General features: G+C 59.2%; 51 protein-coding genes and 5 tRNA genes (1 of these 56 cut by a window edge). 31 read left to right on the forward strand and 25 right to left on the reverse strand.

The window, feature by feature from the left end; genetic code table 11:
- Positions 1 to 199 precede the first annotated feature (199 nt).
- The 6 genes from AC1DIS_RS10975 to AC1DIS_RS11000 form a co-directional block, all read right to left on the reverse strand.
- The gene (locus AC1DIS_RS10975) at positions 200 to 415 is read right to left on the reverse strand and encodes a hypothetical protein (RefSeq protein WP_477748899.1); all 216 of its coding nucleotides are present in this window, start codon (positions 413 to 415) and stop codon (positions 200 to 202) included.
- Between the two features lie 292 nt (positions 416 to 707).
- Positions 708 to 1,319, reverse strand: a complete 612-nt coding sequence (locus tag AC1DIS_RS10980) for a papain-like cysteine protease family protein (RefSeq protein ID WP_477780877.1) — start codon at positions 1,317 to 1,319, stop codon at positions 708 to 710.
- Entirely contained in the window at positions 1,316 to 1,636 is a 321-nt protein-coding gene (locus AC1DIS_RS10985) for a hypothetical protein (RefSeq protein ID WP_477748901.1), read from the reverse strand. The genes AC1DIS_RS10980 and AC1DIS_RS10985 overlap by 4 nt, the downstream gene beginning before the upstream one ends.
- Positions 1,637 to 1,763: 127 nt before the next feature.
- Complete coding sequence (locus tag AC1DIS_RS10990) at positions 1,764 to 1,979, reverse strand: hypothetical protein (RefSeq protein ID WP_477748902.1); 216 nt, start codon at positions 1,977 to 1,979, stop codon at positions 1,764 to 1,766.
- 520 nt (positions 1,980 to 2,499) lie between these two features.
- Complete coding sequence (locus tag AC1DIS_RS10995) at positions 2,500 to 4,980, reverse strand: hypothetical protein (protein WP_477744420.1); 2,481 nt, start codon at positions 4,978 to 4,980, stop codon at positions 2,500 to 2,502.
- A 313-nt stretch (positions 4,981 to 5,293) separates the two neighbouring features.
- Positions 5,294 to 5,752 carry a hemerythrin domain-containing protein gene (locus AC1DIS_RS11000; protein WP_477780878.1) on the reverse strand — a complete coding sequence of 153 codons (459 nt, stop codon included), beginning with the start codon at positions 5,750 to 5,752 and terminating at the stop codon, positions 5,294 to 5,296.
- Positions 5,753 to 6,257: 505 nt separating this feature from the next.
- Between AC1DIS_RS11000 and AC1DIS_RS11005 the strand changes: the two genes are divergently transcribed.
- Positions 6,258 to 6,455 carry a hypothetical protein gene (locus AC1DIS_RS11005; protein ID WP_019582096.1) on the forward strand — a complete coding sequence of 66 codons (198 nt, stop codon included), beginning with the start codon at positions 6,258 to 6,260 and terminating at the stop codon, positions 6,453 to 6,455.
- Positions 6,456 to 6,585: 130 nt separating this feature from the next.
- On the opposite strand, the gene AC1DIS_RS11010 is transcribed toward AC1DIS_RS11005, so the two are convergent.
- From AC1DIS_RS11010 to AC1DIS_RS11060, 11 genes are all read right to left on the reverse strand, one after another.
- The gene (locus AC1DIS_RS11010; protein ID WP_477744421.1) at positions 6,586 to 7,377 is read right to left on the reverse strand and encodes a transporter substrate-binding domain-containing protein; all 792 of its coding nucleotides are present in this window, start codon (positions 7,375 to 7,377) and stop codon (positions 6,586 to 6,588) included.
- Between the two features lie 81 nt (positions 7,378 to 7,458).
- The gene (locus tag AC1DIS_RS11015; protein ID WP_477780879.1) at positions 7,459 to 9,627 is read right to left on the reverse strand and encodes a copper-transporting P-type ATPase; all 2,169 of its coding nucleotides are present in this window, start codon (positions 9,625 to 9,627) and stop codon (positions 7,459 to 7,461) included.
- A 3-nt stretch (positions 9,628 to 9,630) separates the two neighbouring features.
- Complete coding sequence (locus AC1DIS_RS11020; protein ID WP_018928127.1) at positions 9,631 to 9,834, reverse strand: DUF2933 domain-containing protein; 204 nt, start codon at positions 9,832 to 9,834, stop codon at positions 9,631 to 9,633.
- 94 nt (positions 9,835 to 9,928) lie between these two features.
- Positions 9,929 to 10,333: a hypothetical protein gene (locus tag AC1DIS_RS11025; protein WP_064616971.1), complete on the reverse strand. Its 405-nt coding sequence runs from the start codon at positions 10,331 to 10,333 to the stop codon at positions 9,929 to 9,931.
- A gap of 227 nt (positions 10,334 to 10,560) precedes the next feature.
- Entirely contained in the window at positions 10,561 to 10,902 is a 342-nt protein-coding gene (locus AC1DIS_RS11030; protein ID WP_477744423.1) for a hypothetical protein, read from the reverse strand.
- 126 nt (positions 10,903 to 11,028) lie between these two features.
- Positions 11,029 to 11,817, reverse strand: a complete 789-nt coding sequence (locus tag AC1DIS_RS11035) for a hypothetical protein (RefSeq protein WP_477748903.1) — start codon at positions 11,815 to 11,817, stop codon at positions 11,029 to 11,031.
- 159 nt (positions 11,818 to 11,976) lie between these two features.
- A complete protein-coding gene (gene copD / locus AC1DIS_RS11040) occupies positions 11,977 to 12,906 on the reverse strand; it encodes a copper homeostasis membrane protein CopD (RefSeq protein WP_018928123.1) in 930 nt (309 codons plus the stop codon).
- Positions 12,907 to 12,909: 3 nt separating this feature from the next.
- Positions 12,910 to 13,293: a copper homeostasis periplasmic binding protein CopC gene (gene copC / locus AC1DIS_RS11045; RefSeq protein ID WP_018928122.1), complete on the reverse strand. Its 384-nt coding sequence runs from the start codon at positions 13,291 to 13,293 to the stop codon at positions 12,910 to 12,912.
- A gap of 55 nt (positions 13,294 to 13,348) precedes the next feature.
- A complete protein-coding gene (locus AC1DIS_RS11050; protein WP_477744425.1) occupies positions 13,349 to 14,239 on the reverse strand; it encodes a copper resistance protein B in 891 nt (296 codons plus the stop codon).
- Positions 14,240 to 14,249: 10 nt separating this feature from the next.
- Positions 14,250 to 16,058: a copper resistance system multicopper oxidase gene (locus tag AC1DIS_RS11055; RefSeq protein WP_477744426.1), complete on the reverse strand. Its 1,809-nt coding sequence runs from the start codon at positions 16,056 to 16,058 to the stop codon at positions 14,250 to 14,252.
- A gap of 146 nt (positions 16,059 to 16,204) precedes the next feature.
- Positions 16,205 to 16,912: a murein L,D-transpeptidase catalytic domain family protein gene (locus tag AC1DIS_RS11060; RefSeq protein WP_018928119.1), complete on the reverse strand. Its 708-nt coding sequence runs from the start codon at positions 16,910 to 16,912 to the stop codon at positions 16,205 to 16,207.
- Between the two features lie 81 nt (positions 16,913 to 16,993).
- On the opposite strand from AC1DIS_RS11060, the gene AC1DIS_RS11065 reads away from it, so the two are divergent.
- The gene (locus AC1DIS_RS11065) at positions 16,994 to 18,745 is read left to right on the forward strand and encodes a L,D-transpeptidase family protein (protein ID WP_477744427.1); all 1,752 of its coding nucleotides are present in this window, start codon (positions 16,994 to 16,996) and stop codon (positions 18,743 to 18,745) included.
- 3 nt (positions 18,746 to 18,748) lie between these two features.
- Here AC1DIS_RS11065 and AC1DIS_RS11070 read toward each other — a convergent pair whose 3' ends face one another.
- Positions 18,749 to 19,231: a hypothetical protein gene (locus AC1DIS_RS11070; protein ID WP_018928117.1), complete on the reverse strand. Its 483-nt coding sequence runs from the start codon at positions 19,229 to 19,231 to the stop codon at positions 18,749 to 18,751.
- Between the two features lie 194 nt (positions 19,232 to 19,425).
- On the opposite strand from AC1DIS_RS11070, the gene AC1DIS_RS11075 reads away from it, so the two are divergent.
- From AC1DIS_RS11075 to AC1DIS_RS11090, 4 genes are all read left to right on the forward strand, one after another.
- Positions 19,426 to 20,997, forward strand: a complete 1,572-nt coding sequence (locus AC1DIS_RS11075) for a sensor domain-containing diguanylate cyclase (RefSeq protein ID WP_064616978.1) — start codon at positions 19,426 to 19,428, stop codon at positions 20,995 to 20,997.
- Positions 20,998 to 21,185: 188 nt separating this feature from the next.
- Positions 21,186 to 23,771 (forward strand): bifunctional diguanylate cyclase/phosphodiesterase, encoded by a 2,586-nt coding sequence (locus AC1DIS_RS11080; RefSeq protein WP_477744428.1) that lies wholly within the window; start codon positions 21,186 to 21,188, stop codon positions 23,769 to 23,771.
- 84 nt (positions 23,772 to 23,855) lie between these two features.
- A complete protein-coding gene (gene xth, locus AC1DIS_RS11085) occupies positions 23,856 to 24,650 on the forward strand; it encodes an exodeoxyribonuclease III (RefSeq protein ID WP_477744429.1) in 795 nt (264 codons plus the stop codon).
- Positions 24,651 to 24,763: 113 nt separating this feature from the next.
- Entirely contained in the window at positions 24,764 to 25,603 is an 840-nt protein-coding gene (locus AC1DIS_RS11090; RefSeq protein WP_457326959.1) for an arylamine N-acetyltransferase family protein, read from the forward strand.
- A gap of 67 nt (positions 25,604 to 25,670) precedes the next feature.
- Here AC1DIS_RS11090 and AC1DIS_RS11095 read toward each other — a convergent pair whose 3' ends face one another.
- The gene (locus AC1DIS_RS11095; protein WP_018928112.1) at positions 25,671 to 26,015 is read right to left on the reverse strand and encodes a BrnA antitoxin family protein; all 345 of its coding nucleotides are present in this window, start codon (positions 26,013 to 26,015) and stop codon (positions 25,671 to 25,673) included.
- Between the two features lie 3 nt (positions 26,016 to 26,018).
- Complete coding sequence (locus AC1DIS_RS11100) at positions 26,019 to 26,300, reverse strand: BrnT family toxin (RefSeq protein WP_477744452.1); 282 nt, start codon at positions 26,298 to 26,300, stop codon at positions 26,019 to 26,021.
- Between the two features lie 254 nt (positions 26,301 to 26,554).
- Between AC1DIS_RS11100 and AC1DIS_RS11105 the strand changes: the two genes are divergently transcribed.
- Complete coding sequence (locus AC1DIS_RS11105) at positions 26,555 to 28,072, forward strand: nucleobase:cation symporter-2 family protein (protein ID WP_026286581.1); 1,518 nt, start codon at positions 26,555 to 26,557, stop codon at positions 28,070 to 28,072.
- Between the two features lie 103 nt (positions 28,073 to 28,175).
- Here the strand turns inward: AC1DIS_RS11105 and AC1DIS_RS11110 are convergent.
- Positions 28,176 to 28,251 (reverse strand) — tRNA-Asn (locus AC1DIS_RS11110).
- A 227-nt stretch (positions 28,252 to 28,478) separates the two neighbouring features.
- Here AC1DIS_RS11110 and AC1DIS_RS11115 point away from each other — a divergent pair.
- Positions 28,479 to 28,709, forward strand: coding sequence for a hypothetical protein (locus AC1DIS_RS11115; RefSeq protein ID WP_018928109.1), 231 nt, complete (start codon positions 28,479 to 28,481; stop codon positions 28,707 to 28,709).
- On the opposite strand, the gene AC1DIS_RS11120 is transcribed toward AC1DIS_RS11115, so the two are convergent.
- Positions 28,706 to 28,906, reverse strand: a complete 201-nt coding sequence (locus AC1DIS_RS11120; RefSeq protein WP_007935214.1) for a hypothetical protein — start codon at positions 28,904 to 28,906, stop codon at positions 28,706 to 28,708. The two genes, AC1DIS_RS11115 and AC1DIS_RS11120, sit on opposite strands and share 4 nt — an antisense overlap.
- A 139-nt stretch (positions 28,907 to 29,045) precedes the next feature.
- The gene (locus AC1DIS_RS11125; RefSeq protein ID WP_477780880.1) at positions 29,046 to 30,242 is read right to left on the reverse strand and encodes an amino acid aminotransferase; all 1,197 of its coding nucleotides are present in this window, start codon (positions 30,240 to 30,242) and stop codon (positions 29,046 to 29,048) included.
- Between the two features lie 336 nt (positions 30,243 to 30,578).
- Between AC1DIS_RS11125 and uvrB the strand changes: the two genes are divergently transcribed.
- The 11 genes from uvrB (at position 30,579) to AC1DIS_RS11180 (ending at position 38,678) form a co-directional block, all read left to right on the forward strand.
- Positions 30,579 to 32,594 (forward strand): excinuclease ABC subunit UvrB, encoded by a 2,016-nt coding sequence (uvrB, locus tag AC1DIS_RS11130; protein ID WP_019582112.1) that lies wholly within the window; start codon positions 30,579 to 30,581, stop codon positions 32,592 to 32,594.
- A gap of 189 nt (positions 32,595 to 32,783) precedes the next feature.
- On the forward strand, positions 32,784 to 34,265 hold the full coding sequence (gene gltX / locus AC1DIS_RS11135; protein WP_477744430.1) for a glutamate--tRNA ligase: 1,482 nt from the start codon (positions 32,784 to 32,786) through the stop codon (positions 34,263 to 34,265).
- Between the two features lie 189 nt (positions 34,266 to 34,454).
- Positions 34,455 to 34,530 (forward strand) — tRNA-Ala (locus tag AC1DIS_RS11140).
- Between the two features lie 79 nt (positions 34,531 to 34,609).
- Positions 34,610 to 34,685 (forward strand) — tRNA-Glu (locus tag AC1DIS_RS11145).
- 53 nt (positions 34,686 to 34,738) lie between these two features.
- Positions 34,739 to 34,814, forward strand: a tRNA-Ala gene (locus AC1DIS_RS11150).
- A gap of 80 nt (positions 34,815 to 34,894) precedes the next feature.
- Positions 34,895 to 34,970, forward strand: a tRNA-Glu gene (locus AC1DIS_RS11155).
- A gap of 182 nt (positions 34,971 to 35,152) precedes the next feature.
- Positions 35,153 to 35,692, forward strand: a complete 540-nt coding sequence (locus tag AC1DIS_RS11160; protein ID WP_019582113.1) for a TetR/AcrR family transcriptional regulator — start codon at positions 35,153 to 35,155, stop codon at positions 35,690 to 35,692.
- A 31-nt stretch (positions 35,693 to 35,723) separates the two neighbouring features.
- Positions 35,724 to 36,557: an alpha/beta fold hydrolase gene (locus AC1DIS_RS11165; RefSeq protein ID WP_018928104.1), complete on the forward strand. Its 834-nt coding sequence runs from the start codon at positions 35,724 to 35,726 to the stop codon at positions 36,555 to 36,557.
- 48 nt (positions 36,558 to 36,605) lie between these two features.
- Positions 36,606 to 37,043: an acyl-CoA thioesterase gene (locus tag AC1DIS_RS11170; RefSeq protein WP_019582115.1), complete on the forward strand. Its 438-nt coding sequence runs from the start codon at positions 36,606 to 36,608 to the stop codon at positions 37,041 to 37,043.
- 97 nt (positions 37,044 to 37,140) lie between these two features.
- Positions 37,141 to 38,100 carry a tRNA dihydrouridine synthase gene (locus tag AC1DIS_RS11175; RefSeq protein ID WP_138867200.1) on the forward strand — a complete coding sequence of 320 codons (960 nt, stop codon included), beginning with the start codon at positions 37,141 to 37,143 and terminating at the stop codon, positions 38,098 to 38,100.
- 131 nt (positions 38,101 to 38,231) lie between these two features.
- Entirely contained in the window at positions 38,232 to 38,678 is a 447-nt protein-coding gene (locus AC1DIS_RS11180) for an Hsp20 family protein (protein ID WP_018928101.1), read from the forward strand.
- 255 nt (positions 38,679 to 38,933) lie between these two features.
- Here AC1DIS_RS11180 and AC1DIS_RS11185 read toward each other — a convergent pair whose 3' ends face one another.
- Both AC1DIS_RS11185 and AC1DIS_RS11190 read right to left on the reverse strand, forming a co-directional pair.
- Positions 38,934 to 42,212, reverse strand: coding sequence for a sensor domain-containing protein (locus tag AC1DIS_RS11185; RefSeq protein ID WP_477744432.1), 3,279 nt, complete (start codon positions 42,210 to 42,212; stop codon positions 38,934 to 38,936).
- 83 nt (positions 42,213 to 42,295) lie between these two features.
- The gene (locus AC1DIS_RS11190) at positions 42,296 to 43,186 is read right to left on the reverse strand and encodes a LysR family transcriptional regulator (RefSeq protein ID WP_477780881.1); all 891 of its coding nucleotides are present in this window, start codon (positions 43,184 to 43,186) and stop codon (positions 42,296 to 42,298) included.
- Positions 43,187 to 43,345: 159 nt separating this feature from the next.
- On the opposite strand from AC1DIS_RS11190, the gene leuC reads away from it, so the two are divergent.
- The 12 genes from leuC to AC1DIS_RS11250 form a co-directional block, all read left to right on the forward strand.
- Positions 43,346 to 44,764, forward strand: a complete 1,419-nt coding sequence (gene leuC / locus AC1DIS_RS11195) for a 3-isopropylmalate dehydratase large subunit (protein WP_018928098.1) — start codon at positions 43,346 to 43,348, stop codon at positions 44,762 to 44,764.
- Positions 44,765 to 44,775: 11 nt separating this feature from the next.
- Positions 44,776 to 45,420, forward strand: a complete 645-nt coding sequence (leuD, locus tag AC1DIS_RS11200) for a 3-isopropylmalate dehydratase small subunit (RefSeq protein ID WP_018928097.1) — start codon at positions 44,776 to 44,778, stop codon at positions 45,418 to 45,420.
- An 87-nt stretch (positions 45,421 to 45,507) separates the two neighbouring features.
- A complete protein-coding gene (locus AC1DIS_RS11205) occupies positions 45,508 to 46,275 on the forward strand; it encodes a class I SAM-dependent methyltransferase (protein ID WP_477744433.1) in 768 nt (255 codons plus the stop codon).
- Positions 46,276 to 46,326: 51 nt separating this feature from the next.
- Positions 46,327 to 47,409, forward strand: coding sequence for a 3-isopropylmalate dehydrogenase (leuB, locus tag AC1DIS_RS11210; RefSeq protein ID WP_007935187.1), 1,083 nt, complete (start codon positions 46,327 to 46,329; stop codon positions 47,407 to 47,409).
- A 68-nt stretch (positions 47,410 to 47,477) separates the two neighbouring features.
- Positions 47,478 to 48,590, forward strand: a complete 1,113-nt coding sequence (gene asd, locus AC1DIS_RS11215; protein WP_477780882.1) for an aspartate-semialdehyde dehydrogenase — start codon at positions 47,478 to 47,480, stop codon at positions 48,588 to 48,590.
- Between the two features lie 276 nt (positions 48,591 to 48,866).
- Positions 48,867 to 49,877, forward strand: coding sequence for an aspartate-semialdehyde dehydrogenase (locus tag AC1DIS_RS11220; protein ID WP_477744434.1), 1,011 nt, complete (start codon positions 48,867 to 48,869; stop codon positions 49,875 to 49,877).
- 208 nt (positions 49,878 to 50,085) lie between these two features.
- Positions 50,086 to 52,725 carry a motility hub landmark protein FimV gene (locus AC1DIS_RS11225; protein WP_477744435.1) on the forward strand — a complete coding sequence of 880 codons (2,640 nt, stop codon included), beginning with the start codon at positions 50,086 to 50,088 and terminating at the stop codon, positions 52,723 to 52,725.
- 196 nt (positions 52,726 to 52,921) lie between these two features.
- Positions 52,922 to 53,746, forward strand: coding sequence for a tRNA pseudouridine(38-40) synthase TruA (truA, locus tag AC1DIS_RS11230; protein ID WP_018928093.1), 825 nt, complete (start codon positions 52,922 to 52,924; stop codon positions 53,744 to 53,746).
- A 63-nt stretch (positions 53,747 to 53,809) separates the two neighbouring features.
- The gene (locus AC1DIS_RS11235; protein ID WP_018928092.1) at positions 53,810 to 54,442 is read left to right on the forward strand and encodes a phosphoribosylanthranilate isomerase; all 633 of its coding nucleotides are present in this window, start codon (positions 53,810 to 53,812) and stop codon (positions 54,440 to 54,442) included.
- 212 nt (positions 54,443 to 54,654) lie between these two features.
- A complete protein-coding gene (gene accD / locus AC1DIS_RS11240) occupies positions 54,655 to 55,575 on the forward strand; it encodes an acetyl-CoA carboxylase, carboxyltransferase subunit beta (protein ID WP_007935172.1) in 921 nt (306 codons plus the stop codon).
- Positions 55,572 to 56,879 (forward strand): bifunctional tetrahydrofolate synthase/dihydrofolate synthase, encoded by a 1,308-nt coding sequence (folC, locus tag AC1DIS_RS11245; RefSeq protein ID WP_477780883.1) that lies wholly within the window; start codon positions 55,572 to 55,574, stop codon positions 56,877 to 56,879. Before accD ends, folC begins: the two co-directional genes overlap by 4 nt.
- On the forward strand, positions 56,863 to 57,460 hold the 5' portion of the coding sequence (locus AC1DIS_RS11250) for an SPOR domain-containing protein (protein WP_018928090.1). It continues 65 nt past the right edge of the window; 598 of the gene's 663 nt are visible here — the first part of the coding sequence; the start codon lies at positions 56,863 to 56,865; the stop codon falls past the right edge of the window. Before folC ends, AC1DIS_RS11250 begins: the two co-directional genes overlap by 17 nt.

Consider the following 57,460-nt stretch of genomic DNA (forward strand, 5'->3'; position numbering starts at 1 on the left):
ACGAATGCCTATGTAGCTGACTAGGGCAATTCGCGCTTCCGTCTGCTGGTTTCGCAGGCAACGCTTGTAGCTCTCAGTTTTCGATGTGTGCAGTGCGTTTTCACACAGCCTGGACCGATAGCTGCCTGTGAGGTGAACCGGACTCGTTCCTCGAATCTACCTCGACATGACTGTCGACGAGCCTTGGATATGCAATCGGTTAACCGATGTCCAATTTTTTCAATCGAGCCAAGCCTTGTTTGATATGACCAGCGTTTTCAGCCATGGTCCACAGTGGGCCACGGACATTTCCGCCCACTTCCTGTGCCCCTTGCTCCTCAACCAGCAGTGTCAATTCCATAATGGCCGCCTCCAGCGCCTGCTGGTTTTCGTACAGCCTCTCCAATACATCTGGCAGTGAATAAGCGCTTGGCATTGTGTCGATTCCTTTCGAGAAAGCCTAAGCATAGCAACGACAGTGACCGCAGTTGGAGCTTGGAAGAAGTTGTCGAGGCGAAAGAGTAGTGTGGCTGAGCCCAGCAGATTTCGGAATGGGGGAACAATGGTGAATGGGGCAAAAATGGGGCAAACCGTACGCCAAACCATGCCATTCAATGCCCACTATGCATTTGTGCAAGCAGGCGAGAATGCGCGTTACGGTCAACAAACACGGGCCTCTCCCGCCCAAACCGCCACATACCCAAGCACAATTGGCGTGTGGTCAACTATCACGAAACACGAATGCGGGCTGCGAAATTTATGCTGTACCATTCTTGTGGAGTCAGAATTCTTCTCCCCCTTCCGGGCCACGGGTCACGAACAATCGCAGTAGTTACCTCACCTCTTCCAAAGCTATCTCGTACATACACTAAAGAGGTTAGAACCATTGCATGCCCCATTGTACCAATGATTAGTGGCATGTCTTGGGCGAGATCTATTGCTGCGTTGATAGCATTTGCGGAGTAAGCATCTCCGGTTACAGAGAAATACGATCCTTGCTCATCTGTCCAACCACGATTGAGGTTTGCCAATATCTGCGATGGCTGGCCAGGGAGATTCACAATGGCACCCCATGTTTCGTTAACAATTCGTTCTTGTGGGACTGGATGTCCGTAGTAGGAAAAAACCATTTCTATGCAAGCAGCCCAACACCATTGTGAAAKGTGCTGCCCGCCAACCGCTGCGGCAGTGATATGAGCGACCGAAGAATCAATTCCTGCTTCGCATTGTTGAATGCCTGGTGGTACGAAGGGGCCACAAAACGCTCTTGCGTAGGACGTTAGCGGTAGTGCTGCAATGCCTGAGCAAAATGAAGAAAGCAGAAAGGTACGACGTTTCATAAGCTTTTCCTTGCTTGTGCGGCCAATGTCGAAATTTGGCGCGCCTGTCCCGTATTTCGCGCAGATCGGGAGGGGCGATAAGCATGTTGGGGCTGGAAGTAGCTTCCGCTGACGGTCTTTGGTACATAATCAGCTAGCCAATATCCATGCTCCTCAGCCGCGCCGGACATCTGTCTGATGTGGCCGGCATTCCCTCCCGCGTCATGCAAACCGCGCTGTTCCATCCACAGCGTCAGCTCCGTCGCGGCGGCCTCCAAGGCTAGCTGGTTGATATAGATCCTTTTCAGCACATCTGGCAGCGAATAATTACCTAGCATGGTTTCGACTCCTTTCGAAAAACCTAAGCATAGCAGCGCCAGTTCACTGTGCCTCCAACTGGAGTCTGCACTAGATTGCTTAAAACCGTCGCGGCGTGTTGGAGACCGTAGTCTCCTCCGGCATAACTTAACCGATATCCAATTTCTTCAATCGCGCCAAGCCTTGTTTGATATGGCCGGCGTTTTCACCCATGGTCCACAGTGCTCCACGGACATTTCCGCCCACTTCCTGCGCCCCTTGCTTCTCAACCAGGAGGGTCAACTCCATAATGGCCGCCTGCAGAGCCTCCTGGTTTTCGTAAATCCTTTCCAGCACGTCCGGCAGCGAATAATTGCTTGGCATGATGTCGACTCCTTTCAAGAAAAGCACAAGCATAGTACCGGCAGCGCCCCTGTCAGGCAGTAATTGCAACTTGCTTAGAAATTGCTACAAAGCGAAGAAGTCGCAGCGGATTAGCCAGTCTGGCTGGGGCGTTGAGAGACTGCTGCACCCAATCCATCATCGGCGCCACGCTAAAGCGTCTAGACACTGTAGAGCTTGAATTTACTGAGTATGTAGCTGATTTCTGTACCATTTCGCTCTACGTGTTCAAAGCCGGTTTTAGGGGGTAAATGGGCGTTTTGAGGGGCGTGGATACAATGTACCAACCCCTTTAACAATTGTACCAGTTGACTATGGCCACGATCAGAGCACGCAAGCGCACCGACCGCGGCACCAGTTACACGGCACAGATACGCCTGTTCCGATATTGTCAGGCAAGATTAAGCTCAGGCCCGACATCTAATAACGTGACTCAACCGAACGTGCCTCAGTCGGCTTCGTCTCTATTTGCGCGCCATGCCAGCGCCAGTGATAAACGTGACTAGCGCCAATGGCGTAAAGCCGATGTATCCAATGCTTGCCACGCTTCGGAGTGACACAGTTGATCCTTCGTCAGCCAGAGTCCTGCGTGTGGGCACAGGGACTCGGCGGGGAGTGCCAGCAGGTCGCTCAACTTCATTGCGCTGATTGAGCCTCGGTCTCTTTCATCCTCGGCTTCCCAGTCGCGCAGAAATAGACGCACCTTCAAGACATTGGCATTAAAACCTTCAAACTGTGGTCGATTGTGGAGCCACTGAGGTGAATGCCTCAAGGTTCGCTCCTGGACATCCAACAGCAAGATCTGCCATGCCAAGCGACCTCCGTGGTCATCGTCGACGTTGGTATGGAGTCGAGTCAGCGCGAGATAGCGTGCATCCTCGGACCAGATCATCGAGGGCGCGAGATGGCTGATGGCGCAACCGGACGCCGTCAGCAAATGCCCGCCCAGGCGTGGGCTCTGGACGCGTAGCCAACTGTCGGCGTATTCGGTTTCACAACCGAACAGCCACGCGGCATCTTTATCCATCGGTGCTGGCTGGACAAAGTTTCCATCGGCGATTGCAGACTGTGGCTGTTGAACCAGGCGCCAATCGGGGAGGGCGTTCAGGCCTTGTTGGCTGACATTGAGCTCACACCACTCGTAGTAAAGCCGCGAGTCCTGTCGATACTGGCAAAACGCAGCGGCATCGTCCGCCTCGGGTGGCGATTGATCAAAGCGCTGCAATGGACTGCTTTGCCGATCCTGATCCAGGCGACCTCGAATCACTGCCAGGCTCAGTCTCGGCCCACGAAAGTCCAACAATCGTGCGACCAACAGAGGAGGGCTGTTCATCAATTGTCGTTCCTGTGCGTCGACCACCACCACGTGACCTGCTGTGGCGGGCGGCAGGGCGAACGGTATTAATGCGATGTAACGTCCAGTGTCTGAAACTCGATGATCGAGCAGCCAAACGCCCGGTAACTCCCAGCCCCCAATCCTGCAGGTATAACCCCCGAGCCCCAGGCTGTTGTCTTGCCGCCAGCTAAATTGAGCCCGCGTATCATCAGTCAATGGTGCCGACTCGACCATCGTCGCGCCTCGCTGTCCATCACCCAACAGAGGCACGGCCAACCGCACGCGAGTCAGGTGCCGCTGCGCAACCTGCACCCGGCCGTTCGGATCATGGCCCACCTGAGACTCACAGTCGCTGTGTATGCTGTACAAGCCATAACCATAGCGACCGCGATCAGGCTGCGGGTAGTCGAAGTAAGACGATAGCCGCAGGTAATGGTCATCCAGCTCCAGGGGGGCGCTCCAACCCACGGAAGGTTCGCTGTCGGCGGATAGCCACGGACAAGGCAATGCTTGCCAGCCGCGGTCTACGTGCCAGAGCCAGTATTCGAGGGCTTGCGGTTGCTCATCATCCATCCGTGCATGGCAAGCGAACGAGCGACTATCGTGATTCCAGATGATTGAGGTATCGGCCCTGATCAGCAACGAAGTGGGCTCACCGTTTATGCTCACGCGGTATTCCGGGCTCATCAGCGGGGCGCAAGGCTGTGGCAATTCACGCAGGCTGGCCGGCAGCGCCAGACAAGCGTCCAAACTTTGCTGACCATCGGGAGACGTATGCCGGAACGCGTCGAGCGCAAGGTTTTTTTGCCAGTCACCAGGCTCAACCCAAAGGTCAATAACGGGCACCAGGCTAACCTTTTCAGCCGTCGTCAGCAGTTGCTCCAGGCTGATCTCCCGTGCGCCGTTGTCGACCAGAGGACTGTAACGCCCACTCAGGATGCCGTCGTTAAAGGCATCCAGTTCCCAAAATTCATCACACGAACACTGGTAAAGCTGACGCAACTGTCGATCCAGAATCACCAACCCCCAGGCTTGGCGCGAGGGTAAAGGCGCGGCGAAATAACGTCCGTCATTCGAGAAGCGAGCCGACGACCCAAGGCCCTGGAGCAGCACCCCATCTGGAAATAGGTAATCGCACAGGACGGGCCCGCCCATGGCGATTTCGCTGTAGTTGAACACCCTGATGGGCTCGCCCTCGGGAGTTTGCTGAGGTTCGTCCCCACCCCAGGCACTGGCGCCACCTGAAGACTGACCAGGCGATAGCGGTGACGACTTGGCCTGTGTTTTATCGACCAGGCCAAAACGTCTTTCCAAGTGACTGACGCAAGCCAGCCCGAAGAACATCACAGCCGCTGCCCCCGCAATATCCCAGTACGCCGGCAAAGCCCTGCCCAGATTAAAACCCAGGCCTAGTGCGGCAGAGGTCATCAGCCGTGCAGCCCCTCGGCCGGTTCGTTGCCAACCGGCCCGCGCGGTCAGCCACATTAAGGCAGTACAACCCAGTACCACACCGAGTGCCCATAACAGCGGTAGTACCGCCACGAGGAAAATCGGGATCAACAGTACGGCGATTTGCCAAAGTAGATCGAGCAATAATCGAGGCAGGCTTTTTTCGTCAGTACGTTGATCCGAAGAGTGAGTCACCATTACCTCGAGAATAAATGGGCGATTTCAAATAAGCGTGTTTGCGTAAAAGAGAGATGCTGAGTTACCAACGACCAGCCTGACCGAGGCTGGGAGGTGGGGAGTTTATCAGGATTGGGCTTGCGGGGCTCAGGTGAGTCTAGCGGAGGTAGTTGAGAGCGAGTGAAAACAGGAACGGAAGGGGTTGAATGACTTGCAACAAAGAGCCATCGATATACGGACACCCCTGTAAGTTAATACGTGGTGTTCGCGTAATTACTTAGTGAGGTCAGTACTAAGTAGTAGCTAATTTTTTAACGTATGAGGCGAGCTCCAATTAATGCCATTGATGCTTGATTTCCTGCCACTGGTCGTCTGAAAGCCACTTATCTGCCGCCGGAAAGAAAATATTCTCCTCGGCGTCCATGTGATCGTAATATTTTTTGATGAAGTCATCGATAGTGTCAGCAATTACTCTCGTTTCGTGAGTTGTATCCTTCAGCATCTTCAACTGTCCAGCAATGCGCCCAAATGCCTGATGATCTCGCTCGATATCCTTGACCCGTTGGTGGATCGGCGCCTCAGTCGCTAGCAAGGCCAGCCGAATAAGTTCTTCATTTTCATGGTGGTGTCGCTCTGCAWCACCATGCAAGGCCTCCAGCATCGTGAACAACAGCTTGCAGTCATCAGTTCCATCGGGTTCATGTCTGATTTTCCTCAGCAACTCTTTGATCTGAGTAATTTTCATAGACACTTCGTGATGATAGGTCAGAAGCTCTTTCAACAAAACGTTCATGTCAAATCCTCGTCACGACACCAGATCATCACAGAAATATGTTTTTTAACCAGTCACTCCAAAAGACGCCTGAATTTCAATAATTTCAATATCTTGTTAAGCGCACTCGCTGACACTGTTCAATCTTTTTAGTATAGGCGAGCACAAAGCTCCCACCCCGGGAAATTTTCCGCCTTTGGAAAAAATTGAAATATCGAGTGTATGTTTATATGCACTATCTGATCTGCCGGATCTGCGCCCGCGAAAACGGAATGAGAAAGCAGCGCCCAAATCGATGCGGTGGCAGCTGTGCGCGGGTCTGCAAGACCGGGAAACCAGGAACCCGGCAGACCCGAAGGTCTCCCGCACAAAGCCGCCATTGAGCAGGTGTGTCGCTTCAGAAAAAACAAGGATGCTGAACCAACGCTGTCGCTCAGCAATGTTTCATCAAGTTGGGCAGGCTCGCGGCATAGGATGACCACCTAAGACCGTGCTGCCTCTCCTCCAGCCCACAGGAAACAACAAGATGATCTCGAACCTCTTCAAAGCCATGCTGATCACCGGTGCTTTGCTCTTGAGCGCCTGTTCGGGTGTGAGCACCAGTTCCTGCTTTTCAGAAGGCTGCCAACAATTCGATGGCCATAACCCCAACAAGGTGAACTTTGGTGGGAGCGCCATCGGCAACAGCTTTAATGAGTACAGCTCGGGCTTGCTGCACGACTAAGGAATGACGCAACGGCTGGGGTGTTTTCGCCGTTGCGTGATTTACCTGATGAGCCGCGTGTTCTGATTTTACGACTGCTGCGCAGCCGAACGCAGGCTGCGCCAGCTGCTACGGGGAATGGACTAACGGGCTATTTAGCCTCTGGCACCGCGATCCACTGACCCAGAATTTTCTGGTAATTCCCCGTCACCTTGGCCAAATGCAGCCACTGATCGACATACATCTTCCAGCTGATGTCATCCCGCGGCAGCAGATATGCCTTCTCTCCATACTGCATGTATTGCGTCGGGTTGACCGCGCACAAACCCGGTTTGAGTTTCTGCTGATACAGCGCTTCCGACGCATCGGTGATCATCACGTCAGCCTTCTTGTCCAGCAGTTGCTGGAAGATGGTCACGTTGTCGTGAAGCTGCAGTTGCGCCTTGGGCAGGAAGGCGTGGACGAAGGCTTCGTTGGTGCCGCCGGCCGGTTCGACCAGGCGAACCGAAGGCTGGTTGATTTGTTCGAGAGTCTGGTATTTCGCCTGATCTTCGCAGCGCACCAGCGGGATTTTGCCGTCGACGTCCAGGGTGGTGCTGAAGAAGGCTTTTTTCTGGCGTTCCAGGGTGACGGAGATGCCGCCGACGCCGATGTCGCATTTGCCCGCGAGCATGTCGGGCATCAGGGTTTTCCAGGTGGTCTGGACCCACTCGACCTTCACGCCCAGGCTGTCGGCCAGCGAGCGGGCCATGGCGATGTCGATGCCCGAGTATTCGCCGTCTTCACCTTTGAAGGTATAGGGTTTGTAGTCGCCTGTGGTGCAAACGCGCAGTTGGCCTTGTTGCAGGACGGTGTCCAGGTGCGAAGGGCTTTGCTCTGCCTGAGCGCCGCAGGATAGCGCCAGCAGGCCACTGAGCAGCAATGTGCTTTTTATGGTTTTCATCGTTATCGGGCTTTTGTGATGGAGTGGGGGGCAAGGCTGGATCAGTGTAGTGAAACCGCTTCCTGGCTGTCAGCAATGTGCTCAGTCAATCACGGCCCGGCGCAGGCGCAAGGCATTGAACACCACTGAGGCAGAGCTCACGCTCATGGCCAGTGCCGCCACCAACGGGGACAGCAAATGCCCGGTCAGCGGGTAGAACAACCCGGCGGCGAGGGGGATGCCCATGGCGTTGTAGGCCAGGGCAAAGGCAAGGTTCTGGTGCATGTTGCGCACGGTTGCCACCGACAGGTTGCGGGCATGCAGAATGCCGAGCAGGTCGCCCTTGACCAGGGTGACTTGAGCGCTGTTCATCGCGACATCGGTGCCAGTGCCCATGGCGATACCGACATCGGCACGGGCCAGGGCCGGGGCATCGTTGATGCCGTCGCCGGCCATTGCCACTCGGTGCCCGCGTTCCTGCAATGCGGCGGCCAGGCGTTCCTTGTCCTGTGGCTTGACCTCGCCGTGGACTTCTTCGATACCCAGTTGGCGGGCGACGGCACGGGCAGTGGTGAGGCCGTCTCCGGTCGCCATGATCACCCGCACGCCATCGGCCTGCAGGCGTTCGACAGCGAGCCGGGTGGTGGGTTTGATCGGGTCGGCGACGGCGAGCAACCCCGCGAGCACGCCATCCACGGCCAGGTACATGATGCTGGTTCCGTCGCTGCGCAGTTGCTCGGCTTGAGGTTGCAAGGCTTCCAGGGCGATGCCGGCTTCTGCCATCAGGGCGGTGTTGCCCAGTTGAACACGGTGCCCGTCGACCTGGCCGCGCACGCCGATCCCTGACGCCGACTCGAACGTCTGCGCTGTGCTCAACACCAAGCCATTGGCGCGTGCATGTTCGACGATGGCGTGGGCCAACGGGTGCTCGCTGCCCTGGTCGAGGCTGGCGGCCAGGCGCAGCACCTCGTCAGCACTGTAGCCAGGCGCAGGTTCGACGCTGTGAAACGCCGGGCGGCCTTCGGTGAGGGTGCCGGTCTTGTCCACGATCAGGGTGTCGATTTTGCGCAGGTTTTCGATCGCCGCCGCATCCCGAAAGAGCACGCCGCTGCTGGCCGCCTTGCCGGTGGCGACCATCACCGACATCGGTGTGGCCAGGCCGAGGGCACACGGGCAGGCGATGATCAGCACCGCCACTGCATTGATGAGGCCGAACACCCAGCTCGGTTGCGGCCCCCACAACCCCCAGCCGACAAAAGTCAGGACGGCAATGGCGATCACCACCATGACGAAGTAGCCAGCAATCACGTCCGCCAGGCGTTGCATCGGTGCTTTGGAGCGTTGTGCCTGGACCACCATCTGCACAATTTGCGCAAGCACGGTGGCTGAGCCCACCTTCTGCGCCTGCATCACCAGGCTGCCGTGGGTATTGAGGGTGGCGCCGATCAGCCCGTCACCAGGGCGTTTCATCACGGGGACCGGCTCGCCTGTGAGCATGGACTCGTCCACCGCGCTTTCGCCCTGCAACACCACACCATCGACCGGGACCTTCTCGCCGGGGCGCACGCGCAAGGTGTCGCCGCTGTGCACATGGCTCAGTGCAATGTCTGTTTCGCTGCCGTCGGTGTTGATCCGGCGCGCAGTCTTGGGCGCCAGGCCGAGCAGTGATTTGATCGCGGCCGAGGTTTGCGAGCGCGCCTTGRGTTCCAGCATCTGTCCGAGCAGCGTCAGGGAAATAATGACCGCCGCTGCTTCGTAGTACACGCCAACCCGGCCGTCCATCATGAAGGTGGCTGGAAACAGGCCGGGTGTCAGGGTGGCGGCAAGGCTATAGAGGAAGGCCGCCGCGGTGCCGAGGCCGATCAGCGTCCACATGTTGGGGCTGCGCTGGATGACCGAACGGGCGCCGCGCACATAGAACGGCCAGCCGGCCCAAAGCACGACGGGCGTGGCGAGCACCAGTTCGACCAGGTTCTGTGTGGCGCCGTGAAACAGGCTCAAGCCATGGCTGCCCATCGCCAGTGCGGTCACCGCCAGAGTCAGAGGAAGGGTCCACCAGAAGCGCCGGGAAAAGTCCACGAGCTCAGGGTTGTCCGATTCCTCCAGTTCGGGCAACACCGGCTCAAGGGTCATGCCGCACTTGGGGCATGTACCCGGACTGCGCTGGCGGATCTCCGGGTGCATGGGGCAGGTGTACTCTTTTTCGGTCGTCGGCTCCGCCGCCTGCTGCGCCAAAGCAGGTGATTTGAGGTGATCGAGATGGCGCTGCATGGGTCAGTGTCTGCCGTGGTGATGCCCGAACAGGTGCATCAGCGGGCACAGCAATAGAATCAGATAGGGCAAAAGCGGGTAGATATGACCGTAATGCTCGCGGGCCAGGTAGAACAGTCCGATCACCAGCAGCATGCCTAGCGCGATGCCGGGTTTACTGCGCCAGAATGAGGTGGCTGGAGGTGTCGAGGGGTTTGAGTGGTTCATGTGATGCGCTCCGTTCTGACGAAAATCTTCCGGGGTGTCGTCCGGCTATGCCGGCCAATGCCAACCGTCTACGACGGGGGCCATGGCGCGATGCTTATTGGCCCATCGGCATCTTCATCATCATGGATTGCTGATCCATCATTTTCATCATCATGTCCATCATCGCCGTATCCGAGCTGCCCTTGCCACCGGACATGCCCATGCCCATCCCCATACCTCTGCAATTGTCGTGCAGCATGCCGAGGCTTGTTCTCATCGTAGTCATGGCTTCCTGCATGGCTGCCCGGCGTTCGGCCGGGGTTTTGGCGGCGATCATTTTGTCGTGGGCCGCCTGCATTTTCTTCATCTGTTCGCTCATGGCCTTGTCTTGCATGGGCGTGGCTTGGGTTGCGTCCTCGGAGGGGGCGGCGGGCGTTGTTTCGGGGTATTCGGCAGCCAGCGTCAGCAATGGGCTGCTCATGACCAGTGCGGCCAGGAGGGACTTGACGTAGATGTGCATGGCGATCTCCACAGTGATAACGCGGATCGGCAGCGTCGGATGGCTGCGGACCAAGGTATGTTGTGTTCCCGTTAGAGGGAGTGATCTTGAACTTACGCCACGGTCGCAGGGCGTTGTTGATCCATATCAAACGACGTCCACAGAGGTTTGTTGTGCTGCCAGGGTGACATTCCAATGGCTGATACGTGTCAGGCAAGGCCCGACACGTATCCCTCTATATGAGTTGTTTATCCACAAGCCACGGACTTCGAACTCTTAAGGTGAGCTTCAATCGAGTTGCCAGCAGAGTGGACTCTTACTCCCTTGAGTTTATCGAGTGGCGGGTCTTTCCAAAGTTTTGATGCGTCGATGGGAAGGATGACCTGTATAGCAGCCCCTTGGGGCGGATCAGCAACAAAATCGAAGTCCTGAATGCCGTCCGGTGGGAACTGGATATAAACCCGTGGCTCCAGTCTCGGGTTTGTCCATCCACCAGAATTCACCAGGCCAATTGCCGATATGTGTAGCTGCGGTGGGTTTGATTTAAGTATTTTTAAGTCGACATCCACTACTTTCATCACGTCAGCCATTTTCGAACTCCTTTCGATAATTGCGCCGCTTTTTTTCACCTTGGCGCTTGGGTGTCAACCCTTAAGCCTTTGCGCCCTTTAATGATTGAGCGACGCGTCAGCCTATTGTCTTAAAACTATCTGAAACTAGGCGAAGGACACTCTCCGGGTGCTGGGACGTGCGGTTTTGTTTTCATAGAAAGAGTCGAGCTTAGCTTTGCTGATCGTTTCTTCTGCATACAGAATTTCAGCCATCTGGGCTCGTTTTAGCTCTTCGGCGGTTCCGATGAACGCAACTTTGTGCTCGCCATCGTAGCCTCTGACTGACGCTGTATACCCTTCAACGGTGCAGTTATGGTATTCACGTTTCCTCATTGCATCCTTGAATTGTTCGGCGAAGGATTTTGTATCACCCAAACCCAGTGTGCTATGGCATCCGAATATCTTGATTTTTCCCGCATAGCTCTTATTAAGTCCAAATAACACGTCAAAAAATCTTGCCAGTTCTTTGGCGTTGACGGTTTGACCTTTGCCTTTTTCTTCCGAGGACATAAGCACGGAGCTTCCCGGTTCACAATGGCCCAGGACGTAAATTCGATCTCCGTCTCCAATCAGTGTTCTAATAAAACTAACAAGCTGCTCGGCGGCGGGGCCACCGGACACCAGGCAGCCTTTGCTTATGTATTTAGAGATGATTGCCGAAGTTTTTTGTGTCTTGCTCGGGTGTTCCTTTTCTTCCTCATCGTCATCTCTTAATCTTTTTATTCCATCTTCTTTGAAAGAAGGAGATGAATTTTTTGAATCGCTTTCCGAGGGTGGGGGCATTATTCTTTTGGACTTTTCTTTCCAGGCATCAAGCCAGCTTCTAGATATTTCGTCGTAATCCGCTGATTCCTTTGCATTAAAGGGGTTCACCAACGCTAAATTGTAAGCCATCCCGATTTCGCTCCCTGATGTCGAGTGCCCACAGCGGTAAATGCCGCCTCTGACTGTTGACGGTAGTAGGGGATTTTCACCTAGGCAAATAAAGGAGGGCACCGGACGTCGGGGAAGGCGACCTCTTTTGTTACGCGCCTTCTAAAGGTACTTGTGCCCCTACAATTCGCCCATTTTCATCTCCGGACTCAACGTCCCCAACCAGGCCACCAATCCCACGATCAACACCGCCGCTGCCAATTCCACCACCACGCTGCGCCGCAACGCATTGGCGGCGACCGTGTATTGCCCGTCCCGCAACGACCGCTCCAGAAACGGCCCGAGGTGAAACCGGTTCAACGCGGCGAGCACCAGCATGCCGGCAAACAGCACCACTTTGATGAACAGCAGAATCCCGTAAGTGCTGAGAAACACCTCGTCCAGCTTCGGCCCAACGATGAACAGATAATTCACCACCCCCGTCACCGTGATGACCACGACGATGGCCGCGCCAATCGCCTCAAACCGATTAACCGCGCGGGCCAGCAACCTGAGGCGCGCTTCGGTTTGCAGGGCGTTGATCTTCGCCATCAACGCAAACGCCAGCAACGCGCCAAGCCAAGCCCCCGCCGCCAGCAGGTGCAGAATGTCCACCGCGAAATGCCAAAAGCGACGATTGCCTTCATCCATCGCCCCATGTCCGCTCCAGGCCAGGCTGGCGAGGGCGACAGCACCGGCAAAAGCCGCGACCCATAAACTGAAACCAGATGCACGGAGCATCACCGCTAAGCCAGCGATCACCAGCGCAACAATGCGAACCCCCCAAGCCAAGCCGACATCCGTCTCAAACAGCATCATTTCGATGTGCGGACGCAGCTCGGCGAAGTCCGTTTCACCGCTCATGGCGCTCGCCATCATCACCATGCTGGCGACGGACAACACCGCGCCCAGCACTGCCGTCCCCGCCAGCATCGAGCGGAATGGCAGCACCGCCCCGGACATCCGTTCCTGACCTTTAAGGCTGTACAGCCCAAAAAGCGCTACCCCGAACAACAGCATCAAATCCACATACAACGCAAACCGCAGGGCAATGCCGACCGAGTCGCTCATCAATCACTTCACTTTGAACGTAACGTTGCCGGTGATCGGGTGAGTGTCCGAAGACACGGCGCGCCATTCGACTTTGTAGCTGCCGGTGGGCAGGGGCGAGAGCGGGGTGATGACCATGGTTTTCGGGTCGCTGCCGCCGGAGACCTTGGCTTTCATCGGCATGGGGGAATGGGCCATGCCGGGCATTTCGGTCATGACCAGTTTGGCGCCGGAGAATTGGGTCATGAGGTTTTCGGAGAAGTGCAGTTCGATGTTGCTGGGCGCTGCGCCGTCCGCGCCTTCGGTTGGAGTGGAGGAGAGCAGTTTCGGGTGGGCTTGAGCCAGTGCGCTCATGAGCAGCCCGGTGGAAAGTGCGATGGCGACAGCGGTGGTTTTGATGGTGCGCATGCAAGGCCTCTTACCGCTTTGAGCGGTTGGTTTTTAGGTTTTTGAGTTGAAGTGTTTAGAACCACAGCCGAACGCCGACGACCAGTCGGGCTTCGCTGCGGTCCTCGCCTTCGTCCCTGGCGTAATCGGCGGTTTTGCCGTAGGTGCGGTTCCAGGTCACGCCGATGTAGGGCGCGAATTCCCGGCGGATTTCATAGCGCAGGCGCAGCCCGGCTTCGGTGTTGGACAACCCGGAGCCGATGCCCCGTTGCGGGTCGTTTTTGCCGTAGACGTTGAGCTCGGCGGTCGGCTGCAGAATCAGCCGGTTGGTGAGCAGGATGTCGTAGTCGCCTTCAAGGCGTGCAGCGGTCTGACCGCCTTCGCCGATGAACGCGGTGGCCTCGGTTTCGAAGTTGTACAACGCCATGCCTTGCACGCCGAGCGCGGCCCAGGTTTGCGGGGCGCCGGGTTTGAAGTCCTGGCGCACGCCGGTCACCACGTCCCACCATGGGCTGATCGCGTGACCCCAGAGGGCCTGGACCTCGGCGTCTTCGGTTTTGCCATTGACGCGTTCGCCTTCGGAGCGCAGCCACAGGCGATCGATGTCGCCGCCGATCCAGCCGGACAGATCCCACGCCAATGCGCTGCCGTTATCGGCGTCCTGCCATTCGAGTTTGTCGGCGAGGAAGTAATAGTTGAGCGCACTGTCGTGCATGTCATGGCCGGCGGGGCTGACGAAAACGGCGGCACGGTCGGCGTCGGTCAATGCCGGGATCGGCGTGCGGCTTTGGGTCGGCGCGGCGGGCTGCATTTGCCCGTAATCCTCGCTCTGCATCTGGCTGTGGTCCATGCCCGGCATCTGGTTATGGTCCATGCCCTGCATGTTGTCGGTGGCGGCCATGGCCGAAGAGACCGTGAAGCCGGTGAGTGCCAAGGCGAGGCGGGTAGAGCGATTCAGTCTGGTCATGGGTAGCGCCTCATTCTTCCACGCGAACTTCACGGAACATGCCCATTTCCATGTGGTACAGGAGATGGCAGTGGTAGGCCCAGCGGCCGAGCGCGTCGGCGGTGACCCGATAGCTGCGCTTTGATCCCGGCGGCATGTCGATGGTGTGTTTGCGTACCATGAACTGGCCGTTCTCGTCTTCGAGGTCACTCCACATGCCGTGCAAATGAATGGGGTGAGTCATCATCGTGTCGTTGACCAGCACCACTCGAACCCGCTCGCCGTACTTGAGTCGCACGGGTTCGGCATCAGAGAACTTCACGCCGTTGAACGACCAGGCGAACTTCTCCATGTGGCCGGTCAGGTGCAGTTCGATGGTGCGGTCGGGCTCGCGGCCGTCCGGGTCTTCGAAGGTGCTGCGCAGGTCGGAGTAGGTCAGCACACGGCGGCCGTTGTTGCGCAGGCCGATGCCCGGGTCGTCGAGTTTTGGCGTGGTGCTCATGGCTTGCATGTCCACCAGAGGGTTGTTTTTTTCCGTGTCGGGATGGGATTGCATTCCGGCCATGCCACCCATGGCCATGCTGCTGTGATCCATTCCGGCCATGCTGTCCATGCCCTGCATGTCGCCGCCGTCCATGCCCTGCATGTCACCACCGTTCATGCCTTGCATGGCACCGTGGTCCATCCCCGCCATGTCACCGCCCATGCTGCCGTGATCCATGCCGCCCATGCCCATGTCATCCATGGTCAGCAGCGGTCGCGGATCCAGCGCTGGAATCGGCGCCGACAACCCTGCCTTCACCGCCAGGGTGCCTCGCGCATAACCCGTTCGATCCATCGATTGGGCGAACAGCGTGTAGGCGTCCTGGGTCGGCTCGACAATTACATCGAACGTCTCCGCCACCGCGATGCGGAACTCGTCGACGCTCACCGGTTTGACGTGTTGGCCATCCGCCGCGACCACGGTCATTTTCAAGCCCGGGATACGCACGTCGAAATAGGTCATGGACGAGCCGTTGATAAAACGCAGGCGCAGCTTTTCGCCGGGACGGAATAGGCCAGTCCAGTTCATGTTCGGCGCCTGGCCGTTCATCAAGTAGGTGTAAGTGGCACCGCTGACGTCCGCCAGGTCGGTGGGGTTCATCTTCATCTCGGCCCACATCTTGCGATCGGCCACCGTCGAGCCCCAGCCTTTCTCGCTGACGTCGTGGATGAAGTCGCCCACAGTGCGTTTGTTGTAGTTGTAGTAGTCCGATTGTTTCTTGAGTTTTTTCATCAGGCCGACGGCGTCTTCGTCGGTCCAGTCGGTGAGCATCACCACGTAGTCGCGGTCGTACTGGAACGGCTCCGGCTCCTTGGCGTCGATCACCAACGGCCCGTAAACCCCGGACTGTTCCTGAAAGCCCGAATGGCTGTGGTACCAGTAAGTGCCGTTCTGCCGGACCTTGAACTGGTAGACGTACATGCCGTCCGGTTCGATCCCGTGAAAACTCAGGCCCGGCACGCCGTCCATGTTGGCCGGCAGCAAAATGCCGTGCCAGTGAATCGACGTGCTGTCCTTGAGTTTGTTTTTCACCCGCAGCGTGACGGTGTCGCCTTCACGCCAGCGCAGCAGGGGGCCGGGAATGCCGCCGTTGATGGTCATCGCGGTTCGAGGGTTGCCGGTGATGTTGACCGGGGATTCGCCAATGAACAGGTCGAAGTCGGTACCGGCCAGCACATTCGGTTGGCCGGGGCTGGTGACCGCCCAGACTGGCGTGCGCCACAGCCCGAGGCCAGCGAGCACCCCGCCAGCGGCCAGGCCCTTCACAAAGGTGCGTCTTGAGGTGTTGGAATGCATGCCGTTTTATCCCGTCCGTCAGCCTGATGAAGCCCTCAGGTCCATCCTGAGCGGAAGGAAGAGAACTCAATGGGGAGGAGGCTAACGGGCGGTGCCTTTCAGCAGGCYGAGGCCAAGATTACAGTTTTGACAGTTTCACGCGGTGTTCAAGGACTGCTATTGGACCTGGACGAATCCGCCACGGTGGCGTTACCGCAATTGATATACGAAGAAGACTTCAACCAACGCTGATCCGGGTAGTAAGAAAATAACAACTGCCCATCCTTCATCGAGTCGATCAGCCGATGTGCAATCGCAGGCCTCACTGCAGGGCAGCCGAGACTTCTGCCAATCCGGCCATTGGCCCGCGCCAGGGCAGGGCTGACGTAAGGCGCGCCGTGAATGACGATCGCCCGTTCGAAGGCGTTGTCGTTAAAACCCGGTTCCAGACCTTCCATGCGCAGGGAATAACCGTTCTGCCCGACATAGCTGGATTGGGTACGGTACAAGCCCAGGCTGGTGGCGTAGCTGGCATTCTGATTGGAGAATTGGCTGGCCATGTTCTCGCCACTGTTGCGACCGTGGGCGACCAGTTCATGGAACAACAATTTGCGTTGTTTAAGGTCGAATACCCAAAGACGTTGCACCGTCGAGGGCAGGGAATAATCGATCACTGCGAGTCTCTGCACCGGGGACGTGCCTTGGGCCCGGCTGCATTGGGAGGCGCGAACGGCCAGGGCAATGACTTTGGCGTTGGCATCGGGGGCCGCTTTGACCAAGGCAGCTTCAAGCGAATCGGCGTAGGCTGCCGGTAATGAAAAAAAAGCAGTCAGCAGCAGGGCCGTCATTAAGCAGCCAAAGCGGTGTGGGGCCATATGCAAGTCTCATCTGAATATTTCGAGTCTAGCAGCGCGCACGACGCTAGCCGGTTGAAAACGGAAGATTAAGGATTATCCATGGGGCAGTTAACAAGGTTATTCGTCATAAGCCGCATATTTTTTATGGGCTTTCTGATAAGCGGCACTGCGATCGCGCAAACTTCGCCGATTGAGCCGGCATCTCCCGTTAGCACTGTGGCTGAAGCGGCTCCCGGTGATTATGTCGGCCAAGCGATTCAGGCGGAGTTGGCGCCATTGAGTTCGGCGTTTCCGCCGCTGCTCACCTCGCCGCGTCATCAACGGGTCGATGTGAACCGAGTCGTGCTGGATTTTTATAGCCATCGTGGCTATCGCGCCGCCTGGACGGACGATGACGATGTCGCCCAGTTGTTGAAAAGCTTGGGTGATACCCAGGCCGATGGCCTGAACCCCGCGGATTTCCGGATCGCCGAGTTGGCCGAGGCCCACACGCTGATGCAGACAACCTCCCCAACCCCCGGGCAACGGGCAGCCTTTGATATCTCCGCCACCCGGACGTTCATCACGGCGCTGCTGCAGTTGCGGCGCGGCAAGGTCGACCCTTCGCGGTTGGACATCCACTGGAACTTCGACCCCGCTGGCGTCGATCCTCGGGAGGACGTCAATAAGTTTTTTGCCGCCCTCGATAGCCATGACATTGCGCGCGCCTTTGCCCAGGCGCCGCCCCAAGAAGCGGTTTACGGCACGTTGCGCCATGGCCTGGCGCAACTGCGCAAGGTTCGTGATCGGGGTGGCTGGCCAAAGATCCCGGAAGGGCAGACGCTCAGGCCCGGCATGGACGACGCCTCGGTTGCTCTACTGCGTACGCGTTTGGCGGCGGGCGGTTATCTCGCCGCGCAAGGAACTGCTCGCACCGACTACGACGACGCCGTCACCGCGGCGGTGAAGAAGTTTCAGACTGAGCAATACCTTGGGGCGGACGGTGTAGCGGGGCCGGCGACACTCACGGAGCTGAATGTACCGGTCGAGGCGCGAATCGATCAGGTGCGGGTGAACATGGAGCGGGCGCGATGGCTGCTGTACAAACTTCAGGGCACCTTCGTCGTGGTCGATATCGCCGGGTATAAAGTCGCGTTCTATCGCGATGGCAAACCGATCTGGCGCTCACGGGTGCAGGTCGGTAAACCGTTTCGCAGCACGCCGATTTTTCAATCCGCGATCACCTACGTCACGTTCAACCCCACCTGGACCGTACCACCGACGATTCTGCTCAAGGACATGCTTCCGAAGATTCGCGACAATCCTGGTTACCTTGAGGCAAGCCGGATTCGCGTGATCGATCGAGATGGCAATGTGCTTGATCCGTCCACTGTCGATTGGGACAACCCGCGCGGTCTCACCTTGCGGCAGGATGCGGGGTTGGATAACTCGCTGGGGCAGGTAGTGATTCGTTTTCCCAATGAGTATTCGATTTATCTGCACGACACGCCGCATCGAGATTTGTTCGCGAAATCCAATCGCGCGACCAGCTCCGGCTGTATTCGGGTAGAAAACCCGCTGCAATTGGTGGAGCTGTTGTTCAACGATCCGGTTCACTGGAACAGCGAAGGGATTCAAAAACAGTTAGCCAACGGCAAGACAGAGAACATCAGGCTCCCGGTGAAAGTGCCGGTGCTGTTGGCCTACTGGACGGTGGACCTGAGTCTTGATGGACGCGTGACATTCAAGCCCGATGTGTATGGCTATGACTCCCCGGTACTGCGGGCGTTGAATCTGCCTTCGGAGCGGCCGGCGCTGGACGGGAGGCGAGCGGCGCCTCCCTCGGTAGCGGCGGAGCAGAGCAATTTGTAGGCCTTAAAGCCCCAAGCCTTCCTGCACGGCCAGCAGCAAATTGTGTTCCGTCAGCGCGATCGCATCCGGTTGTTGTCCGGATTGTTCGCTCGCCTGGAGCCACCACTGCGTCTCGCCGTGTTCGTTCACGGTTCGTAACAAGGCGAGTTCCTTGCCTGTCGAGTGGATTTCGATCCGCCCGGCACCGTCGACGGTGAAGCGCGCGACGGGATCGAAGGTGATGCCGTGGTGGTTGCCTTCGATCAGCAGTTGGTCGATGGCGTAATCGTAAGTCGCGCCGTCCGGCGCACTCTCGAATACATGGGTGGAATTGCGTCGCAGCTTCAGGCCCACCTCGATCAGTGGTTGCAGCCAGGCTTCGATCTGGTGATACAGCTCGTAGACCTGGGCGGGCCAGCTGTCGATGGCTTGATCGGCGATGGTCGCGTCGGCACTGGTTTGCCGGGATTGTTTAAGCTTCGCGGCGAGCTCGTCTACCTTACTCATTTCGATTTCCTGTCGTGATGTCAGTTAATCGTAGCTTCTTCAAGGTCATGTGGTTTTGCCTTGCGTCATGGAATTAAAACACAACCATTTATCCCTCAATCCTCTGTTTATCCCGCACAACCCCGTAGACTACGCTCAAAAAAATAGGGGCTTTGGGCCGTTGCTCATGTCTTACCCTTTTCCAGGACTCACTTTTGCCTATCCCCATTCACGATCCGCAGCACGCGTCCGGCGGTGCCTTGAAGCGACTGCCTTTGCTCAAGGCTGCGGTGCTGTTCATTGCGGCGGTATGCCTTTGTCTCTGTGGGCTGCTTTACCTGCAACTGGAGCAGTCGCGTCGGCATGACCTGGCGTTGGCCGAGGTGTCGTCGTCGAACCTGACCCGGGCCATGGCGCAGCAGGCCGAAGACACGTTCATGAAGGCCGATCTGGTACTGACCAGTCTGGTGGACTGGATTCAGGCTGAAGGTTTCGACGCTGCCCAGACGCCACGCCTGCAGAAAACCTTCGCCCGGCGGGTGCAGGCGCTGCATCAGTTGCACGGGATATTTCTGTTCGACAGGCAGGGGCAATGGGCCGTGACGTCGTTCGAGGATCTACCCCGCGGGGCTGGTGTGGCGGATCGCGAGTATTTCAGGTTTCACCAGCAAAACATCTCAACCCTGGCGCACATCGGCCCGGCCATTCGTAGTCGGGAAAATGGCGAGTGGATCATTCCGGTTTCCAGGCGGATAAACGATCAGAGCGGTCATTTCCAGGGTGTGTTGCTGGCCGGGATCAAGATGTCGTACTTCGATCAGTTCTTCAAAAGCTTCAGCCTCGACGACAACGGCGCGATGTTTTTGGCATTGACCGATGGAACACTGCTGGCGCGGCGGCCGTTTGTGGAATCGCAGATCGGCAGGTCATTGGCTAAGGGCGAGATTTTTCAGAAACTCTTGCCCAACGCCACGTCCGGCAACGCCATGATCGACTCAGTGGTGGATGGCATCCCTCGGCTGTATGGCTATCGTCAGCTCGATGCCTATCCGGTGGTGGTCGCGGCGGCATCCTCCAAAGACGCGGTCCTCAAGGACTGGTACGACACGGCGATTCAATCCGGTGTGATCGTCGCTCTGGTTGTCCTCGGCGTGGGGTTGTTCGGTTGGGTGTTCATTCATCAGGTTCGCGCGGGCGAGCGCATCGAGGCGGATTTGCGCGAGGCGCAGAAAACCCTGGAGCTGATCGCCACCCACGACAGCCTGACCGGGTTGGCCAACCGCCGCTTGTTCGAACGGGCGCTGGAGAAAGAGTTCGGGCGCGGTGCCCGGCGGTCGAGCTCGCTGGGCCTGATCATGCTCGATATCGATTACTTCAAGCGCTACAACGACACTTACGGTCATGTGGCCGGGGACCATTGCCTGGCTGAAGTGGCGCGGGCCCTGAAGAGTTGCTGTCACCGCAAAGCCGATCTGGCGGTGCGCTACGGCGGTGAAGAGTTCGCGGTGTTGCTGCCGGACACCGACATTCATGGAGCACTGACGATCGCCGAGCAAATCCGCCGCAGCGTCATGGACAAAAACATCACCCACAGCGGTTCGCCCACGGGCTATCTGACGGTCAGTCTTGGCTGTTATTCGTTTGTGCCGACGGCGCACGACAGCACCGAAGTGTTGATCAAGCGCGCGGATGCGGCGCTGTACCAGGCCAAGCATTCAGGGCGAAATCGCTCGGCGGTGTTGTCGATGGAAGGGGGCGTCGAGGCGCTGATGCGCTCGGATCGATGACGCTTGCGACCATCGATGGGCAATGGTTCTTGTGACCGGTTCTTCAAGTGCGGCAATGACTTGCGTTATCCAGGAGCGATGATCGGGCATGCCTGCTATGGTCAGTGCAGAGAGCCTGGCTGTCACACCTGACCGACCGGCCCAACGGTCTCATTCCGATCGAGCAATCGATTGACAGGATCAAGTGCATGGATTTGTCTGCCGTTACCACCGCTGCACCTGCGCGCCATACCCCGATTACCCGCAACCTGATGTTGGTGGTCGGTCTGTTGTTTGTGGTTGGGGTGCTGATCGCGCTGATCGCCCTGTTCAGTATTGCCGGGCGGCTCGATGCCGAGGATCTGGCCAAGACCACGTTTTATACCCAGCGCGCGCTGGAAAACCGCATTACCTCCACGAAAAACTACATTGCCAGTTATGCCAACTGGACGTCGGCCTATGATCACCTGAACGGCGAGGTCGATGTGGAATGGGCCTACGTCGAGCAGAACCTGGGTAAGACCCTGTTCACCATGGACCACTACGAGGGTGTTTTCGTGGTCGATCCCCAGCGAACAAAATACGCCGTGGTGCGTGGGCTTCAGGTGCAGGACGAGGCGGCGGCCTATCTGTCGACCTCGATCGCGACGCTCATTGACGAGGTTCAGGGTCAGGAGAACCTCATCAAACCCGTCAGCCACTACACCTTGTTCGAGGGCAAACCCGCGCTGCTGTCGGCCGCCGCGATTGTGCCCAATGACGAACGCCCGGCGGTCGATCCCAAAAGCACTTCGGTGCTTATATACGTTGACCAGCTGAACCCTGAAAAGCTCAGCGCCTTGAGCGTCGATTACGGTTTGCACGACTTGAGCCTGACGCCCGACAACGTCATCGCTCCCGGTCAGCCCGCTATTGCCCTCGCTGGCACCGGTTACAGTCTGGTCTCCCGGCTCCAGCGGCCGGGTCATCAATTGCTTTGGTCACTGCTGCCGCCACTGGGCGGGGCGCTGCTGGTTCTGGCGTTGTTGACCGCTTATTTCTTTCGCTATGTCCTGCGCACGTCCGGGCATGTGGATGCCAGTTACACCAGCCTCGATTTGTCGAACCAGGCACTGGAGGCCAGTGAAGAGCGTTTTCGTGCGGTAGCCGAGGCCGCGTCCGACTGGATCTGGGAAATCGACGACCAGCATTGCATCACTTATCTGTCGGGACGCTTCAGCACCGTCACCGGGTTCTCCGATCAGCAGTGGCTGGGACAGAACATCGGGCAATTGCTCAATTGCGATACGACGCCGTTGTCGCTGTGGCTGAACAAACTCGATGAAGAGCAAGCCGTCAGCCATTTGCGCTGTTCCTACCGCGATCAATCGGGGCAACAGCGGGTCTGTCGGGTGTCGGCACGGCCGATCCAGCGCAAGGGCGCAGTGCTGGGCTATCGCGGAACGGCCAGCGACATCACCGACGAAGTCGCTGCCCATGCGCAGATCCAGCATCTGTCGTTGCACGATGCCCTGACCGGCCTGCCGAACCGCAACAAACTGGCGCGTTTTCTCGATGAGGCGCTGGCACTGAAAGAGCAGTCGACGGCGCTGACGTTGTTGATGATCGACCTGGATAACTTCAAGCCGATCAACGATTCCCTCGGCCACCCGGCCGGCGATGCAGTATTGCTGGAAGTCGCCACCCGTTTGCGCGAGTGCACACGAGAAATTGATCTGGTCGCCCGACTGGGGGGCGACGAGTTCGTGCTGGTGCTCCATGGCATGGACAGCCACGCGGAAATCGACCGGTTTTGCGAGCGCTTGCTCGACAGCCTGCATCAGCCGATTCACTACGACCATCACTCGCTGCACATCGGCGCGAGCATCGGTATCGCCTTGAGTCGGCGCCAGGGGCATATTCCACAGGAGCTGATTCGGTGTGCCGATATCGCGTTGTATCAGGCCAAATCCGATGGCAAGAAGACCTGGTGCTATTTTGCCGCGCACATGAACGATCAGATCCAGCATCGCCGGCAACTGGAAACCGACCTGCGTCGGGCGATCAAGAACAACGAATTCGTGATGCATTACCAGCCGCGTTATCACGTCGATGGCAAGCGCATCGTCTCGGTCGAAGCGCTGCTGCGCTGGCAGCATCCAGTGCAAGGCTTGTTGAGTCCCGACGCGTTTATCCCGCTGGCCGAGCAAACCGATCTGATCGTGCCATTGGGCCGCTGGGTGCTACGCGAGGCGTGCGAGACCGCTCTGACCTGGCCCGGTGCGATGATGGTGTCGGTCAACCTGTCACCGGTTCAATTCGCCCGTAGCGATGTGATCGAGGACGTGCGCGAAGCGTTGATCCAGACCCGCTTGCCCGCCAGTCGGCTGGAGCTGGAGATCACTGAAAACGTGATGCTCATCGACGTCGATGGCGCCTTGGCGACCATGAATGCGCTCAAGGAGTTGGGCGTGCGCCTGAACATGGACGACTTCGGCACCGGTTATTCCTCGCTGGGTTACTTGCGCACGTATCCGTTCGACGGGATCAAGATCGACAAACGCTTTATTTCGTCCATGAGCAGCGGCAGCAATGATCGCGCCGTGGTACAGGCGATCATCAACCTGGGCAAGGCGATGGGCCTGACGGTGACTGCCGAAGGTGTCGAGACGCTGGAGCAACTGGACTTCCTGATCTCGGATCAGTGCCATGAAGTGCAGGGGTTTTACCTCAGTCGTCCGGTGGACAGGTCTGCACTGCTGCCTTTGCTCAAGGCCTCGCAGGAAGACTTTGCGCAGCAGGGCGCGCACCTTTAGTCGCCTGTTACGTACGCCACGGCAACTGCCGTGGCGCCCCCCGGTCACAATTGGATACCGCCCATCCGTTGCGAGCATCGGACCATGAACAACCTGAAAATCGCCACCTTCAACGTCAACGGCATGCGTGCACGCCTGCCCAATCTACTGGCGTGGCTGGCGCGGGAGCAGCCAGACATCGCCTGCCTGCAGGAACTCAAATCGGTGGACGGGGCATTCCCTGCCGCTGAGCTGGAGGCGGCCGGTTATGGCGCTATCTGGCAGGGCCAGGCGGCGTGGAACGGGGTGGCGATTCTGGCGCGCGATGCGCAACCGCTGGAGCGTCGGCGTGGTCTGCCGGGCGATGACAGTGACACCCATAGCCGCTACATCGAAGCGGCCGTGCACGGGGTTCTGGTGGGGTGTTTGTACTTGCCCAACGGCAATCCGCAGCCGGGGCCGAAGTTCGATTACAAACTGGCGTGGTTCGAGCGGCTGATCTCGTACGCCAAGGACCTGCAAGGCAGCGACCATCCGGTGGTGCTGGCCGGCGACTACAACGTGGTGCCCACCGATATGGACATCTACAACCCACGCTCCTGGCTCAAGGACGCGCTGCTGCAACCCGAGAGTCGTGCGTGTTATCAGCGTCTGCTGGATCAGGGCTGGACTGATTCCCTGCGCCATCTGTATCCAGAGGAGCGGATCTACACCTTCTGGGACTACTTCCGGCAGCACTGGCAGAAAAACTCGGGACTGCGCATCGATCATCTGCTGCTCAATCAGGCAGCGAGTCCTTATCTGCGAGAGGCCGGCGTCGACGCCTGGGTTCGCAACGAGTCTCATGCCAGCGATCACGCGCCGACGTGGATTCGATTGGGTTCACGCAAACGGCGATAGTTTTGGCGTGAGCGGCGATTGGCGAAATCAATTATCGGCCCGAGCACTTTTTCCCTTATACATGGCGGCCATCGGCGGAGCGATCCGCGGGCTCCATGCATAAGGATTGAGCGATGAGCGAACCACGACTGACAAATCTTGCGCTGTACCTGCAACGCCTGGGTTTCGACGCGCCCCCGGCGCCGACCCTGGAAACCCTGCGTCAATTGCAGTTGCGCCACACCGGTGCTTTTCCGTTCGAAAACCTCACCACGCTGTTAGGGCAACCGGTACTCATCGACCTGCCGTCCATCGAGCAGAAAGTCCTGCACGACGGCCGTGGCGGTTACTGCTACGAACTCAACAACCTGTTCCTGGCCTTGCTGCAGACGCTGGGTTTCGAGGCGCGCGGCATCACCGGTCGCGTGGTCATGAACCAGCCCGAAGGCGCATGGACCGCACGCACTCACCGCTTGAGCCTGGTGATCCTTGACGGCGTGCGCTACATCACCGACGTCGGCTTCGGCGGCATGGTGCCCACCGCACCGCTGATCCTCGACACCGAGGACGAACAGCTCACTCCCCACGAACCCTATCGCATCGAACAGCATGCAGACGGTTACACCCTGCGTGCCAACGTCGGCGGTGAATGGCGGGCGATGTACATCTTCGATCTGCAACGTCAGGAAGACATCGATTACACCCTCGGTAACTGGTACGTCTCGGCTCATCCTGAATCGCCCTTCGTCAAACAATTGATGGTGGCGCGGACGGGGGAGGGATGGCGACGCACGCTGAACAATGGCAGTTTTGCCATTCACCGCTTGGGCAGTGAGAGCGAGCGGCGGCAGGTGACGGATGTGGATGAGTTGATCGGGTTGCTGGAACGTGAGTTCGACATTCGGGTGCCAGCGAAGGAGGCGTTGGAGCCGGTGCTGGAGCGGTTGATCGAGCCGGTGCCGCAGGCAAACTGAGCACCACGCGAAGGGCGGATCTGATCAATCCGCCCTTTTTTATTTGGCCGACTCAAGCGGTTTGTGTCTAGGAACGAACTTCTAGCTCCATCACGTGATGGATTTCGCTGAGGGCCTCTGACAATTTTTTCTCCAGGCTTTTCAGCTCCGAGGCGGTTATGCCTTTTTTGAAATGCCCGACGTTTGTACCTGCGGCGTTCTCATCGGGCTTCGCCGCTTTACCTTTATCGCTGAGCAACACCTGGCGCAAAGTATTGTTGATCACTGTCTGGTAGCCATACCCCTCGTTTTCTGCCAGAGCGCGTGCAGCCTCTATGACGACATCGTCGAGCATGATGGTGATTCGGGTCTTGCCTTTGCTTGTGGCAATTGCTCCACGCTTGGCGTTGCTGAAGTCGTATTCGTCTTTCATCGTTCAAGCCTCCAAATAGTGGCGACGCTCGCCTTTGGTGGCGATGCGTGCGGAAATGATTCGCACGAAATTCGGGTCGCGCCAGGTGTACGCAACGACCAGCAAGCGACCTTTGGCATCCAGCCCCATGATGATCCACCGCTGCTCATCATGATGGTTGTCCTGAAAAGTCAGGGCTCGTTCGTCATAAAACACCGGTTCTGTCTCTGCGAGGCTGATGCCTTGATGTTTTAGTTTGTTGGCCGCGTTCTTTGCCCTGTGATACTGAATCTCGAATGACTTTATTATGCATACTTTATATGTATAAGCGAGGAGGCGTCCGTGCTGGCGGTCGCTTGGAAAGCAAAAGATTAGCGGTGAGGAGGGATAGGGGCGCAGGGATGTATTTCAAGACGTTTGGGGTTGGAGGCGCTATGGCCAAAGGGTGGCGTGGACAAGTGTCCATAATCTGACTGGGCAGTTGTATACAGCTCTATAGACAGTTGTCCTGAGTATTGAATACAGTGTGCGCATAACAAAAACCAGGGAACCCCCCAACCATGAAAACGCCCCATGTTTCACACCAACGGCCCGAGGACGAAAACCTTGGGATCGGCGCGAATATGGCTTATGGCCTGCAACACGTTCTGACCATGTACGGCGGTATCGTCGCGGTGCCTTTGATCATCGGCCAGGCGGCCGGGCTCTCGCCGGCAGACATCGGTTTGTTGATTGCTGCTTCATTGTTTGCAGGGGGGCTGGCGACATTGCTGCAAACCCTGGGTTTGCCGTTTTTCGGTTGTCAGTTGCCGCTGGTGCAGGGCGTGTCGTTCTCCGGCGTTGCGACCATGGTCGCGATAGTCAGCAGTGGCGGGGAGGGTGGCTTTCAGTCGATTCTCGGGGCGGTGATTGCCGCGTCGTTGATCGGTTTGCTGATCACGCCGGTGTTCTCAAGGATTACCAAGTTCTTTCCACCGCTGGTGACGGGCATTGTGATCACCACTATCGGCTTGACGCTGATGCCGGTGGCCGCGCGCTGGGCCATGGGTGGCAACAGCCATGCGCCGGATTTCGGCAGCATGGCGAACATCGGTCTGGCGGCGATGACGCTGGTGCTGGTGTTGCTATTGAGCAAGATCGGCAGCGCGACCATTTCCCGTTTGTCGATCCTCCTGGCGATGGTCATCGGCACGGTCATCGCTGTGTTCCTCGGCATGGCGGATTTCTCGTCCGTTACCCAAGGACCGATGTTCGGCTTTCCGGCGCCGTTCCATTTCGGCATGCCGACCTTCCACTTCGCCGCGATCCTGTCGATGTGCATCGTGATCATGGTGACCCTGGTGGAAACCTCGGCCGATATCCTCGCCGTCGGTGAAATCATCGGCACCAAGGTCGACTCAAAACGCCTGGGCAACGGTTTGCGTGCAGACATGCTGTCGAGCATGATCGCGCCAATCTTCGGCTCCTTCACTCAGAGCGCCTTCGCCCAGAACGTCGGGCTGGTGGCGGTCACCGGGATCAAGAGCCGTTTCGTGGTGGCCACCGGTGGTGTGTTTCTGGTGGTGCTTGGGTTGCTGCCGTTCATGGGACGGGTCATCGCCGCCGTGCCAACCTCCGTACTTGGTGGCGCCGGCATCGTGCTGTTCGGTACCGTCGCCGCCAGCGGCATTCGGACGCTGTCCAAGGTCGACTACCGCAACAACGTCAACCTGATCATCGTCGCCACTTCCATCGGTTTCGGCATGATCCCCATCGCCGCCCCGAACTTCTACGACCACTTTCCCAGCTGGTTCTCGACGATCTTCCACTCGGGCATCAGCTCCTCGGCGATCATGGCCATCGTGCTGAACCTGACCTTCAACCACCTCACGGCCGGCAACTCGGACCAGCAATCGGTATTTGCCGCCGGTACTGAACGAGTCCTGCGTTATCAAGACCTGGCGGCGCTGCGGGAAGGGGACTACTTCAGCGAAGGTAAACTGCGCGACTGCGACGGGAATGAGATTCCGGTGGTGGAGATGGACCATGGGCACGCCGATTTACGGGCGGTGCATGCGAAAAGCAGTGAGCATGTCTAAAGATAGATAGTCAAAAGATTGCGGTCTGCGATCTTTTGACTTTATGGCAAGCACAAAAAAGCCCCTGAATCTTTCGATTCAGGGGCTTTTCGGTTTTGCTGTCTGGCTCCACGACCTGGACTCGAACCAGGGACCCAGTGATTAACAGTCACTTGCTCTACCAACTGAGCTATCGCGGAATGGCGTGTATGTTACTGATTCAAAAAGAGAAGTCAAGCCTCTGTTGGCAATTTGATGTTTTCATCGGATCAGAGGGAGGTTTATCGGCCATCGGCGGTTACCAGAAGCGCGGGAGAGGTCTACCATGGCTGCCCGGAAGTGGTGACACGCGCTGCCGGCCCTCAGCCGAAAAGGTATGCGCCATGAATCACCCAGCCTTCACACCCCGAAACAGTGGGGTGTTCCCATGAGCATCGCTCAGATCAGCTTGCCCAAAGGTGTCGGCCCGCACGCCGAGAAACTGTTCGACGCAATCACTCAGGCCAGCACCGCTGAAGAACTGAACCGCGCAGGCGGCAAGGCCGAAGGTTTTGTCCTGGGCCTGGAAAGCACCAAGGCGATCAAAAGTCAGGTGGCCGAGTCGCTTTATGTCGCCTATGACGACGCGGCCAGCCAGCGTGCGAGCGAATTGGCCTAACCGCCAAAAGTGATAGTGCCGAGCATCAGCTTGGCATACAGCATCGTGGCGGCCAGTTGCACCAGCCACAAGGCCAGGCCGCCAAGGAACACGCCCGCGGCCACTTGCAGCACCAGGTTATTACCGCGTTTGGCCGAGGAGCGGGGCACGAAGTGGTCCAGTTCATCGCGGTCGGCGCGTAGGTCGTCGTTTTTCATGTGGGTTCTCGCAAGAATTCTCGGGTGTACATAAAGCCTGTGGGAGTTTAAAGGGCGCAGCGGCTGCTTTGAGATTTATCTGAGGCCAATAAAAAACGGGAAGCCATTTTGGCTTCCCGTTTTCATGTCACGCGACGACTCAGATCACCTGAACGATGGCCTTGGTCACGGCGTCGATGTTGCTCTGGTTCAGCGCGGCAACGCAGATGCGGCCGGTGTCCAGGGCGTAGATGCCGAACTCGTTGCGCAGACGGGTCACTTGCTCAACCGTCAGGCCGGAGTAGGAGAACATGCCGCGCTGGCGACCGACGAAGCTGAAATCGCGCTGTGGAGCGTTTTTCGCCAGCAGGTCGACCATCTGGGTGCGCATGCCGCGAATCCGCAGACGCATTTCTGCCAGTTCTTCTTCCCACTGGGCACGCAATACCGGGCTGTTCAGCACAGCGGCGACGATGCTTGCACCGTGGGTCGGCGGGTTGGAGTAGTTGGTGCGGATCACGCGTTTGACTTGCGACAGCACGCGCGCGCTTTCTTCTTTCGATTCGCTGACGATCGACAGGGCGCCAACGCGCTCGCCGTACAGCGAGAAGGATTTGGAGAACGAGCTGGAAACGAAGAAGGTCAGGTTCGATTCGGCGAACAGGCGCACAGCGGCAGCGTCTTCATCGATACCGTCGCCAAAGCCCTGGTAGGCCATGTCGAGGAATGGAATGTGACCTTTGGCTTTCACCACGTCCAGCACGTTTTTCCAGTCCGCCGGGCTCAAGTCGACGCCAGTCGGGTTGTGGCAGCAAGCGTGCAGCACAACGATGGAGCCGGACGGCAGGGCGTTCAGGTCTTCCAGCAGGYCGGCGCGGTTAACGTCGTGGGTGGCGGCGTCATAGTAGCGATAGTTCTGTACTGGGAAACCGGCGGTTTCGAACAGTGCGCGGTGGTTTTCCCAGCTCGGGTCGCTGATCGCCACGACGGCGTTCGGCAGCAGTTGCTTGAGGAAATCGGCACCGATTTTCAGCGCGCCAGTACCGCCGACGGCCTGGGTGGTGATGACCCGGCCAGCAGCGATCAGTGGCGAGTCATTGCCGAACAGCAGTTTCTGCACGGCCTGGTCGTAGGCGGCGATGCCGTCGATCGGCAAGTAGCCACGGGAAACGTGTTGAGCGGCGCGAATCGTCTCGGCTTCGACAACGGCGCGCAGGAGAGGGATTCGCCCTTGCTCGTCGCAGTAAACACCGACCCCCAGGTTGACCTTGGTGGTACGGGTATCGGCATTGAATGCTTCGTTGAGGCCCAGGATTGGATCGCGTGGTGCCATTTCGACAGCGGAGAACAGGCTCATTATTGCGGCGGCTCTGAATGGAGTGTGGAGGGACGTGTCGCGCTCCAGCCGAATGCACTAGAGCGGTGCACAAACGGGGAGCTAGTATAGAGGCCATCAGCGATTGATGGCGACAGGCGATTCGGCTTTTACGGTAAGTTTTTCCAATTATTTTTCGATCGTTGGTCGAGCGACGTCGTCAAAGGTTTTACCCGATGTAGGACGTTTGCCTTGAAAGGGATGGCAATCGGCTCCACATTGAGCACAATCCAGTTTTTTCCTCGGGCGACATCGGTCGTTTGCGGTCTTTCTCGTTCCTGTCCGGCTTAACCGGGCAAGAGTGAACCAGAGGTATGTATGTCTGAATTCCAGCTAGTCACCCGCTTCGAGCCCGCCGGCGATCAGCCGGAAGCCATCCGTCTGATGGTCGAGGGCATCGAGGCCGGGCTGGCGCACCAGACGCTGCTCGGTGTGACCGGCTCGGGCAAGACCTTCAGCATCGCCAACGTGATCGCCCAAGTGCAGCGCCCGACGCTGGTGCTGGCGCCGAACAAGACCCTGGCCGCGCAATTGTACGGCGAGTTCAAGGCGTTCTTCCCGAACAACGCCGTTGAATACTTCGTCTCCTATTACGACTACTACCAGCCCGAAGCTTATGTGCCGTCGTCCGACACCTTCATCGAGAAGGACGCCTCGATCAACGACCACATCGAGCAGATGCGCCTGTCCGCGACCAAAGCGCTGCTGGAACGCAAAGACGCAATCATCGTCACCACGGTGTCGTGCATCTACGGTCTGGGCAGCCCGGAAACCTATTTGAAGATGGTGTTGCACGTGGATCGCGGCGACAAGCTCGACCAGCGTGCGCTGTTGCGTCGCCTGGCCGACCTGCAATACACCCGCAACGACGTGGATTTCGCCCGGGCGACTTTCCGGGTGCGCGGCGATGTGATTGATATCCACCCGGCGGAATCCGATTTTGAGGCGATCCGCATCGAGCTGTTCGATGACGAGGTGGAAAGCCTGTCCGCCTTCGATCCGCTGACGGGCGAAGTCATCCGCAAGCTGCCGCGCTTCACCTTCTATCCGAAGAGCCATTACGTGACGCCTCGGGAAACCCTGCTCGACGCCGTCGAGGGGATCAAGGTCGAGTTGCAGGAGCGCCTGGAATACCTGCGCTCCAACAACAAACTAGTGGAAGCCCAGCGGCTGGAGCAACGCACCCGTTTCGACCTGGAGATGATTCTGGAGCTGGGTTACTGCAACGGCATCGAAAACTACTCGCGCTACCTGTCGGGCCGTGCATCCGGCGAGGCGCCGCCCACCTTGTTTGACTACCTGCCAGCCGACGCCTTGCTGGTGATCGACGAATCCCACGTCAGCGTGCCGCAGGTCGGTGCCATGTATAAGGGCGACCGGTCCCGTAAGGAAACGCTGGTGGAATACGGCTTCCGCCTGCCATCGGCGCTGGATAACCGGCCAATGCGTTTCGACGAGTTCGAAGGCATCAGCCCGCAGACAATATTTGTCTCGGCCACGCCGGGCAATTACGAGGCGGAGCACGCAGGGCGCGTGGTCGAGCAAGTGGTGCGCCCGACTGGCCTGGTGGACCCGCAGATCGAAATCCGTCCGGCGCTGACTCAGGTCGACGACTTGCTCTCGGAAATCACCAAGCGCGTAGCCCTGGAAGAGCGGGTGCTGGTGACCACGCTGACCAAGCGCATGTCCGAGGATTTGACCGATTACCTGGCCGATCACGGCGTGCGCGTGCGTTATCTGCACTCGGACATCGACACCGTGGAGCGGGTCGAGATCATCCGTGACTTGCGCCTCGGCACCTTCGATGTGCTGGTGGGGATCAACCTGCTGCGTGAAGGCCTGGACATGCCGGAAGTCTCGCTGGTGGCGATTCTTGATGCGGACAAGGAGGGTTTCCTGCGCTCCGAACGCTCGCTGATCCAGACCATTGGCCGGGCGGCACGCAACCTTAATGGCCGGGCGATTCTGTATGCGGATCGGATTACTGGTTCCATGGAGCGGGCAATCGGCGAAACCGAGCGTCGTCGCGACAAGCAGATCGCCTTCAACCTGGCCAACGGCATTACGCCCAAAGGGGTGTTCAAGGACGTCGCCGACATTATGGAAGGCGCGACTGTGCCGGGTTCGCGCAGCAAGAAGCGCAAAGGCATGGCCAAGGCTGCCGAGGAAAGCGCCAAATACGAAGCCGAATTGCGTTCGCCGAGCGAGATCACCAAGCGCATTCGTCAGCTGGAAGAGAAGATGTACCAGCTCGCCCGCGACCTGGAGTTCGAAGCCGCGGCGCAGCTGCGCGACGAAATCGGCAAGCTGCGGGAGCGGTTGATCGCGGTTTGACGCTCCCTCTGTAGAAGCTGCCGAAGGCTGCGATCCTTTGATCTTGTTTTTACAGGCAAAGTCAAAAGATCGCAGCCTTGGCAGCTCCTGCGGCGCTTAAATCCCGCACTCACTGGAGCCGGGCGGCTATCGCCTGTTACCATTCGCCCCTTGTTTGATCTTCGCTTTTCATTCTTTTTGAGACATGCCATGACCACCGTCCGCACTCGCATCGCGCCATCGCCTACCGGGGACCCCCACGTAGGTACCGCTTACATCGCTTTGTTCAACTACTGCTTTGCCAAGCAGCATGGCGGTGAGTTCATCCTGCGGATCGAAGACACCGACCAACTGCGTTCGACCCGCGAGTCCGAACAGCAGATTTTCGACGCCCTGCGCTGGTTGGGTATCGACTGGAGCGAAGGCCCGGATGTCGGCGGCCCGCACGGTCCTTACCGTCAGAGTGAGCGCGGCGATATCTACCAGAAGTACTGCCAGCAACTGGTCGACATGGGCCATGCCTTCCCGTGCTTCTGCACCGCTGAAGAACTGGACCAGATGCGCGCCGAGCAAATGGCCCGCGGTGAGACCCCGCGTTACGACGGCCGTGCGCTGTTGCTGTCCAAGGAAGAAGTCGCGCGCCGCCTGGCTGCCGGCGAACCCCACGTGATCCGCATGAAAGTGCCGACCGAAGGCGTGTGCGTGGTGCCGGACATGCTGCGTGGCGATGTCGAGATCCCGTGGGATCGCATGGACATGCAAGTGCTGATGAAGACCGACGGCCTGCCGACGTACTTCCTGGCCAACGTGGTCGACGACCACCTGATGGGCATCACCCACGTGCTGCGCGGTGAAGAATGGCTGCCTTCGGCACCGAAACTGATCCTGCTGTACGAGTACTTCGGCTGGGAACAGCCGCAGCTGTGCTACATGCCGCTGCTGCGTAACCCGGACAAGAGCAAGCTGTCCAAGCGCAAGAACCCGACCTCGGTGACGTTCTACGAGCGCATGGGCTTCATGCCGGAAGCGATGCTCAACTACTTGGGCCGCATGGGCTGGTCGATGCCGGACGAGCGCGAGAAGTTCTCCTTGCAGGAAATGGTCGACAACTTCGACTTGAACCGCGTCTCGCTTGGCGGGCCGATTTTCGACATCGAGAAACTGTCGTGGCTCAACGGCCAGTGGCTGCGTGACCTGCCGGTGGAAGAGTTCGCCGCTCGCGTGCAGAAGTGGGCGCTGAACCCTGAATACATGATGAAGATCGCGCCGCACGTGCAGGGCCGGGTTGAAACCTTCAGCCAGGTCGCACCGCTGGCTGGCTTCTTCTTCGCTGGTGGCGTGAATCCGGACGCTAAACTGTTCGAATCCAAGAAGCTCTCGGGCGATCAGGTTCGTCAGTTGATGCAATTGATCCTGTGGAAGCTGGAAAGCCTGCGTCAGTGGGAGAAGGACAGCATCACTGCAACGATTCAGGCGGTGGTCGAATCCCTGGAGCTGAAGCTGCGTGACGCCATGCCGCTGATGTTTGCTGCGATCACCGGGCAGGCCAGTTCGGTATCGGTACTCGACGCGATGGAAATCCTCGGTCCGGACCTGACCCGTTTCCGTCTGCGCCAGGCCATTGACCTGCTGGGCGGCGTGTCGAAGAAAGAAAACAAAGAGTGGGAAAAGCTYCTGGGCGCGATTGCCTGACGGCGTTTGACTCAGTAGGAGCTGCCGAAGGCCGCGATCTTTTGATCCTGATCTTCGGCGCTTCCCCCGAATTTACGGGGGGAGGGCGGTAAGTGATTGTTATGTCGGCAAAAAATTTTAAATTTTTTGAAAAATAAGTTTGACAGCTTTCCGATGCGCCATTAAGATTCGCCCCGTCCTCAGCGATGAGGGGCTATAGCTCAGCTGGGAGAGCGCTTGCATGGCATGCAAGAGGTCGACGGTTCGATCCCGTCTAGCTCCACCAATTTACACTTCAAGGTCTGGCCACACCGGCCTTGAAGCGATCAACACTCAGCGTTGATCAGTTGTATAGAAGGGTTTGCGTCCCCTTCGTCTAGTGGCCTAGGACACCGCCCTTTCACGGCGGTAACAGGGGTTCGAGTCCCCTAGGGGACGCCAGTTTTACAGAAGCGATGTTGCAAGATATCGCTCCGCCGCGAGGCGAAAAATCCGGGGCTATAGCTCAGCTGGGAGAGCGCTTGCATGGCATGCAAGAGGTCGACGGTTCGATCCCGTCTAGCTCCACCAATTTTACAGTTCAAGGTCTGGCCACACCGGCCTTGAATCGATCAGCTCTCAGCACTGATCAGTTGTATAGAAGGGTTTGCGTCCCCTTCGTCTAGTGGCCTAGGACACCGCCCTTTCACGGCGGTAACAGGGGTTCGAGTCCCCTAGGGGACGCCACGATTACCCGCTTTGCGGGATTTTTAAGGGTCATTCAATTATTGAATGGCCCTTTTGTTTGTCTGGCGTTTGGCCAAATCTCCTTTTTCCCCAACACTGTTCTTCAGACCAGCGGTCACATCCACGACTTGCGGAAAATTATTATGAGAATAATATTCTAGTCGTAATATTCGGAGGCAACGATGAACGATAAAAAAGCTCAAACCCGCGAACGCATCCTCAAGGCTGCCAGTGCAGCGCTGATCCAGCGCGGCCCGGCCGAGCCGAGCGTGGGCGAAGTGATGGGCGCGGCCGGCCTGACGGTCGGCGGTTTCTACGCGCACTTCGAAAGCAAGGACGCGTTGATGCTGGAGGCGTTCAAGCAGCTGCTCAGCCATCGTCGTGACTTGATCGCCGACATGGATGCCGAGTTGACCGGCGAAGAGCGTCGCGCGTTGGTCGCAGCGTTCTACCTGTCGCGCAAACACCGTGATTCCACCGAGCAGGCATGCCCGGTTCCAGCGTCGATCAGTGAACTGGGCCGTCTGCCGGACGAATTTCGCGTGGCGTTGAATGAACATATTGAATTGATGGTCGCGCAGTTGGCAGCCAGCCCGGAAGACATCGACAAGGTCTTGGCCGACATCGCCTTGATGGTGGGTGGTTTGGCGCTGGCGCGGGCGCTGGGGCCAGGAGAGTTGTCCGATCGATTGCTGCGCGCCGCCAAATCGGCGGTGCTGTGACCTAAAGGCATCCAGCCTGAGGAGATGGGCGATGAACACGTTGAGCTGGGTTCGTGGCGTTAATGGCACCTTGGGCTGGTTCGCACCGAAGCTGGTGGCGAGCAAGATGCGTCTGGCATTCATGACCCCGCGGGAGTTGCCGCCGCGTGATTGGGAATTGCCGCTGCTGGCGAAATCCGAGCGGATCACCTTGCGCTTCGGCCTCTCGGCGCTGCGTTGGGGACAGGGCCCGGCGGTGTTGTTGATGCACGGCTGGGAAGGCCGGCCAACGCAGTTTGCCGCGCTGATCACGGCGCTGGTCGATGCCGGTTACACCGTGGTCGCCCTGGACGGCCCGGCTCATGGTCGCTCGCCTGGACGCGAAGCCAATGTGGTGCTGTTCGCCCGGGCGATGCTTGAAGCAGCTGCTGAACTACCGCCGCTGCAAGCGGTAATCGGTCACTCGATGGGCGGCGCCAGCGCCATGCTCGCGGTGCAGTTGGGCTTGCGCACCGAAACCCTGGTCTCGATCGCCGCCCCGGCGCGAATCCTTGGGGTGCTGCGCGGTTTTGCGCGCTATGTACGCCTGCCGCCCAAAGCCCGTTCGGCGTTCATTCGTCAGGTCGAAAAAGACGTTGGCATGCGTGCTGCTGCGCTGGATGTCGCGCACTATCAGCTCGACATGCCAGGCCTGATTGTCCATGCCGAGGACGACAGCTTTGTCTCGGTCAAGGAGTCCCAATTGATTCACGAAGCCTGGTTCGACAGTCGCTTGTTGCGCCTGGAAGAGGGCGGTCATCAGCGGGTCCTGGCCGATCCGCGGGTGATCGATGGCGTGCTCTCGCTGCTGGCCGGTCGCAGCCTGCAATCGCGCCAATCGGCCTGAGCTTCCGTTACACTGCCCCGGTCGAAATAATCTGACCGGGAGTGGGGCATGGGCTGGGATCGGGCAACGCCGTTTATCATTGATCTGGAAGTGGGCGCCGAAGACATCGACGGGTTGGGCCACGCGAACAACGCGGTGTACGTGACCTGGCTCGAGCGCTGTGCCTGGCGTCACTCGCAGCGGCTGGGTCTGGACCTGGTCGAGTATCGGCGGCTGGACCGGGCTATGGCGGTGGTGCGACACGAGATTGATTACCTGGCGGCGGCCTACGAAGGCGATGAGCTGCAGCTGGCGACCTGGATCGTCGATTGGGATCAGCGCCTGAGAATGACCCGACACTTCCAGCTGATCCGCCCCAGTGACAACTCGACGTTGCTGCGGGCGCAGACCACGTTCGTGTGCATCGAACTGTCGACCGGCAAGCCCAAGCGCATGCCGGCGGAATTCATCGAGGGCTATGGCTCGGCGTTGCAAGTTCCAAGCTGACACAGTCCGCACATTTGCCACCGCCCGGTCTGACGAAATACCTTCTGCACGCCGAAACCAGTAAACTGCCGCACGTTTTTCGTTGAGTGTGTTTTTCATGCAAATTGCTTTGGCGCCCATGGAGGGGTTGGTCGACAACATCCTGCGGGACGTGCTGACCCGTGTGGGCGGTATCGATTGGTGTGTAACCGAGTTCATTCGGATCAACGATCAGCTGCTCACGCCTGCCTACTACCACAAGTTCGGCCCGGAACTGCTGACCGGCGCCCGTACCGCCTCCGGCGTGCCGCTGCGGGTGCAACTGCTTGGCTCCGATCCGGTGTGCCTGGCGGAAAACGCTGCACTGGCCTGCGAATTGGGTTCCGAAGTCATCGACCTGAACTTCGGCTGCCCGGCCAAGACCGTCAATAAGTCGCGCGGTGGCGCCGTTCTGCTCAAAGAGCCTGAGCTGCTCAACGAAATCGTCGAACATGTCCGCCGTGCGGTGCCAGCGCACATTCCAGTGACCGCCAAAATGCGCCTGGGCTTCGACAGTCCCGATGGCTCGCTGGTTTGCGCCACAGCCCTGGCCGAAGGCGGCGCGGCGCACATCGTGGTTCACGCGCGGACCAAAACGGATGGCTACAAGCCGCCAGCTCACTGGGAATGGATCCCGCGGGTCCAGGACGTGGTCAAGGTGCCAGTGTTCGCCAACGGTGACATCTGGAGCGTGGAGGACTGGCGACGTTGCCGCGAGATCAGCGGCGTCGAAGATATCATGCTCGGTCGTGGCCTGGTGTCGCGTCCGGATCTGGCAAGGCAGATCGCTGCGGCGCGGGCCGGTGAGGAGGTCGTCGAGATGACCTGGGCCGAGCTGCTGCCGCTGATTCAGGATTTCTGGCTGCAAGCCAAGGCCCAGATGACACCACGCCAATCGCCGGGTCGCCTGAAGCAGTGGCTGGCAATGCTGACCCGTAATTATCCCGAAGCAGTAGAGTTGTTCGGCGTCCTGCGTCGTGAAACCGAGCTGGATCAGGTCTCGCGTTTACTGGGGCTGCCGGTGTCTGAAGCCGCCTGAGTCTGCTTGAAAAAAATCTGAAAATAATCTCTTGAAAAGTAATCAGCGGTCCTTATCTAAGGATTACGCGATGCCGAATTCGGGTCGCGGAGACAAAAAAACTTGCTGATTATGTTCAGGAGATTTGAATCATGAGTACTGCATTTTCCTTGGCCCCACTGTTCCGTTCCTCGGTAGGTTTCGACCGTTTCAACGACCTGTTCGAAACCGCCCTGCGCAATGAGCCAGGCAGCACCTATCCACCCTACAACGTTGAAAAATACGGTGATGATCAATACCGCATCGTTGTGGCGGCCGCCGGTTTCCAGGAAGACGACCTGGACCTGCAAGTAGAAAAAGGTGTACTGACCATCAGTGGCGGCAAACGTGACGCGGACGAAAACGTCACTTACCTGTACCAAGGCATCGCACAGCGCGCCTTCAAACTGTCGTTCCGTCTGGCGGACCACATCGAAATCAAGGCCGCCGAACTGCGCAACGGTTTGTTGAATATTGAGCTGTTGCGGGTGATTCCGGAAGAAGCGAAAGCCAAACGCATCCCGATCAATGGGGCGGAAAAACCGGCTCTGCAACACTAATCGGTCAGAGCAAATGAGAAGGGCGCCATCCACTGGCGCCCTTTTTTTGTCCGTTATCCCGTCCTGAATAAGATTTACACCTATTTGTAGCAGCTGCCGAGCCCGCGAGGCTGCGATCGGCTGCGTAGCAGTCGCAAAACCTGCCACCGCGTTCTTTCAGGTAAATGGTATTGACTGGATTACGACTGCTTCGCAGCCGAACGCAGCCTCGCAGGCTCGACAGCTGCTACAGTCGAATGCGGAGCTGCTACGGGTCTATTTGAGCAGTTTCTGAAACTCCTCCACCAGCAACGGCCGGCTGTGCAAATACCCCTGATACAAATGGCAGCCCAGCCCTTGCAAGAACTCCAGTTGCTCCTCGGTTTCCACCCCTTCGGCAATCACTTCCAGTTCCAGGCTGCGGGCCATGGCGACGATGGCGCGAATGATTTCGGCATCGTTGGGGTCGGTGGTGGCGTCGCGGACGAATGACTGGTCGATTTTCAGGGTGTCGACCGGCAGGCGCTTGAGGTAGGTCAGCGAGGAGTAACCGGTACCGAAATCGTCCATGGCAAAGCTCACGCCGAGTTTTTTCAGGCGTCGCATTTTGCTGATGGTGTCGTCCAGGTTCTGGATGACGATGCCTTCGGTGATTTCCAGTTTCAGCAACGAGCAGGGCAGGTCGTGGCTGCCGAGGCTGTGCTCGATGCGTTCGACGAAGTCGTTCTGACGGAATTGCCGCGGGCTGATATTCACGCACAGGCTGAAATTGAGCGGGTCGATCAGGCCTTTGGCGATCAGGCGTTTGAAGGCCGCACAAGCTTCGTCGAGGATCCATGTGCCGACTTCCAGAATCAGCCCGCTGTCTTCCAGCACCTTGATGAACTCGGTCGGCGATTGCGCGCCCAGTTGCGGATGGTGCCAGCGCACCAGGGCTTCGGCGCCGGTAATGCGGTTGTTGCGGGCGTCCACCTGAGGCTGGTATTGCACGCTGAACTCACCCCGGGAAAGGGCCAGGCGCAGGTCGGTTTCCATGCGCAGGCGTTCGCTGGCGGCCTTCTGCATGGTGTTGTGATACATCTGCGTGGTGTTGCGGCCCGAGTCCTTGGCGCGGTAGAGGGCGATATCGGCGCGCTTGAGCAGGTCGGTCGGGGTCGAGCCGTGGTCGGGGATCAGCGCGATGCCGATGCTCGGCGTCACTTGCAGGCGCTGTCCATCGAGAAACATCGGTTCGGACAGCAATTCGCGCAAGGTATCCGCCAGTTCCCGGACTTGAGCGCTGACGTCGGTGCGCGAGCCTTCCAGGCCACTGAGCAGCACCACGAACTCATCGCCGCCCAGGCGTGCGACGGTGTCTTCCATGCGTACGCTGGCTTCAAGGCGCGCGGTGATGATTTTCAGCACCGTATCGCCCACCGGGTGGCCGAGGGAGTCGTTGATGTGCTTGAAGTGGTCGAGGTCGAGGAACATCAGGGCGCCACGCAAGTTGTGGCGCTTGAGCAGGGCGATCTGCTGGCTCAGGCGGTCCATCAACAGCGCGCGGTTCGGCAGGTTGGTCAGCGGGTCGTGGTAGGCCAGGTGACGGATCTGCGCTTCGGCATTTTTCAGCAGGCTGACGTCCCGGGCGGTCAGCAGCAGGCAGGCGGTTTCGTTGAGGGTGATCGGTTCCACCGAGACTTCGACGGTCAGCAACTCGCCGCGCTTGTTGCGCCCGAGCATTTCCAGGTGGTGAACCCGGCCCTTGATCTGTAGTTCGGCCAGCAACGCCGAGCGTTGTTTCTCCTCGGCCCAGATGCCGACCTGATACACCGTGCGGCCCACCACTTCATCGGCACGGTAGCCGGTCAGGCGGCAGAAGCCGTCGTTAACCTCCAGATAGCGTCCAGTGTCGCGCTCGGTAATGGTGATGGCGTCGGGGCTTGAGTGGAAGGCCTTGGCGAACTTCTCTTCGCTGGCCTTGAGCGCCGCTTCCGAGCGTTGCTGTTGGGTGATGTCGCGCAGGGTGGTGACGATGCACGGCTGGTCGCCGACGCTGATCTGGCGGCTGGAGATCACGCAGGTCAGGGATTGCCCGTCCTTGTGTTGAACGATGATCGCCACATTGTTCAGGCCCTGTTCGCGGATGACCCGCTCGATCCTTTGCAGGCTTTTCGCCGAGGCGTCCCACAGACCGATTTCGTCGGCGCTGCGGCCGATGACGTCGGTGGTGCTCCAGCCGAACGTCTGGGTGAAACTGGAGTTGATCTCGATGAAGTGGCCGGTGTCCTGGCGCGTGACGCAGATCGGGTCGGGGCTGACCTGGAACAACGTGGCGAATTTCTCTTCCGACGCTATCAGTTGCTGTTCGCGCTCCACTTGCTCGGTGATGTCCAGCAATGTGCCGGCCATGCGCAGCGGGTTGCCGTCATCATCGCGGTAGAGTCTGGCGCGGCTTTCCAGGTAGCGCGAACTACCGTCCGGCAGCTGCACGCGGTAGGTCAGTTGATAATTGCCGGCGGGGCCTTCGCGTAAGCTGCGGTAAGCGTCGCGCATGGTGTCGCGTTCTTCACCGGGTACACCTTCGAAAAACGCATCGAAGGATTCATGGAAGGGTTTGGGCTCCAGGCCATGCAGCTGGGCGGCCCGCGCCGAGCCGTAAAGCATGCCGCTGGGGATATGCCAGTCCCAGGTGCCGAGTTGTGCTGAATCCAGGGCCAGGTCGAGGCGTTCCTGGCTGTCTTTGAGGGCGTGCTCGGCGATTTTGCGTTCGGTGGTGTCAAGGAATGTGCTCAGCAGATAGGGCTGGCCTTCGAGCTCGACCTTTTGCGCGCTGAGAATGCCGTCGTGAACCTGCCCGTTGCTGGCGCGAAATTGCACCTCCATGTTGATCAGCTCACCTTTGGCCTTGGTGGCCTTGACCAGTTCCGCCCGTTGCTCAGGGTTGACCCAAAGGCCAAGCTCCAGTGTGGTTCGGCCGATTGCATCTTGCACCGGCCAGCCGAACAGGCTTTCGAAATACTGGTTGGCTTCGCTGATCAGGCCGTCTTCCTGTCGGGTCAGCAGCACCATGTTCGGGCACAGGTGAAACAGCGTGGCGAAGCGTTTTTCCGAGCTGCTCAGCGCTTGTTCACGCTGGCGCTGGTGGGTGATTTCACGGATGACCCCGATCATTCGTGGCCGGCCGTTTTTGTCCGGTAGCAGGCTGCCGTTGATTTCCAGCCAGTGCAGGCTGCCGTCGGGCCAGCGGATGCGGTGGTGCATGGCCTGCTCCAGCGGAGCGCCGGCGATCACTGCATTGAAGGCGCGGATGGCTTTCGCCCGATCCTCCTGGGGCAGCAGGTCGAGGTATTCCAGATCCTCGGGCAACGGTTGCCGGGGATCGAAGCCGAACAACGCCTGAGTACCCCGTGACCAGCTGATCTGCCCGCGCTCGATGTCCCAATACCAGGCGCCCAGTCGGGCACCATTGAGGGCCGCGAGCAACTGTGGGGCGCTTTCCCAGCTCTGCTCGGACCGTTTTGGGTCAATTGCCTGAATTCGCGGCATTGGCGGCATACGTTCAACAGATTTGGGCATGGATGACAGGCCTTGGGCTGAATTGGGCGTTAGGCACAGGGTTTTGGGGCTCTATAGGCGTAGCACAAAAGAAGAAGCACAGCTTAGCCGCGAGTCCCTGGCTGATCGATTTGTGCATCCAGCAAAGCCATGAAGGCCTTTGCCGCGTTCGACAGCGTCCGTTCGGTGTGCAGGATATAGCCTAGCTGGCGAGTGAGCTGTATGCCCGGCAAGGGTATGCGCGCCACTTGCTCATCCAGCATGGTGCGCGGCAAAACGCTCCAGGCCAGGCCGATCGAGACCATCATCTTGATGGTCTCCAGATAATTGGTGCTCATGGCGATGTTCGGCGTCAGGCCCTGGGCCTCGAACAGGCGTTGCACGATGTGGTGGGTAAAGGTGTTGCCGCCGGGGAAAACCGCGGGGTGCAGGGCAATGTCCGCCAGGCTGACCGCACCGTTGCTGATCAGCGGATGCTCCGGGGCGGCCACGAAATCCAGCGGGTCGTCCCACACGGGCGTGGCCTTGACCAATGTGTGAGGTTCCGGTGCAAGGGTGATGACTGCCAGTTCAGCGCGGCCATGGAGGATTTCTTCGTAGRCCACTTCCGAATCGAGGAACTGAATATCCAGCGCTACCTGCGGGTAACGTCGGGTGAACTCCCTTAATAAGGGCGGCAAGCGATGCAGGCCGATGTGATGGCTGGTGGCCAATGTCAGACGACCGGTCACTTCGCCAGTCAGGTTGGTCAGGGCGCGGCGGGTGTCATCCAGTACATTGAGGATCTGATAGGCCCGTGGCAGCAAGGCGCGGCCGGCTTCGGTCAGGCCGACTTCCCGGCCCAGTCGATCGAACAGTCGCACCTTCAATTGCTGCTCCAGCCCGGCGATGCGCTTGCTGATGGCCGGTTGCGTCAGGTGCAGTCGTTCACCGGCGCCGGAGAAGCTTCCGGTCTCGGCAATCGCGATAAAGGCGTTGAGGTTGGCGAGGTCCATAATGAGGTCTCAGTGGCATTCCAGTTGGTTATGCAAAGCATAAAAAATATGAATTTGAGTTATTTAATGTAACCCCCTAGGATCGACCTCACAAGCCAAGGGGTTATTGAATTACTCAAGATCCGGGGCATAGAAACAAGCTGATGAGGAAACCGTCTGATGGCCGGCAAAACGCTCTACGACAAGCTCTGGGATTCGCATTTGGTCAAGCAGCGCGACGATGGCTCTGCGCTGATCTACATCGATCGTCACATCATCCACGAAGTGACCTCGCCGCAAGCCTTCGAAGGCCTGCGTCTGGCCGGGCGCAAGCCTTGGCGCATCGATGCCAACATCGCGACCCCGGACCACAACGTACCGACCACCCCGGAGCGCAAGGGCGGCATCGAAGCGATCGTCGACCAGGTCTCGCGTTTGCAGGTTCAGACCCTCGACGATAACTGTGACGAATACGGCATCGTCGAATTCAAGATGAATGACGTCCGCCAAGGCATCGTCCACGTCATCGGCCCGGAGCAGGGTGCCACCTTGCCGGGCATGACCGTGGTCTGCGGCGACTCCCACACCTCGACCCACGGCGCATTCGGTGCCCTGGCTCACGGTATCGGCACCTCCGAGGTCGAGCACGTGCTCGCCACTCAGTGCCTGGTCGCCAAGAAAATGAAGAACATGCTGGTGTTGGTCGAGGGCAAATTGCCGTTCGGCGTGACTGCCAAGGACATCGTCCTCGCCGTGATCGGCAAGATCGGCACCGCCGGCGGTAATGGCCACGCCATCGAATTCGCCGGTAGCGCGATTCGCGACCTGTCCGTTGAAGGCCGCATGACCATCTGCAACATGTCCATCGAAGCCGGCGCCCGTGTTGGCCTGGTGGCTGCCGACGAAAAAACCGTGGCTTACGTCAAGGGCCGTCCATTTGCTCCGAAGGGCGCGGAATGGGATTTGGCCGTCGAAGCCTGGAAAGACCTGGTCTCCGACGCCGATGCCAAGTTCGACACCATCGTCGAGCTCGATGCCTCTCAGATCAAGCCGCAAGTCAGCTGGGGCACCTCGCCTGAGATGGTGTTGGCCGTGGATCAGAACGTGCCGGATCCGGCCAAGGAAATGGACCTGGTCAAGCGCGATTCCATCGAACGCGCCTTGAAATACATGGGTTTGACCGCCAATCAGGCGATCACCGACATTCAGTTGGACCGTGTATTCATCGGCTCCTGCACCAACTCGCGGATCGAAGACCTGCGCGCCGCCGCGGTGATCGCCAAGGGCCGCAAAGTGGCTTCGACCATCAAGCAGGCCATCGTGGTGCCGGGTTCGGGGCTGGTGAAGGCTCAGGCCGAATCCGAAGGCCTGGACAAGATTTTTATCGAGGCCGGTTTTGAATGGCGTGAGCCTGGCTGCTCGATGTGCCTGGCGATGAACCCGGACCGTTTGGAGTCGGGCGAGCATTGCGCGTCGACCTCCAACCGTAACTTCGAAGGCCGTCAGGGCGCCGGTGGTCGTACCCACCTCGTCAGCCCGGCCATGGCCGCCGCCGCCGCGGTGAACGGTCGTTTCGTCGACGTCCGTGAATTGATCTAAAGGAGCGCAGCATGAAAGCTTTTACCCAGCACACTGGTCTTGTCGCGCCTTTGGATCGTGCCAACGTCGACACCGACCAGATCATCCCGAAGCAGTTCTTGAAGTCGATCAAACGCACCGGTTTCGGTCCGAACCTGTTCGATGAGTGGCGTTATCTGGACGTTGGCCAGCCGTATCAGGACAACTCCAAGCGCCCGCTGAACAAGGACTTCGTCCTCAACGCCGAGCGTTATCAAGGCGCCAGCGTGTTGCTGGCCCGCGAGAACTTCGGTTGCGGCTCCAGCCGCGAGCACGCGCCGTGGGCACTGGAAGAGTACGGTTTCCGCAGCATCATCGCGCCGAGCTACGCCGACATCTTCTTCAACAACAGCTTCAAGAACGGCTTGCTGCCGATCATCTTGAGCGACGCTGAAGTCGATGAGCTGTTCAAGCAGGTTGAAGCGAACCCGGGCTACCAGTTGCAGATCGATCTGCAGGCCCAGACCGTGACCCGTCCGGACGGCAAAGTGCTGAGTTTCGAGATCGATGCCTTCCGTAAGCACTGCCTGTTGAATGGTCTCGACGATATTGGTCTGACTTTGCAGGATCACGAGGCGATTGCCACGTTTGAAGCCAAGCACCGCGCGAGCCAGCCATGGTTGTTTCGCGACGCCTGAGATTGATCTGGAATCGATGTAATCAGGGCCGGCCTCTTCGCGGGCAGGCCCAGACAGCGCAAGGTTAAACCTAAAAAGGAAGTCCCGATGACCAGCACCGCGCAGCACAGCCAGGTAGTCCAAAAACAATTCGGTGAACAGGCCTCGGCCTATCTGAGCAGCGCCGTACACGCTCAAGGCACCGAGTTCGCGCTGCTACAGGCTGAACTGGCGGGGCAGGGCGATGCTCGGGTACTGGACCTGGGTTGCGGCGCCGGTCATGTGAGTTTTCATGTGGCCTCGCTGGTCAGGGAAGTAGTCGCTTACGACCTGTCCCAGCAGATGCTCGATGTGGTTGCCGCCGCCGCTGTCGACCGGGGTTTGAGCAATGTGACCACGGTCAACGGCGCCGCCGAGCGTCTGCCATTCGCCGATGGCGAGTTCGACTTCGTCTTCAGCCGCTATTCGGCGCACCATTGGAGCGACCTCGGTGTGGCCCTGCGCGAAGTTCGCCGGGTGCTGAAACCGGGCGGGGTGGCGGCGTTCATCGATGTGTTGTCGCCGGGCAGCCCGTTGTTCGACACTTACTTGCAAAGCGTCGAAGTGCTGCGCGACACCAGCCACGTGCGCGATTATTCTGCGGGCGAGTGGTTGCGTCAGGTCAGCGAAGCGGGGTTGCATACCCGCAGTACCACGCGTCAACGGTTGCGCCTGGAGTACACCTCCTGGGTCGAGCGCATGCGTACGCCGCAGGTGATGCGCGCGGCGATCCTCGAGTTGCAGCAATCGATGGGCAACGAGGTGCGCGAATATTTTGAGATTGAAGCCGATGGTTCGTTCAGCACCGATGTACTGGTGCTGATGGCTGAACGATAGAATTTTTCCGGGCGCACCCGCGGGTGCGCCGACTGATGACATGAGGAAAGCATGAGCAAGCAGATTCTGATTCTCCCAGGCGACGGTATTGGCCCGGAAATCATGGCCGAAGCGGTCAAGGTGCTGGAGCTGGCGAACGACAAGTACAGCCTGGGCTTCGAACTGAGCCATGACGTGATCGGTGGCGCCGCCATCGACAAGCACGGCGTGCCGCTGGCCGATGAGACCCTGGCCCGTGCACGCGCAGCCGATGCTGTGCTGCTGGGCGCCGTGGGCGGCCCGAAATGGGACACCATCGAGCGTGACATCCGCCCTGAGCGCGGTCTGCTGAAAATCCGTGCGCAACTGGGCCTGTTCGGCAACCTGCGTCCGGCGATCCTGTACCCGCAACTGGCCGAGGCTTCCAGCCTGAAGGCAGAAATCGTTGCTGGCCTGGACATCCTCATCGTCCGTGAACTGACCGGCGGTATCTATTTCGGCGCGCCACGTGGCGTGCGCGAGTTGGAAAACGGCGAGCGCCAGGCCTACGACACGCTGCCATACAGCGAAACTGAAATCCGCCGTATCGCCCGTGTCGGTTTCGACATGGCGCGCGTACGCGGCAAGAAGCTGTGCTCGGTGGACAAGGCCAACGTGCTGGCCTCCAGCCAGCTGTGGCGTGAAATCGTCGAGCAAGTGGCCAAGGACTACCCGGACGTCGAACTGAGCCACATGTACGTCGACAACGCCGCCATGCAACTGGTGCGTGCGCCGAAGCAGTTCGACGTGATCGTCACCGACAACCTGTTCGGCGACATTCTTTCCGACGAAGCGTCGATGCTCACCGGTTCCATCGGCATGCTGCCGTCGGCGTCGCTGGATGCCAACAACAAAGGCATGTACGAGCCGTGCCACGGTTCGGCGCCAGACATCGCTGGCAAGGGCATTGCCAACCCGTTGGCGACCATTTTGTCGGTGTCGATGATGCTGCGTTACAGCTTCAATCTGCAGGATGCGGCCGACGCCATCGAGAAGGCCGTGAGCCTGGTTTTGGATCAGGGTCTGCGTACGGGAGACATCTGGTCGGCTGGTTGCACCAAGGTCGGTACGCAGGAAATGGGCGACGCAGTAGTCGCCGCGCTGCGGAATCTGTAATCTCTCTGGCCCGCTGCAATTTTCAACCTTGAAAGCAGCGGCCCACTTTTCAAGAAGGTGTAGTTGCGATGAAACGTGTAGGTCTGATCGGTTGGCGCGGCATGGTCGGTTCCGTGCTCATGCAGCGGATGCTGGAAGAGCAGGATTTCGATCTTATCGAGCCGGTGTTTTTCACCACTTCCAATGTCGGTGGCCAAGGCCCGTCCGTGGGCAAGGACATTGCTCCGCTCAAGGACGCTTACAGCATTGAAGAGCTGAAAACCCTCGACGTGATTCTGACCTGCCAAGGTGGCGACTACACCAGCGAAGTGTTCCCGAAGCTGCGCGAAGCCGGCTGGCAGGGTTACTGGATCGACGCCGCTTCCAGCCTGCGCATGCAGGATGACGCGGTGATCGTGCTGGACCCGGTGAACCGCAAGGTTATCGACCAGCAGCTCGACGCGGGCACCAAGAACTACATCGGCGGCAACTGCACCGTCAGCCTGATGTTGATGGGTCTGGGCGGTCTGTTCGAAGCCGGTCTGGTGGAGTGGATGAGCGCCATGACCTATCAGGCGGCCTCCGGTGGCGGCGCGCAGCACATGCGTGAGCTGATCAAGCAAATGGGTGTGACCCACGGCGCTGTCGCCGATCAACTGGCCGATCCGGCCAGCGCCATTCTCGACATCGACCGCCGTGTTGCCGAAGCCATGCGCAGCGACGCGTACCCGACCGAAAACTTCGGCGTACCGCTGGCCGGCAGCCTGATCCCGTGGATCGACAAGGAACTGCCGAACGGCCAGAGCCGTGAAGAGTGGAAGGCCCAGGCCGAAACCAACAAGATCCTCGGTCGCTTCAAGAGCCCGATCCCGGTGGACGGCATCTGCGTGCGCATCGGCGCCATGCGTTGCCATAGCCAGGCGCTGACCATCAAGCTGAACAAAGACGTGCCGATCGCTGACATCGAAGGGCTGATCAGCCAGCACAACCCTTGGGTCAAGCTGGTGCCGAACAACCGTGAGATCAGCATGCAGGAGCTGAGCCCGACGAAAGTCACCGGCACCCTGAACGTGCCGGTCGGTCGTCTGCGCAAGCTGAACRTGGGTTCGCAATTCGTCGGTGCCTTCACCGTCGGCGACCAACTGCTGTGGGGCGCGGCCGAGCCGCTGCGTCGCATGCTGCGGATCCTGCTTGAGCGTTGATCGATTGATGCAATGAAAGAACCCGTGCCTTGAAAGAGGTGCGGGTTTTTTATGCGCGCCATCCAACTTCTGTAGCAGCTGGCGAAGCCTGCGTCCGGCTGCGCAGCAGTCGTAAACCCTGCGCGCGCGGTTTGCCTGAATGATCGGGATCGCCATGACGAGGACTTCGTCCTCGAACGCAGCCTTCGGCAGCTGCTACAAGGCTTCCCCATTCATTGCCTCACCACCAACCACCCGGTAAAGTGCCGCTCCCCCCGTTTCGCCAGAGGTAGAACCATGAGCCAGTCCTTCGATATTGCCGTGATCGGCGCCACCGGTACTGTCGGCGAAACACTCGTCCAGATTCTCGAAGAACGCGACTTCCCGGTCGGCAATCTGCACCTGCTGGCGAGCAGTGAATCGGCCGGACACTCGGTGCCGTTTCGCGGCAAGAACGTGCGGGTGCGCGAAGTCGATGAGTTCGACTTCAGCAAAGTCCAGTTGGTGTTCTTCGCCGCCGGTCCGGCGGTGACCCTCAGTTTCGCCCCGCGCGCTACGGCCGCCGGTTGCTCGCTGATCGACCTGTCCGGCGCGTTGCCGGCCGATCAGGCGCCGCAAGTGGTGCCCGAGGCCAATGCTGCAATTCTTGCCGGCCTGAAAAAGCCCTTCCAGGTCAGCAGCCCAAGCCCTTCGGCGACAGCACTGGCGGTGGTGCTGGCGCCGCTGCTCGACTTGCTCGACCTGCAACGCGTCAGCCTGACGGCGTGCCTGGCGGTATCCGCCCAGGGCCGCGAAGCCGTCAGCGAGCTGGCCCGGCAAACCGCCGAACTGCTCAACGTGCGTCCGCTGGAGCCGGCTTTCTTCGATCGGCAGATGGCTTTTAACCTGTTGGCGCAAGTCGGTGCGCCCGATGCTCAGGGCCACACGTTGCTGGAAAAGCGTCTGGTGCGCGAGCTGCGTCAGGTCTTGTCGCTGCCTTTATTAAAGATTTCCGTCACTTGCATTCAAGCCCCGGTGTTTTTTGGCGATAGCTATAGCGTGACCTTGCAGTCATCGAGCGCTGTCGACCTGGCGAAAGTCAACGCGGCACTGGAAGCGGCGCCCGGTATCGAGCTGGTCGAGGCGGGCGATTACCCGACTCCGGTAGGCGATGCGGTAGGGCAGGACGTGGTTTACGTTGGTCGGGTTCGCAGCGGGATCGACGACCCGGCGGAACTTAACGTATGGCTGACGTCAGATAACGTACGCAAAGGCGCCGCGCTCAATGCTGTGCAGGTGGCTGAATTGTTGATAAAAGACCTGCTGTAAAAGATACTTGGCAACAATTTTTTCTAGTGGTTCCAGCCGAACACCATGTTTGGCTGGAATGCTTGAGGCGAGCCATCCCGCAGGGCTTTCGTCGCATGAATGAAACGATCGCGCGCGACGACCCTTCGCCGTCGCGCGCAACGCCTTACGGCAGCGGCAATCAACACCTTCTCGCTGGCCGAGGAATGTTCAAACAAAGGATGAGGCTATGGTTCAAGTTCGCAAACTGGTGTTAGCAATAGCGGCCGCCTCGGCGCTGTCCTCCGGTATGGCGCATGCCCTCGGGCTTGGGGAATTGACCCTGAAATCGACGCTGAACCAGCCTCTGGTAGCAGAAATCGAGTTGCTCGACGTCAAGGACCTCACGGCTGCCGAAGTGGTGCCGAGCCTGGCCTCGCCCGAAGATTTCGCCAAGGCCGGTGTCGATCGTCAGGCGTTCCTCAACGACCTGACTTTCACGCCGGTGCTTAACGCCAGCGGCAAAAGCATCCTGCGCATCACCTCCAGCAAACCGCTGTCCGAACCGATGGTGAAATTCCTGGTTCAGGTGATGTGGCCAAGCGGTCGTCTGCTGCGTGATTACAGCGTGCTGCTCGATCCGTCCAAATTCTCGCCGCAAACCGCCGATGCCGCCGCGCAACCGGCGCCAGCCCAGGCGGTGACCGCGCCAGTCACCGGCGCGACCAAATCCACGCAATACACCACCACGTCGCGCGATACCTTATGGGAAATCGCCGCGAAGGCGCGTAACGGTGGATCGATCCAGCAAACCATGCTGGCCATCCAGGCGCTGAACCCGGATGCCTTTATCGACGGCAACATCAACCGGCTGAAAGCCGGCCAGGTGCTGCGTCTGCCGGATCAGGTGCAAAGCGCCAGCCTGCCGCAACCCAAAGCCATCGCTGAAGTCGCGGCGCAGAACTCTGCATGGCGCCACGGTCGTCGCTATGTGGCGAAGCCTGGAAGCGGGCAGCAGCAACTCGACGCCACCAAGCGTGCTCGCGGTGACGGCGCTTCGTCGCAAATCGCCACGGACAAGCTGAGCCTGGTCTCTGCCGACACCGGCAAGGGCCGTGGCAAAGGTGCCGCCGGTGATGCGAAAGCCTTGAGCAACAAGCTGGCCGTGACCCAGGAAAGCCTCGACACGGCTCGCCGTGACAACGCTGAACTGAAAAGCCGCATGAACGACCTGCAAAGCCAGCTGGACAAGCTGCAGCGCCTGATCGAACTGAAGAATAATCAGTTGGCCAAGCTGCAAGCCGAAGGCGGCGCGGGCGCACCGGCGGCTACGACCGCTCCGGCGATGTCGGCCGAGCTGGCAGCCAGCCCGGCGGCAACACCTGTTGAAGTGACTCCGGCGGCTCCTGCGCCGGAAGTCGTTCCGGCGCCAGCCGTCGAGCCGACGCCTGTGGCGTCCGACGAGCAGAAATTCAACGAACTGCTGACCAACCCGATCCTGCTGGGTCTGGTGGGTGGCGGTGCAGTGGTTCTGCTGCTCTTGCTGCTGTTGCTGGCCCGTCGCCGCAAAGCTCAGCAAGAAGCAGAAAAACATCTGCGCATGGCCCGTGCCTTGGCTGAGGAGCAAGAGTTCTCCGCCGACCTCGACCTGCCGGAAAGCAGCTTCGAAGGTCTGGAAGTCCCGCCGCCAAGCGTGAAACTCGCGACCGCACCAACGCCTGCACCTGCACCGGCCCCGGTGATTGCCCCGGTTGTGATGACGCCACCGATCGCTGCACCGTTGGTTGCGCCTGCCGCCGAACGCTCTGACGACGTCTTGGCCCAGGCTCAGTCGCACATCGCGGCTGGTCGCCTGAATCAGGCTGCCGCGCTGCTGGAAGACGCTATCAAGCAAGAGCCGCAACGCAGCGACCTGCGCCTGAAGCTGATGGAAGTCTACGGTCAGCAGGGCGATCGCGATGCGTTCGTCGCTCAGGAGCGTCAACTGGTGGCCAACGGCGACAACTTCGCCCGGGTCGAACAGCTGAAAAGCCGCTTCCCGGCCATGGTGGTCGCGGCGGTGGGCGGTCTGGCCGCCGCAGCTGTCGCCGCCGARCTGGACGCACAGTACGTCAAGGACCTGCTGCTGGACGAGCAGCAAGCCCCGGAACCGGCATTGGCTGACTTTGACAGTGCTTTCGATCTGAGTCTCGACGATCTGGAAGCGGCTACTCCGATCACGCCTGCGGTTGCAGTCGAGCCGGCACCGCAGCCACAGCCTGAGCCAGAACCAGAGTCTCTGGCTGAGCTGGATGAGTTTCCGCTGGACGACGACCTGAGCTTTGAGTCGGTGTTGCAACAACAGACTGAAATCAAGGAAAGCCTCGACGACCTGTCGGACTTTGACCTGGACATGGATCTGGGCGGCGATGCTTCCCCGGAGACTCTGGCTGAAGACGACTTCCTGCTGAGCCTGGATGACGACCTCAAGGACTTGCCTGTCGCTGAAGTGCCGACCGTCACTGAGGCGCCAACGGTGACTGAGGCGCCGCTCGACGATCTGGAGTTGCCGGCTGATTTCGATCTGTCGCTGGCCGATGAAATGGACGCCGCCCCGGGTAAGCCTGACGCCTTTGAAAACGAACTCAACGACGTCAATGCCGAGCTGGATCGTTTGTCCCAGAGCCTCGGCGAGCCAAGCTTCACCGAGGAAGATGCGTTGGCCGCGTCAGATGACGAGCTCGATTTCCTCTCTGGTGCTGACGAAGTCGCCACCAAACTCGACCTGGCCCAGGCCTACATCGACATGGGCGACAATGACGGTGCTCGGGACATCCTCAATGAGGTGGTGACCGAGGGCGATGCGGGGCAGAAGAGCGAAGCCAAGGAAATGCTCTCGCGTCTGGCGTGAATCGTCGGTAAGGCTTAAACAAAACGGCAGCCCATCCAGGCTGCCGTTTTTGTTTGGGGGGTGCGATGGGGTTGGTACATTCAACGCCGTGTCACAGTTACACTGGCATCCCGGTCCGGCGGCCTTATAATGCCTGCCTTTGCGTAGATCAGCAGGCTGTCACCCCTTGGCAAATATAGATAATCCGGCCGCCGAAATGGCGGCCGACGGCTTTTTCCGGATCGCGTTGGGCGTTGAATACAAAGGTTCGCGTTATCGCGGCTGGCAACGTCAGGCCTCCGGTGTGGACACGGTGCAGGAGCTTCTTGAAAAGGCCTTGTCCAAAGTCGCCGACTCACCCGTGTCGCTGCATTGCGCCGGGCGCACCGACGCCGGTGTGCATGCTTGCGGCCAAGTGGTGCATTTCGACACCCAGGTTGAGCGCTCGATGAAGGCCTGGGTCATGGGTGCCAACATCAACTTGCCGCACGACATCAGCGTCAGCTGGGCCAAGGTCATGCCGGCGCATTTCCATGCGCGGTTCAAAGCCATCGCCCGGCGCTATCGCTACGTGATCTACAACGATCAGATCCGCCCGGCGCACCTGAACGAAGAAATCACCTGGAACCACCGCCCGCTGGACGTTGAGCGCATGTCCGAGGCCGCCCAGTATCTGGTCGGCACCCACGACTTCAGTGCTTTCCGCGCCGGCCAGTGCCAGGCCAAGTCGCCGATCAAGGAGCTGCATCACCTGCGCGTTACCCGCCATGGCAAAATGATCGTGCTGGATATCCGTGCCAGTGCGTTCCTGCACCACATGGTGCGCAACATCGCAGGCGTTTTGATGACTATCGGTGCTGGCGAGCGTCCCGTGGAGTGGATGAAAGAGGTGCTGGAGAGTCGCATTCGCCGTTCCGGTGGGGTGACGGCTCATCCGTTTGGCCTGTATCTGGTGCAAGTCGAGTATCGCGACGAGTTCGAATTGCCCGAGCGTTACATCGGCCCACACTTCCTCACCGGCTTCTCGGAACTTGACGGCTGACGCCTTCGAACGCTTTTGATACCATCCGGGACTTTCCCGCAGTTGCCCTGAGGTTCTATCGACATGTCGGCCGTTCGCAGCAAAATTTGTGGGATTACCCGCATAGAGGATGCGTTGGCGGCGGTTGAGGCCGGGGCCGATGCCATCGGATTTGTGTTCTACGCCAAAAGCCCGCGGGCGGTGACGTTCCAGCAGGCGAGGGCGATCATCAAGGCCTTGCCGCCGTTCGTGACCACCGTGGGTTTGTTCGTCAACGCCAGCCGTTGCGAGTTGGGGGAAATCCTCGACGCCGTGCCACTGGACCTGTTGCAGTTCCATGGCGACGAAACCGCCGCTGATTGCGAAGGCTGGCACCGACCGTACATCAAGGCATTGCGGGTCAAGGCCGGTGATGACATCGCGGCAGCTTGTGACGCATACCCAAGTGCCAGCGGTATTTTGCTCGACGCCTATGTCGAAGGTGTTCCTGGTGGAACCGGTGAAGCCTTCGACTGGTCACTGATACCGCAAGGCTTGAGCAAGCCGATCATCCTGGCGGGTGGCTTGACGCCAGATAACGTCGCCGAGGCGATTGCCCGGGTTCGGCCTTACGCGGTGGACGTCAGCGGAGGGGTAGAGGCGAGCAAGGGCATCAAGGATCACGCAAAGATTCAGGCATTCATCAAAGCGGTACGCGGTAGCACGTCGTTGATGTGACGGCTGGCAGACTGCCGCCGTCCACTGCTCTGTACAAAAGAGGTGCACCTGCACAAAGCAGGCATGGCTGAGAATTTTTGGGTCGTACGCAGGTCAGCGTCTCGCTGACCCGGCAATCCATCGATCATCGCTACACATATGAATTTAGCTCAAGGGCATACGCGGGGCTGCGAACCAGAGCGTTCGGGCCGCCGGTACTGGAGAAAGAAAGCATGAGCAACTGGTTAGTAGACAAACTGATCCCTTCGATCATGCGTTCCGAGGTCAAGAAGAGCTCGGTGCCTGAAGGTCTGTGGCACAAATGCCCGTCTTGCGAGGCGGTGCTGTATCGTCCGGAGCTGGAAAAGACCCTGGACGTTTGCCCCAAGTGCAACCACCACATGCGTATCGGCGCACGCGCGCGCATCGACATCTTCCTCGACGCTGAAGGTCGTGCCGAACTGGGCGCGGACCTGGAGCCAGTTGACCGTCTGAAATTCCGTGACGGCAAGAAGTACAAGGATCGCCTGACCGCTGCACAAAAGCAGACCGGCGAAAAAGACGCACTGATCTCCATGAGCGGCACCTTGCTGGGCATGCCGGTCGTGGTGTCGGCTTTCGAATTCTCCTTCATGGGTGGCTCGATGGGTGCCATCGTCGGTGAGCGCTTTGTGCGCGCCGCCAACTATGCCCTGGAAAACCGTTGCCCGATGATCTGCTTCTCCGCTTCCGGCGGTGCGCGGATGCAGGAAGCGCTGATCTCCCTGATGCAAATGGCCAAGACCTCCGCGGTGCTGGCACGTCTGCGCGAAGAAGGCATTCCGTTCATCTCGGTGCTGACCGACCCGGTCTACGGCGGTGTTTCCGCCAGTCTGGCGATGCTCGGCGACGTGATCGTCGGTGAGCCGAAAGCCCTGATCGGTTTCGCCGGTCCGCGCGTGATCGAACAAACCGTTCGCGAAAAACTGCCGGAAGGCTTCCAGCGCAGCGAGTTCCTGCTGGAGCACGGCGCGATCGACATGATCATCCCTCGTCAGGAGCTGCGTCCGCGTCTGGGCAACCTGTTGGCGCAACTGACCGGCAAGCCGACGCCTAAATTCGTCGCTGCGCCAGTCGAGCCGATCGTGGTCCCACCGGTACCTGCGAACCTATGATCGAGCGCACCCTTGGCGAGTGGCTCGCCTACCTTGAACAGTTGCATCCTTCGGCCATCGACATGGGGTTGGAGCGTTCGCAGCAGGTAGCGTCCCGCATGGGGCTGGGCAAGCCGGCGCCTCGGGTGATCACGGTCACCGGCACCAACGGCAAAGGGTCTACCTGCGCATTCGTGGCTTCATTGCTGCGGTCGCAGGGCCTGAACGTGGGTGTCTACAATTCTCCGCACCTGCTGCGTTACAACGAGCGGGTGCAGGTCAATGGTGTCGAAGCCACTGACGCGCAGCTGTGCGAAGCCTTTGCCGCGGTCGAGGCGGGTCGCGGCGAAACATCCCTGACTTACTTCGAAATGGGCACCCTGGCGGCGTTCTGGCTGTTTCAACAGGCCGGTCTCGATGCAGTGGTGCTGGAAGTCGGCCTGGGCGGGCGCCTGGACACGGTCAACGTGGTGRATGCCGATATCGCGCTCGTCACCAGCATTGGTGTCGACCATGCGGATTACCTGGGTGATACCCGCGAATCCGTGGCCTTCGAAAAGGCCGGAATCTTCCGCCAGGGCGCTCCTGCACTGTGCGGCGATCTGAATCCTCCTCAACCTCTGCTGGATAAGGCGCGCGAGCTCAATTGCCCGTTTTTCCTGCGTGGGCGCGATTTCGACCTCGGTATCACCGATTACAACTGGCAATGGCGCGGCGTTGATGCTCAAGGGCGTGCGGTCGAATTGCACGATCTGCCATTGCTCGATCTGCCGATGGAAAACGCTGCACTGGCGTTGCAGGCTTACCTTCTGCTCGGTTTGCCTTGGGTGGATGCGCAGATTATTGAAGCGTTGAAAGCGACGCGGATCGTCGGTCGTCTTGATCGTCGGCAGTTCGACTGGCAGGGCAAGCGTCTGAATCTGCTGCTGGACGTGGGGCACAACCCTCACGCGGCAGAATATCTGGCTCGGCGTCTGGCCAGTCGACCGCTGGCCGGCAAGCGTCTGGCGGTGTTCGGGTTGTTGGCGGACAAGGACCTGGATGGTGTTGTCGGTGAATTGAATGCTAGTGTCCAGCATTGGGCCGTCGCGCCGCTGGATTCGCCGCGGGCACGGCCGGTAGCTCAGTTGCACGCAGCGTTGCAGAACCTTGGCGCCTCGGTTACGTCCTATGACAGCGTGGCCGCTGCCCTGGAAGGGCAGTGCGCGCAGGCGACGAGCGACGACGAGATTCTGTTGTTCGGATCATTTTATTGTGTCGCCGAGGCCCTTGAGTGGCTGGCCCGGCACTCCACGGAGGAAGCGGCAAATGGCTTTGCTGGATAAGGCGTACAAGCAGCGCATGGTCGGTGCCTTGGTGCTGGTGGCGCTGGCGGTGATTTTCTTGCCGATGCTGTTTTCCCGTCAGGACGAACAGCGCCAGGTAAGGGTCGACGCGCCTGCCGCACCGCATGCCTCCTCGTTACCGCAAGTGCAGATTGAGCCGGTGGCGGTGCCTGAACCACAGGCATTGCCGCAAGAGCCTGTGCCAAGCGACGACGAGATTGCCGAGCAGCAAGCGCCGTCGGCACCGATTGCACCAACGGCTCCCGTAGCGCCAGCGCCGCCGGCTGCCAAGCCAGTCGCGCCGCCAGCAGCGCCAGTTGCCAAGCCTGTACCGGCACCTGCCCAGCCAATCGCGGTTGCACCGACCAAGCCGGTCGCTACTCCAAGTCGCGTCGATGCCAATGGCCTGTCGGTCAGCTGGTCGGTGCAACTGGCCAGCCTGGCGAGCCGTGAGAGCGCTGAAAGTTTGCAGAAAACCCTGCGCAGCCAAGGCTATAACGCCTACATTCGCTCCGCCGATGGCAAGAATCGAGTGTTCGTCGGGCCGCTGATCGAGCGTGCGGAAGCCGATCGTCTGCGTG

Source organism: Pseudomonas sp. 05N433 (assembly GCF_056396925.1).

What these genes read in the sequence shown, in the direction of transcription:
- AC1DIS_RS10975 (WP_477748899.1), bottom strand. Translation starts at nt 415, where the DNA reads ATGCCAAGCGCTTATTCACTGCCAGATGTATTGGAGAGGCTGTACGAA.
- AC1DIS_RS10985 (WP_477748901.1), bottom strand. Translation starts at nt 1,636, where the DNA reads ATGCTAGGTAATTATTCGCTGCCAGATGTGCTGAAAAGGATCTATATC.
- AC1DIS_RS10990 (WP_477748902.1), bottom strand. Translation starts at nt 1,979, where the DNA reads ATGCCAAGCAATTATTCGCTGCCGGACGTGCTGGAAAGGATTTACGAA.
- AC1DIS_RS10995 (WP_477744420.1), bottom strand. Translation starts at nt 4,980, where the DNA reads ATGGTGACTCACTCTTCGGATCAACGTACTGACGAAAAAAGCCTGCCT.
- AC1DIS_RS11005 (WP_019582096.1), top strand. Translation starts at nt 6,258, where the DNA reads ATGATCTCGAACCTCTTCAAAGCCATGCTGATCACCGGTGCTTTGCTC.
- AC1DIS_RS11010 (WP_477744421.1), bottom strand. Translation starts at nt 7,377, where the DNA reads ATGAAAACCATAAAAAGCACATTGCTGCTCAGTGGCCTGCTGGCGCTA.
- AC1DIS_RS11020 (WP_018928127.1), bottom strand. Translation starts at nt 9,834, where the DNA reads ATGAACCACTCAAACCCCTCGACACCTCCAGCCACCTCATTCTGGCGC.
- AC1DIS_RS11025 (WP_064616971.1), bottom strand. Translation starts at nt 10,333, where the DNA reads ATGCACATCTACGTCAAGTCCCTCCTGGCCGCACTGGTCATGAGCAGC.
- AC1DIS_RS11030 (WP_477744423.1), bottom strand. Translation starts at nt 10,902, where the DNA reads ATGGCTGACGTGATGAAAGTAGTGGATGTCGACTTAAAAATACTTAAA.
- AC1DIS_RS11035 (WP_477748903.1), bottom strand. Translation starts at nt 11,817, where the DNA reads ATGGCTTACAATTTAGCGTTGGTGAACCCCTTTAATGCAAAGGAATCA.
- copD (WP_018928123.1), bottom strand. Translation starts at nt 12,906, where the DNA reads ATGAGCGACTCGGTCGGCATTGCCCTGCGGTTTGCGTTGTATGTGGAT.
- copC (WP_018928122.1), bottom strand. Translation starts at nt 13,293, where the DNA reads ATGCGCACCATCAAAACCACCGCTGTCGCCATCGCACTTTCCACCGGG.
- AC1DIS_RS11050 (WP_477744425.1), bottom strand. Translation starts at nt 14,239, where the DNA reads ATGACCAGACTGAATCGCTCTACCCGCCTCGCCTTGGCACTCACCGGC.
- AC1DIS_RS11055 (WP_477744426.1), bottom strand. Translation starts at nt 16,058, where the DNA reads ATGCATTCCAACACCTCAAGACGCACCTTTGTGAAGGGCCTGGCCGCT.
- AC1DIS_RS11060 (WP_018928119.1), bottom strand. Translation starts at nt 16,912, where the DNA reads ATGGCCCCACACCGCTTTGGCTGCTTAATGACGGCCCTGCTGCTGACT.
- AC1DIS_RS11065 (WP_477744427.1), top strand. Translation starts at nt 16,994, where the DNA reads ATGGGGCAGTTAACAAGGTTATTCGTCATAAGCCGCATATTTTTTATG.
- AC1DIS_RS11070 (WP_018928117.1), bottom strand. Translation starts at nt 19,231, where the DNA reads ATGAGTAAGGTAGACGAGCTCGCCGCGAAGCTTAAACAATCCCGGCAA.
- AC1DIS_RS11080 (WP_477744428.1), top strand. Translation starts at nt 21,186, where the DNA reads ATGGATTTGTCTGCCGTTACCACCGCTGCACCTGCGCGCCATACCCCG.
- xth (WP_477744429.1), top strand. Translation starts at nt 23,856, where the DNA reads ATGAACAACCTGAAAATCGCCACCTTCAACGTCAACGGCATGCGTGCA.
- AC1DIS_RS11090 (WP_457326959.1), top strand. Translation starts at nt 24,764, where the DNA reads ATGAGCGAACCACGACTGACAAATCTTGCGCTGTACCTGCAACGCCTG.
- AC1DIS_RS11095 (WP_018928112.1), bottom strand. Translation starts at nt 26,015, where the DNA reads ATGAAAGACGAATACGACTTCAGCAACGCCAAGCGTGGAGCAATTGCC.
- AC1DIS_RS11105 (WP_026286581.1), top strand. Translation starts at nt 26,555, where the DNA reads ATGAAAACGCCCCATGTTTCACACCAACGGCCCGAGGACGAAAACCTT.
- AC1DIS_RS11115 (WP_018928109.1), top strand. Translation starts at nt 28,479, where the DNA reads ATGAGCATCGCTCAGATCAGCTTGCCCAAAGGTGTCGGCCCGCACGCC.
- AC1DIS_RS11120 (WP_007935214.1), bottom strand. Translation starts at nt 28,906, where the DNA reads ATGAAAAACGACGACCTACGCGCCGACCGCGATGAACTGGACCACTTC.
- uvrB (WP_019582112.1), top strand. Translation starts at nt 30,579, where the DNA reads ATGTCTGAATTCCAGCTAGTCACCCGCTTCGAGCCCGCCGGCGATCAG.
- AC1DIS_RS11160 (WP_019582113.1), top strand. Translation starts at nt 35,153, where the DNA reads ATGAACGATAAAAAAGCTCAAACCCGCGAACGCATCCTCAAGGCTGCC.
- AC1DIS_RS11165 (WP_018928104.1), top strand. Translation starts at nt 35,724, where the DNA reads ATGAACACGTTGAGCTGGGTTCGTGGCGTTAATGGCACCTTGGGCTGG.
- AC1DIS_RS11170 (WP_019582115.1), top strand. Translation starts at nt 36,606, where the DNA reads ATGGGCTGGGATCGGGCAACGCCGTTTATCATTGATCTGGAAGTGGGC.
- AC1DIS_RS11175 (WP_138867200.1), top strand. Translation starts at nt 37,141, where the DNA reads ATGCAAATTGCTTTGGCGCCCATGGAGGGGTTGGTCGACAACATCCTG.
- AC1DIS_RS11180 (WP_018928101.1), top strand. Translation starts at nt 38,232, where the DNA reads ATGAGTACTGCATTTTCCTTGGCCCCACTGTTCCGTTCCTCGGTAGGT.
- AC1DIS_RS11185 (WP_477744432.1), bottom strand. Translation starts at nt 42,212, where the DNA reads ATGCCCAAATCTGTTGAACGTATGCCGCCAATGCCGCGAATTCAGGCA.
- leuC (WP_018928098.1), top strand. Translation starts at nt 43,346, where the DNA reads ATGGCCGGCAAAACGCTCTACGACAAGCTCTGGGATTCGCATTTGGTC.
- leuD (WP_018928097.1), top strand. Translation starts at nt 44,776, where the DNA reads ATGAAAGCTTTTACCCAGCACACTGGTCTTGTCGCGCCTTTGGATCGT.
- AC1DIS_RS11205 (WP_477744433.1), top strand. Translation starts at nt 45,508, where the DNA reads ATGACCAGCACCGCGCAGCACAGCCAGGTAGTCCAAAAACAATTCGGT.
- leuB (WP_007935187.1), top strand. Translation starts at nt 46,327, where the DNA reads ATGAGCAAGCAGATTCTGATTCTCCCAGGCGACGGTATTGGCCCGGAA.
- AC1DIS_RS11220 (WP_477744434.1), top strand. Translation starts at nt 48,867, where the DNA reads ATGAGCCAGTCCTTCGATATTGCCGTGATCGGCGCCACCGGTACTGTC.
- truA (WP_018928093.1), top strand. Translation starts at nt 52,922, where the DNA reads ATGGCGGCCGACGGCTTTTTCCGGATCGCGTTGGGCGTTGAATACAAA.
- AC1DIS_RS11235 (WP_018928092.1), top strand. Translation starts at nt 53,810, where the DNA reads ATGTCGGCCGTTCGCAGCAAAATTTGTGGGATTACCCGCATAGAGGAT.
- accD (WP_007935172.1), top strand. Translation starts at nt 54,655, where the DNA reads ATGAGCAACTGGTTAGTAGACAAACTGATCCCTTCGATCATGCGTTCC.